The sequence below is a fragment of the Streptomyces sp. NPDC048288 genome, assembly GCF_043201555.1.
GTDB lineage: Bacteria > Actinomycetota > Actinomycetes > Streptomycetales > Streptomycetaceae > Streptomyces.
On sequence record NZ_JBICZD010000008.1, the window covers coordinates 1 to 55559 of the forward strand.

Here is a 55559-nt window from a genome sequence, read left to right on the forward strand (position 1 = left end):
GTTGTGGTGGTCGGGGGCCACCCGCACCCACCCCCCGGGGGGGGGGCGGTCCAGGGGGGGGGGTCTAACTTTGTGGGCCCCGGGGGGGGGGGCGCCCCCGGGCCCGGGGGCCCGCCCCTCACACGTGTGTCACAGACCCCGGCGCGGTCCCGGCGGAAGCGCAGCCGGGACCGCGGTCATCCCGGCGTCCTGGGACCGGCCGAGCGTCCCGATCCGCTGCCACTGCGGCGGCTGCGGGTGCTCACCGCCGTGCCGCGCGCTGAAGGCGCCCGCACTGTACGCGCTGTACGCGGTCCCTCCGTACGACCCCAGCCCGTGGATGCCCGTGCTGAACGGGGTGTTCCCGAAGGCGACGAACCCCAGATCCTCCTCACCGCTGCGGTCTCCCGGCAGCGTACGGAAGCTCTTGACCCACTCCGCGTAGAGCGAGTCGTAGATCGGCGTGGCCGAGACCCCGCCGGTGGCCTCCTGGGCCACCCGTGCGGACGGAACGGCGGAGAAGGACGGCCGGCGGGGCGGAAGGTCGTATGCGTGCACGTATGTCCAAACGACCGGGTTGGTGAAGAGATGCGGTCGAACAGCGCCCTGTCAGGGGCGCGGGGCTGTATCTGATATGCGGCTCCGCCGCGTGGGCGCGAGCAGCCACGCCGGTGCCGCACCCGCCATGCGGGACACAGCCCTCTGCCCCTCGGGCGACCCTCAGACCCCCGCGAGAGGCAACGCCGCCGCCACCAGCTTCCCGTTCGCCGCGGCCTTGTCCAGGGCGTCCCGCAGCAGGTCCTCCCGGGGCTGCCGCCCGATCGACCCGACCGGCGCCGCGAACATCAGCACCTGCTGGTGCTTGTTGGCGGCCGCTCGCCACCCGTCGGTCACCTGTAGCGGCTGGTGCGCCTGCCACCAGGCGATCGGCTGCCCGCCGTTCGCCCCCGGCTGCAGCACCGCGTGCAGCTGACCCACCGCCAGCAGCACCGACCACCCGTGCAGCACCGGCGGCACCGCGGTCAGCTCCGTCAGCGGCATGAAGCCCTGTTCGATGAGGAGCGGCAGGAAGTCGTCGCCGACCCCGTCCGTGCCGGGCCGGACGATCGGCGAGGTCGGCTCGACGACGAGCGCGGGGTGCAACTCCCCGGCGATCAGGACGAGTCCGCTGGTCACCCCGAGCACCGCCTGCTCGGGCACGGACTTCTGCGGCCCGCCGCCGGGCGCGCTGTCGCCGTTGATGGAGCGGACCGCGCCCTGCAGCTGCTCCTCGGTGACCTGGACGACCTGCGAGGGCAGGCAGGTGGCGTGGGCGAAGGCGAGGACGGCGGTCTCGTCGCCGATGAACAGGACGGTGCTGGTGCGCTCCTGTTCGGAGTCGCCCGGGGTGCGGCAGGACGTGCAGTCGTAGCTGCCGGGGGCGTTGTCTCCGGCGAGCAACCGGTCGGCTTCTTCGTCGCCGATCTCGGCGCGTACCTCGTTGCTGACGTCGAGCATGCGCGGCACGGTGGCTCCCTCGGGATGCGGTACGTGAAGGCCCGGGTGGCTCCCGGTCCGTGAGCCCCCGGGGTCGCGGGCTCATGAAGAAGACAACGGGTGATCTGTGGTGGGGGTCACGCCTCGGGGGGATCGGGATCGAACCATCCACTGCACAGGGTCACTCCCCGTGCGGAATTCGGCACTCCCCGTCAACTCTTCGCAAGCCAAAGGAGTTTGACGCGGTGAAGTGAATCACAGATCCATCGAACCCATGGTCGACAAATCATGAAATCAGGGAATGTAGTGGGTGGCTGGAAATCGCCGCTACCAACGGTAACACCGAACTGGCCTGGCCGGACGGGGAGTTGGTTGATTTCGGACGTTCCCGGTCCCTAGATTCCTCCGCCGTGTGCAACGAGCACCGCTCGGGTACGTCCGCCGGCCGAACCAGGCAGAGCACCACCGCAGTACCAGGCCGCGGCGGACGGGGCGAGCGCGAAGAACCGCGTCCATCGCGCGGGGACCGCGACCGCCTGGGGGAGCCCGGGTACGTGGAGAGGGAAATACATGTCCGAGTGTGCCGATACCACCCGTGAGACCGCCGCGAAGAACGGCTCCCGCAAGGGCCGTACGACGGCCGCCCTGGCCGGAGCGGCGCTGCTCGCCCCGCTGGGCCTGCTGGCAGCCACCGGCAACGCCGCGGCGGCGGACAACGGAGTGTGGGACCGCATCGCCCAGTGCGAGAGCGGCGGCAACTGGCACATCAACACCGGCAACGGCTACTACGGCGGACTCCAGTTCTCCGCCTCCACCTGGCGCGCGTACGGCGGCACCGCCTACGCGTCGACGGCCGACCAGGCCTCCAGGGAAGCGCAGATCGCCGTCGCCACCAAGGTTCAGCACGCCCAGGGCTGGGGCGCGTGGCCGGTCTGCTCCGGGCGGGCCGGAGCGACCGGCTCGGCGCCCGAGAGCGCCTCGGTGACCACGAAGAGCAGCACGGAGTCGGCGACGAAGTCGACGACCACCAGGAAGTCGACCCCTGCGGCGAAGACGCCGCAGCGCTCGACCCCGCGCACCGGCACCGCCTCGGCCAAGGGCGACTACACCGTCCGCGAGGGCGACACCCTGAGCGGGATCGCCGCGCGGCACGGCACCAGCTGGCAGCGCCTCTACGCCGCCAACAAGGCCGTCATCGGCGACGACCCGAACCTGATCGTGCCCGGGCAGCGCCTCGCGCTCTGACGCGCGCCCCTGCCCCGCCCGGTCCGCCCCGCCCGGTCCGACCGGGTGGGGCCCGGCGCGTTTTTGGGGCATGTACATGCTCCGCATCGGAACCGGATGCCCCGATGTGACGCCGATTCACCCGGGCCGGTACGGGGGTTCTGTGTCCGAGTGGTGAAACTCTTATGCGGTGTCAGGTCGTGCGCGGGGCCGCGGATTCGGAATGGAATCGGCCCGCATGAGCCCCCCTGGTCCTTACTTCCGGTTCTTTCCGGCGGGCTTTTCGGAAGACCCTACCGGCATCAGGGAATTGCGCTCGAATGCGCCAGGAAGAGGTACGGAACCGCTCGTACGTGTGATGGAGTTCGACCGAAACGCGTGTCGTGATTCTGTGACAGAAGCGTGACCCGAGGGCCGGAACTCGGGATAGCGTGGCCGCATGGCACCGAATCCCGCTCCGCCGACGGAGCCCCAGGACAGCCCGCAAGGGTACGTAGGCCTCCACTCGGGCGACGCGGAGCGGCTCGCCCGGGAGCGGGGGTGGTCGACGGTCCGCTCACTGCCGCCGGGGGCGATCATCACCATGGAGTACCGGGCGGGGCGGCTCAACTTCGAGGTACGGGACGGCGTGGTGGCGCGCGCCTGGAAGGGCTGAGCGCGCCTGGCGGGCCGAGCGCGGGGCCGGTTGTGCGTACCTGGCCCCGCGGTCGTGCCCGTCGCGTCCGTGCGGTCCTCAGCCGCCCGTCAGCGGGCGGGCCGGCTGGCCGGCGGTGCCGCGCGGCTGCCGCTCCGGGTGCTGCGGGCGGCGGCTGCCGACCGGGGTCACCGGAGTGCGCTCCGAGCGGGCCGTGTGCGGGCCGGGCGCCAGATGGATCGGCGTCCGGGGGGAGCGGGTGGAGGAGACCGGCTCGCGCTCCGGTTCCGTCTGCTCGGCGGGCGCCGGACGCGGCTTGAGAACCACGGGCGGGACCGGGACGGGGGCGGGCGCGGGGACCGGCACCGCACTGCCGCGGCGGGAGCGCCGGCGGTCGCGCAGGTCGAAGAGCCAGGTCTCGGCGCGGGCGATGAACGGCTCGCACCAGGGGAGTGCCAGCAGGATCAGCAGCCCGGCGGCCCAGCCCAGCAACACGTCGCTCAGCCAGTGCGTACCGAGGTAGACGGTGGACATGCCGACGCCGAGGGAGGTGACCGCCGAGGCGGCGGAGAGCCAGCGGCGGGCTCGCGGGGTGGAGGCCAGATACGCCAGAATTCCCCAGGTCACCACCGCGTTGGCGGTGTGGCCGCTGGGGAATATATCGCCGCCCAGACCCATCTCGTTCGAGCCGATCACGGTCGCGTAGTGCGGACCGAGGCGCCCCATGCCGAGCTTGGCGGCGCCGACCGTGATGTTCAGCAGCAGCAGCGAGGCGCCGAGCGTGAGCAGCGGGCGCAGGGTGTGCTGCCGCCAGGAGCGCCAGCCCAGCCAGGCCGCGACCATCACGGCGGTCGGGCCGCGCTGGCCGAGGACCACGTAGTAATCGACGAACCAGTGGATTCCCGACCACTGCTGGTACGGCCGGAAGAACATGACCTGCCAGTCGAGCCGGACCAGCCACGAGGTGATGACGACGGCCCACACGATCGCCAGGTAGAAGGCGAGGGTTCCGGTGAACAACACCACCCGGTGCCGGCTCATCCGCGGCACATCAATGTGGGCCGGTCGTTCCGGCTCACGGTCCAGCCTGGCGAACACCCGGTCCAGACGGGTGAGGTTTCGTTCGGTACGCACCCAATCGACGTTACAGCGAGTGAGCTCTGTTCCCGGTCGAAACAGCGGCTTTGTGATGACGATGTGATGTGGGAAACCTCTCAGGAGGCTTCCGAATTCTAAGGATTCCGTAATCCGCCGGGGGTCTGCCCTTCAATTCCTTTGATCATGCCGGGCGGCCGTTTTATGGCACTTATGAATTCGTTAACCAAAGCATGGGGTGGAATTCTCCGGCTGCTCACCGTCCCGACGCGGATGATCATGGTGGCCCGGAGCCGTTCAGCCAGAACGCGCCATAGACCGCCGAGGCCACCGCGACACCGGCCGTGACCAGCGCCGATCGGCCGGTGCGCAGCCGGGCGAGGGCTCGGGCGAGCGGGAACAGCACCGGGAAGGCCGGCATCAGCAGCCGCGGCTTGGACCCGAAGTAGCTGGACGCGCAGAGCGCGAGGGCGAGGACGACACCCGTGTAGACCAGCAGGGGAAGCGGTTGCCGCTGACGCAGACCCGTCACGTAGAGCCACAACAGCAGGCCGACGCCGACGATCAAACCCGCTCCGGCCGGAGCGGACGGAAATGACGTGAACTTGTCGCCCACGAAGCGTGCGAACGCATAGCCGCCGTCGAAGCCGTTGCGCCAGCCCGCCTGGACGTCCAGATAGCCGAGCGGACCCTTCCCGGTGCGATGGCCGACCCACAGCACATAGGCGGCCGTGCCGGCGGGGGCGAGGAGCATGCCGAGGGCGCGTGTTGCGTGGTGTGCGCCGGTTGGCTGCGGGGTGCGCCGGGCGCGGGCGGCGCTGGACGCCTCGGGGGCGTGCTCGCCATCGTGCGCGCCCGGCACGTCACTTGCACTCTGCTCCCGCGCGCCCCCGCTCCGATCCCGCACGAACGAGACCACCCCCGCCGTCCACACCGCCGCCACCACGGCGAGTCCCACCGGCCGGGTCAGCCCCGCCAGCGCGGCCAGCGCACCCGCTCCCACCCAGCGGCCGGTCAGCACGGCGTACAGCGACCAGGCGGCCAGCGCCGTGAACAGCGACTCGCTGTACGCCATCGACTGCACGATCCCGACGGGCAGGACGGCCCACACCAGCACCGCGCAGACCCCGACCCGCGGGCCGTACACCACGTCGGCGACCGCGAAGATCCCCCAGGCCGCGGCGAGCGAGGCGAGCAGGGCGACCACGAGGCCCGCGTCCGCGTACGACAGGGGCGTGAGCGCGTGCAACAGGCGCTCCAGCCACGGCAGCAGCGGGAAGAAGGCCAGGTTGGAGTGGACGTCGCCGTTCGGCAGCCGCACCTCGTAGCCGTAGCCCAGTTCGGCGACCCGCGTGTACCACAGCGAGTCCCAGCGGGCCGTCAACAAGGTGTGCGCGTTCTTGCCGCGCGCCGCGCTCCACACGGCCAGCACGAACAGACCCAGGGCGCGCACGGCGACATACCCGAGCAGCGCCGGCGCGGCCCGGCGCGGGGCCGGGCCCGGAGGCGCCGCCACGGGCGTTTCAAGATCGGTCACGGGCTCGATTATCGACCGGACGCGGAACCGGAGGGCCCGCCCCGGCGTGGTCCCGGTCGGGGCCAGTGGCGTACGCCACATGAGTTCTGTGGAGAGTGTGAGAGGTCCGCCACGTGACCCCGGAACGAACTCGCGTACGCTGACGTGTCACTCGCGTTCGTATGCGCGGGCCGGAGACCCCGCTCCTCTCCGGCCGTACGACGGGGAGTCCCCGCCCCGCCGATCCGCCGCGCGCGAGGGACCATCTGGGAGGTACGTACATGTCCGGGACGACCACGGCTGCCGTACGCCAGCGCCGTCGGGCGCCCGAAGCCGGTGCCGGTGCCAACCGCTGGGTCGTCCTCGTCGTCCTCTGTGTCAGCCTGCTGCTGGTCGCCCTCGACGCGACCGTGCTGCATGTCGCGGTGCCCGCCGTCACCGAGGACCTCAAGCCCGGCGCCATGCAGCTGCTCTGGATCGTCGACGTCTATCCGCTGGTCTGCGCCTCGCTGCTGATCCTCTTCGGCACGCTCGGCGACCGGGTGGGCCGACGCCGGATCCTGCTCATCGGATACGCCCTGTTCGGCGTCGCCTCCGCGGCGGCGGCCGTCGCGCCGAGCGCCGAGGCGCTGATCCTGGCCCGGGCGCTGCTCGGTGTCGGCGGCGCGATGATCATGCCCGCGACGCTGTCGATCCTCCGGCAGGTCTTCCCCGACCGCCGTGAACGGGCCGTCGCCATCGGCATCTGGAGCGCGGTGGCGGCGGTCGGCGCGGCCGTCGGCCCGCTCCTCGGCGGCTTCCTCCTCGAACACTTCTGGTGGGGCTCCGTCTTCCTGGTCAACATTCCGCTGATGCTGATCAGCCTCCCGGTGGGACGGCTGCTCCTCCCCGAGTCGCGCGGCGACCGCAACGGCCCCTGGGACGTGGTCGGCGCGCTGATGGCGGCGGCCGGTCTGTTCGGGGTCGTCTTCGCCGTGAAACGCCTGGGCGGCGGCGAGCCGGCGGGCAGCGTGCTCACGGTGGCGCCGCTGGTGCTCGGCGCGCTGCTGCTGATGCTCTTCGGGCGGCGGCAACGGCGGCGGGCGTTCCCGCTGGTGGACCTGAAGATGTTCGCGCGGCCCGCGTTCTGCACGGCGGTGGGCTGCATCGTGCTGGCGATGCTCGCGCTCGTGGGCCTCGAACTGATCGCCGCGCAGTATCTGCAGCTGGTCCTCGGGCTGTCCCCGCTGCAGACGGGGCTACGACTGCTGCCGCTGACGCTCGCCGCGATGGCGGCGGGGCTGGCCGGGGCGCGGATGCTGCGGCGTTTCGGGCCGCGCCGGATGGTGTGCTTCGGCTTCTGCCTGACCGCGGCGGCGGTGCTGACGCTGACGGCGATGGGCGGGGCCGACAACGCGGGTCTGCTGCTCGTCGGCTTCCTGCTGCTCGGCTTCGGCCTGGAGACCACGCTCTTCGGGGCGTACGAGTCGATGCTGAACGAGGCGCCGGCGGAGCAGGCCGGGGGCGCGGCGGCGATCGGCGAGACGTCGTACCAGCTGGGTGCCGGGATCGGGATCGCGCTCCTCGGCAGCGTGATGAACGCGGCGTACGCGCCGGGGCTGGCCGGGGTGCCGGGGGTGCCGGCGTCGGCGTCGGCCGCGGCGGGGCATTCGCTGGGGGAGGCGTACGAGGTCGCCGGGCGGCTGGGCGGGTCGGCGGGGTCGGCGCTGCGGCAGGCGGCGCGGGACTCCTTCGTGCACGGGCTGCATGTGACGTTGCTGGTGAGTGCGGGGTTGCTGTTGCTGGGGGCCGTGATGGCGCTGCGGTTGCCGCGGGCCATGCAGTGCGAGGAATCACCGGTCGAGGTCCCCGCCCCCCGCGAACCCACCCGCTCCCGCGTCTCCGCGTGACGCACCCCCTTCTCCCACCCACGGGAGGGTGGGCCGACCTGTGGGGGCGGATCGCCTTCGGCGGCTGTCGGTTGAGGGGATGTGGGGGAGGGCGCGTAATCTGTTGTAACTAGCAGCGCTAGTTTATGGGAGGGTTCATGTCCGCGTCCGTGAAGTTGCCTGCGTTCGATCCGGGGGACCCGCTCGGGATCGACGATCTGCTGGAGCCGGAGGATGTCGCCGTACGGGAGACCGTGCGGAGGTGGGCGGCGGACCGGGTGCTGCCGTACGTCGCCGAGTGGTACGAGAGCGGGGAGCTGCCGGGGATCAGGGAGCTCGCGAAGGAGCTCGGGTCGATCGGGGCCCTCGGGATGTCGCTGGAGGGGTACGGGTGCGCGGGGGCGTCGGCCGTGCAGTACGGGCTGGCCTGTCTGGAGCTGGAGGCGGCCGACTCGGGTATCCGGTCGCTGGTGTCCGTGCAGGGGTCGCTGGCCATGTACGCCATCCACCGGTTCGGCAGCGAGGAACAGAAGCAGCGGTGGCTGCCGGGCATGGCCGCCGGTGACGTCATCGGGTGCTTCGGTCTGACCGAGCCCGACCACGGCTCCGACCCGGCCTCCATGCGGACGTACGCGAAGCGCGACGCCGGCGGCGACTGGGTGCTCAACGGGCGGAAGATGTGGATCACCAACGGGTCGGTGGCGGGCGTCGCCGTCGTCTGGGCACAGAGCGACAACGGGATCCGGGGGTTCGTCGTACCCACCGACACGCCCGGGTTCTCGGCGCCGGAGATCAAGCACAAGTGGTCGCTGCGGGCGAGTGTCACCAGTGAGCTGGTCCTGGAGGATGTGCGGCTGCCCGCCGACGCCGTGCTGCCCGAGGTCACCGGGCTCAAGGGGCCGCTCAGCTGTCTGTCGCACGCCCGGTACGGGATCGTGTGGGGCGCCATGGGTGCCGCGCGCAGCTGCCTGGAGGCCGCCGTCGAGTACGCGAAGACGCGGGAGCAGTTCGGGCGGCCGATCGGCGGCTTCCAGCTCACCCAGGCCAAACTCGCCGACATGGCGGTCGAACTGCACAAGGGGATCCTGCTCGCCCATCACCTGGGGCGGCGGATGGATGCCGGCCGCCTGCGTCCCGAGCAGGTCAGCTTCGGCAAGCTCAACAACGTACGAGAGGCGATCGAGATCTGCCGTACGGCACGGACGATTCTCGGGGCCAACGGGATCTCGCTGGAGTATCCCGTGATGCGGCACGCGACCAACCTCGAGTCGGTGCTCACCTACGAGGGCACCGTCGAGATGCACCAGCTGGTGCTGGGCAAGGCGCTCACCGGACTCGACGCGTTCCGGTGAACCCTGCGCGGGGGCAGGGCCGGTGAGCGGCCCTGCCTCAGCTCTGGTTGAAGAAGCCGTCCTCCCGGCGCGAGGCCGGCTCACCGTTGACGATCTCCGTGTTGGCGGGGGTCAGCAGGAAGACCCGGTTGGCGACCCGCTCGATGGTGCCGCGCAGGCCGAAGGTCAGCCCGGCCGCGAAGTCGACGACCCGCTTGGCGTCGGCCGGCTCCATGGCCGTGAGGTTCACGATGACCGGCACGCCCTCGCGGAACAGCTCACCGAGCGCGCGGGCGTCCCGGAAGCTGTCCGGGGTGACCGTACCGATCCGGCGGCCCTTCACCTCGGCGACGTCCGAGGCCACCTTGACCCGCGGGTCGGTGACCCAGGCATCCCCGGGCTGCTCGGTCCCTTCGGAGTAGTCGTCGTCGTAGTAGCGCTCGTCATCGTTGTCGTCGACGAGGCCAAGCCAGGCACTCGCCTTGCGTACCGATCCCATGGACGCCTCCTCTCACAGCGGTCCTTCATGCTCCGCATCTCTATGGTCGTCCATGATGCGGATGGCGCGCCAAGTGGATAGACGCCGCGCGGGGGGTTTGTGACGGTACTGGTGCAGAGCGCATACGTCGAGAGCCCAGATGTGCCAAGGGCCCTAGCTCACATGTCTGCTGACTGAGAGTGAAATATGATTGTTCCGGGCGTATGGGTGATCGGTAGTGCGTTTGAGTGAACGGCTTGGGGGGATTTCGGGCGTGTTCGGGATGGTCAGACCATGTGGTCATCGGCTGGGGGAGAGATTCAAGAACCAGTGGATGGCGCACCTGTGCGGGCTGTGTCTCGCCCTGCGCGGTGACCACGGGCAGTTCGCGCGGCTCGTGACGAACTATGACGGGCTGCTCATATCGGTTTTGACGGAGGCTCAGGCCGAGCGGCCGGAGGACGGGCGGCGTACGGCCGGACCGTGCCCGCTGCGCGGGATGCGGACCGCCTCCGTCGCCCGGGGCGAGGGCGCGCGGCTCGCCGCCGCCGTCTCCCTGGTGCTCGCCTCGGCCAAGGTCCGCGACCATGTCGCCGACGGGGACGGGCTGCTGGCGCGCGGGCCGGTCGCGCTCGCCGCGCGCCGGGTCGCGGACGGCTGGGGGCGCGCGGGAGCCCGTGGCGGCGCGGGGGTCGGGTTCGACACCGGGATCCTCGTCGACGCCGTCGACCGGCAGCTCGGCATCGAGGCGCTCGCGGGGCCGGGTACGCCCCTGCTCGCGGTCACCGAACCGACCGAGACGGCCACCGCCGCGGCCTTCGCGCACACCGCCGTCCTGGCCGGCCGGCCGGGCAACGCCGTTCCGCTGGCCGAGGCCGGACGCCTCTTCGGCCGGCTCGCGCATCTGCTGGACGCCGTCGAGGACCGGACCGCCGACGCCGCCACGGGCGCCTGGAACCCGCTCACCGCCACCGGGACCCCCCTCACCGAGGCCCGCCGGCTCGCCGACGACGCGCTGCACGGGATCCGGCTGGCGCTGCGGGACGCGGAGTTCACGGACGGCGCGCTGGCCCATCTGCTGCTCGTACACGAACTCGGGCGCTCGGTGGACCGGGCGTTCGGGGTCGCGCCGGGCTGCGCGGCCCACCTGCCCGGGCCCGAGGCCCCGGTGAAGAAGCGCGGATTCCTGGCGGGGTGCGGCATGTTCGCGCTGCTGTGCTGCAGCTGCCAGATGTGCTGCGCGGAGGAGTACGAGGGTCCCTGGTCCGGGAAGAAGCGCGAAGGCTGCTGCCGGAACTGCGACTGCGACTGCCCGTGCGACGGCTGCGACGGATGTGACGGCTGCGACTGCTGCTGTCCCTGCGACGGTTGCTGAGCGACCGTCAACCCGAGGCTCCCCTCGTCCCCGTATACGGTGACGAGGGGAGCGGACGGGTCACCTCGGGATTCTCCGAGATCCTGTTTCCGGGACGTAAAACAAAAACATGATCGGGTGACCGCTGCCCCGTGAGGTTCGTTGGCCGGGGCGCAGAACCATTTCTGCCTCGGTTCTGCGCATCCACCGACTCGCCTCCTGATTAAGGCACCTCCGTGCAAGCAGCCACCATTCGCACCAGGCTTCTGAGGATTCTGGTCCTCGCCCTCGCGGTCCTGCTGACACTGCTGGGCGTCGCCGCCGCCGAGCAGATCTCCGCCTACCGCAACGCCTCCGCCACCGCGGACAACGCCCGCCTGGAGATCACCCTCCAGGGCCTCATCCACGAACTCCAGAAGGAACGCGGTCTCACCACCGGATACGTCGGCGGCGTCAAGGAGTTCGGCGGCAAGCTGCCCGCACAGCGCAAGGCCACCGACGCCGCCCGCACCCTGCTGGACACGGCGCTCCGCGGACGCGACGACTCGGCCGCCGGCTCGGTGCGCGAGTCCCTCGGACGGCTCGACGGGCTCACCGGGATCCGCTCCCACGCGGACGACCACACCGGCGTGGTGAAGGACACCTTCGACTACTTCACCACCACCATCACCGTCCTCGACCGGCTCGACCTGGGCCTGAGCGACGTCCATGACGCCACCCTGCGCGACGCATACCAGACGCTGCAGATCCTCGGCAACGCCAAGGAGTTCACCGGCGAGGAGCGGGCCATCGTGCTCGGCTCGGTGCGCGCCGGGCAGTTCAAGGACGACGACTACAGCCGCTTCATGGAGATCCGGGCCGGCCGCCTCGCCGCCCTCGACGCCTTTCCCCGCTCGGCCACCGACGCCCAGCAGCGGCGCCTGGACGCGGCCCTGAGCACCCCGGACGCGGAGCGCGCGCTCACGTACGAGAGCACGGCCGTCCAGGGCGGCGGGAAGCTCAGGTGGAACGACATCCCGCCCATGCAGTGGTGGGACGCGATGACCGCCACCATCAACGGGCTGCGGGACGTCCAGGTCTCGCTCGGCGCCGACGTCGAGAACCGGGCCGCAGGGCTGGAGGGCACCGCCCAGCGCGACCTGCTCCTCTTCCTGCTGCTGGCCCTCGGCACCGTCGCCGCGCTCGGCGCGCTCGCCCTCGACTGTGTACGGTCCGTCTCCGCGCCGCTCGCCGAACTCGCCCACCAGGCCCGGGAGGTGGCCGGGCAGCGGCTGCCCGAGGCGGTCGCCGCCGTCCAGGACGGGTCCTCGGGCGAGAGCCCGGCCCCGCCCGCCCCGCTCGCCGTCGCGGCCACCGCCGGAGCCGAGGTCAAGGAGGTCGCCGAGGCCTTCGACCGGGTGCAGCGCGCCGCCTACGACCTCGCCACCGAGCAGGCCGTGCTGCGCCGCAACGCCACCGACTCGCTGGTCAGCCTCGGCCGCCGCAACCAGAACCTGGTGCGCCGCCAGATCAGCTTCATCAACAAGCTGGAGCACGAGGACGCCGACCCCGCCACCCTCGCCAACCTCTTCGAACTGGACCACCTCGCCACCCGTATGCGCCGCAACGCCGAGAGCCTGCTCGTCCTCGCCGGGGAGTCCAGCCCCCGCCCCTGGTCCACCCCGCTGTCCATCACGGACGTCCTGCGCGCCTCCCTCGCGGAGGTCGAGGAGTACCGCCGGGTCACCTTGCGCAGGGTCGAGCCCGCCCATCTCACCGGCTCGGTCGTCGCCGAGATCGCCCACCTGCTCGCCGAGCTGATCGAGAACGCGCTGAGCTTCTCGCCGCCCGACTCCGACGTGGAGATCGAGGGCCGCCGCACCAGCGCCGGCTACCTGGTCGCCATCGTCGACCACGGCCTCGGCATGGACACCCAGGCGCTCGCCGAGGCCAACGTACGGCTCTCCGGCACCGCCAGCTTCATGGCCGAACCCACCCGGTTCCTGGGCCACTTCGTGGTCGGCGCGCTCGCCCGCAAGTGCGGGATCGAGGTACGGCTCGGCGAGGCGCCGGCCGCCGGGGTGGTCGCCCGGGTGCTGATCCCCGTCAACCTGCTCACGGAGCCGACGGCGGTACCGAAGCAGGCCGCCGCCGCGGCCGGGCAGCCGGCCGTGCCCGCCCCGCGCAAGGGGACCGACGAGGCGCCGCTCGTCCCCGTCGCCACCGAGGGCGCCAAGCCCGCCGAGGCCGCCAGGCCGGAGCAGCAGCAGAAGAAGGGCGCCTCGGCCGCCCGGACCCGCAACGGGCTCGTCAAGCGGCCCCAGCGCAGCGCGATCGCGGACGCCGTCAGCGAGACCGACCGGCCCAGCCGCCCGGCGCCCGCCGAACGGACCCCCGACCGCAGCCCCGAGGAGGTCTCCGGAATGCTGGCCACCCTCCGCAGCGCGCACATGCGGGGCGGGATCAGCGTGGAGAAGGAGAAACGGGAGAAGGAAGCGGACCACGAGGGCGGCGCGAAGGGCGAGGGTGACGCCAAGTGACCACCGTCGACACCCCCAGCGAATCGCGGACCTTCAACTGGCTGCTCGCGAACTTCGTCAAGTCCACCGACGGGGTACGGGACGCGGTCGCCGTCTCCTCCGACGGGCTGCTCATCGCCGTCTCGGACGGGCTCGGGCGCACTGAGGCCGACCATCTCGCGGCGATCGTGTCGGGCCTGTCGTCGCTCGCGCGCAGCGCGTCCAAGCGGTACGGCTTCGACGGGGTCAAACTCATCATGATCGAGATGGGGCGCGGCTTCCTGCTGGTCTCCGCGATCCGGGACGGCAGCTGCCTCGGCGTCCTCGCCGACTCCAGCGGCGAACTCGGCCTCGTCGGCTACGAGATGGCGGTGCTCGCGGAACGGGCCGGGGACCTGCTGACGCCGGCGCTCATCGCCGATCTCCGGCAGGCGTTGCCGCGATGAGTGCGCGGGAGCCTGTCGAGTCCCCCGACGACACGTCCTTCGTCCGGCCGTTCATCATGACCGGCGGCCGGGCCGAGCCGCTCCAGGCCGATCTGCGGCTGGAGACGCTGGTGGTGGCCGTCGGGGTGCCGGACGAGTCGCTCGCGTTCGAACGGCGGCACATCGTCGCGGTGTGCGCACAGCCGACGACGGTCGCCGAGGTGGCGCACCGGGTCGGCGTCCCCCTCGGAGTCGCCAAGGTGCTGATCTCCGACCTCGTCGTCGCCGGGCAGCTCGCCTGCCGGCAACCCGCGGAGCTGCCGCTCCAGATGCTCGAAAGGATCAGGGACCATGTCCGGGCGCTCTGACAGGGTTGTGCCGCTCGCCGTGAAGATCGTGGTGAGCGGGGGGCTCGGGGTCGGCAAGACGACGTTCATCGGGGCGATCTCGGAGATCGAACCGCTGGACACGGAGGCGGCGATCACCCAGGTGTCGGTGGGCGTCGACTCGCTGGACGGCGTGGAGTCCAAGACGACGACCACGGTCGCCCTCGACTTCGGGCGGATCACGCTGGACCCGTCCATCGCGCTGTATCTGTTCGGCACACCCGGGCAGGACCGGTTCTCGTTCCTGTGGGACGACCTCGTGGAGGGGGCGCTCGGCACGGTGGTCCTCGCGGACACGCGCCGGATCGAGGACTGCTTTCCCGCCGTCGACTACTTCGAGGCGCACGGGGCGCCGTTCGTCCTCGCCGTGAACCGCTTCGATGGCGCCGAGCGGTTCGAACTGGGCGAGGTGCGGGAGGCGTTGGGGTTGGGGGCCGATGTTCCGGTGCTGGACTGTGATGCGCGGGAGCGGGGGTCGGTGCGGGATGTGCTGGGCGCGCTGATGGACCGGGTGATCGGAGTGAGGTCCGCGCCGAGGCGGAGGGCGGTGGCTGTGCGGTAGGCGCCGTGGGGGCGCGGGGTGTGCGGCGCGCGCGGGTTGTGTGTGGTTGCTCGCGCCCACGCGGCGGAGCCGCATGTCTGCACAGCCCCGCGCCCCTGACGGGGCGCGTTGTCGTGGCGTCAGTTCTTCAGTTCTGGGGGTGAGATCTGGGACTTGGGGATGGCTGAGGCTGTGGTGCCCCATTTTTTGAGGATCTTGGTGTAGGTGCCGTCGGCTATGAGTTGGTTGACCGCCGACTGGAAGGCGGGGGCCAGTTCGGTGCCCTTCTTGAAGGCGAAGCCGACGTCGAGGCGGTGGTACTCGTTGAGGAACTTCAGGCCCTGCTGGTGGGTGACCGCGTAGCGCAGGCCGTTGATGGTGGACATCACGACGTCGCTGCGGCCCTGCTGGACGGAGGACCAGATGGCGCTCTGCTCGCCGTAGGTCTGCACGGTGTACGCCTTCTCGCCGGCGTCGGTGCAGACCTTCTTGTTCTCTTCGAGGGTCGCCTCGAAGGTGGTGCCGGCGGCGGTCGCGACGTTCAGCCCGCAGAGCTGCCTGAGGTCGGTGATCTTCGACAGCTTGCTGTCCGCGCGGGTGGCGAAGCCCTGGCCGTCGTTGATGTAGGTGACGAAGTCGATGGTCTTGCGACGCTCGTCGGTCACCCCGAAGTTGGCGGCGCCGAAGTCGTACTTGCCGCTGTCCAGCGCGGGCAGGATCGCCTCGAAACTGGCCTGCTCGATCTTGAGCCTGATGCCCAGCACCTTCGCCACGGCCTTGGTGAAGTCGACGTCCTGGCCGGTCAGGGTCTTCCCGTCGGGCAGATAGGCGGTGCCGGGCGGGGTGCCGCCGACGGTGACCGCGACGGTGAGGCCGGTCGTGCCCGAGGGCAGCAGCCGGGCCGCCGCGTCGTCCTTGCGGATCGCCGAGATCACGTCCGTGGTGGGGATCTTGTCGTTCGCGGCTGCCACCCCCTGCGCGCCGGTGCCGGAAGAGGCGCCGGAACCGCAGGCGGTGAGAAGCAGCGCCGTGGCCGAGGTGAGCGCAAAGAAGTGGACAAAATGCCTATAACGGGCATGGGTGGGTGTACGCATCGTCGGGCGGTCTCCTGGGGTCAGCAGGTGAGCGGAGCGCGAGGGGAGGGGTGCGCGTGTGAAGGCGAAGGAGAAGGCGGCGCAAGGGAGAACGCGAGGAATCCCCGCCGTGGGCGGGGCGCGCAGTGGGTCAGCTCAACAGGAACAGGACCACACGCGACCGAAGTCGATGTGGGAGCGGGTGACCAGCCACTGCTGTGGATGCATGGGCCAAGTGGAACAGGTCTCCGGTTTTCCGTCAACTGACCTGAGACGCGCCGCTCACACTCTGGACACCCTTGACAGTGAGGGTGAAAGCCGCCGTAAAGTCGACGGACGGCCCTGCTGAGGGGCTCGGCCGTACGGCGCCGCGCGACGGCGCCGCTGTGTGAAGGCATCCACCGTGCTCGAGCTATCCGTCACGGAGCCTTCGCATGTCATCCGACACCCTCGCCACCTCCTCCGCCGCTCCCGGCATACCCGAGCACGCGGACACTCTCCGGATCGTCCCGCAGCGCCGTTACGGGCAGTGGGCGGCCGCCGTCGTCGTCCTCGTGCTGCTCGGGTTCGCCGTCGACTCCGTCCTCGGCAACAAGGCGTTCCAGTGGGGCGTCGTCGCCGACTACTTCACCTCGGACTCCGTGCTGCGCGGACTGTGGCTGACCCTGTGGCTGACCGCCGTCGTGATGGTGCTGGGCTTCGCGCTCGGCACCCTGCTGGCCGCGTTCCGGCTCTCCGCCAACCCCGTGCTGCGGGCGGTGAGTTGGGGGTACGTCTGGCTGTTCCGGTCGATCCCGATCCTGGTGCAGCTGCTGCTCTGGTTCAACATCGGGGCGCTGTACCCGCGGGTGCTCGGGGTGCGCACGGTCGATCTGCTGAGCCCGGTCGCGGTGGCGATCGTCGGACTCACCCTGCACGAGGCCGCCTACGCCGCCGAGGTGGTCCGCGGCGGCATCCTCTCCGTGGACCGCGGCCAGATCGAGGCCGCGAACGCGCTCGGGCTGAGCCGGTGGCGGCGCTGGCGGCGGATCGTGCTGCCGCAGGCGATGCGCGCGATCGTGCCGCCGGCCGGCAACATGCTGATCGGCGCCCTCAAGGGCACCTCGATCGTCAGCGTCATCGCCGTCAACGACCTGCTGTTCTCGGTGCAGTTGGTGTACCACCAGACCTACCAGGTGATCCCGCTCCTGATGGTGGCCACCCTCTGGTACACCGTCGTCACCTCGGTGCTGGGCATCGCCCAGTACTACGTCGAGAGGCACTACGCGCGCGGCACGGGAGCGACCCGATGAGGCCCCAGCTGGTGATCGTGGGTGCCGGGCCGCGGGGGACCGGACTCCTCGAACGCGTCGCCGCCAACGCGCCCGAGCTCTACGCCGGCCAGGGCTTCGACATCCATCTGGTCGATCCGTATCCGCCGGGCGCCGGGCGCATCTGGCGTGCCGCCCAGTCGCCGTTGCTGTGGATGAACTCGCACGCCGAGGACGTCACCATGTTCACGGACGAGTCGGTGCAGATGACGGGACCGGTGCGGGAGGGGCCGACCCTGCACGAGTGGGCGGGCCTGGACGGCCGCACCTTCGCCGACCGGCAGATCCAGGGCCGCTATCTGCGCCATGTCTACGACCGTGCCCTCACCGACCTCCCCGACGGTGTCACCGTCCACCACCACCCCCGCCGTGCCGTGCGGGTGAGCGGGCCGCGCGAGGGGCGCCAGCAGGTGTGGCTGGAGGGTCGCCCGCGTCCGCTCCTGGCCGACCTCGTCGTCCTCGCCCTCGGCCATCTCGACGCCGAACTCGACCCGGAACAGGCCGGGTTGGCCGCCTACGCCGAGACGCACGGACTGGTCCACCTGCCGCCCGACTTCACCGCCGACAGCGACCTGTCCGCACTGCGGCCCGGCGAACCGGTCCTCGTCCGGGGGTTCGGGCTCGCCTTCGTCGACCTCATGGTGCTGCTCACCGAGGGACGGGGCGGACGCTACGACGGCGACACCTACGTGCCGTCCGGGCGGGAACCGGTGCTGTACGTCGGATCGCGGCGCGGAGTGCCGTACCACTCGAAGATCGGGTACGACTGGACCGGCGAACGCCCGCCGCTGCCCCGCTTCTTCGGACCCGGCGAGGTCGCGGAGCTGCTCGCCCGGCCGGACGGCTTTGATTTCCGGCAGGACGTGTGGCCGCTGGTCGAGAAGGAGCTGGGCTTCGCCCACTACCACCGGCTGTTCACCGTCCATCCCGGGCGGACGACCGTCGCCTGGCCGGACTTCGAGGAGAAGTACGCCGCCGCCGAGGGCGAGGCCGAGCTGCGGACGCTGGTGGCGGCCGCCGTACCGGATCCGGCCGACCGGCTCGATCTCGCCGCGCTGGACCGTCCGCTGGACGGGGTGCGGTACGGATCGCACGAGGAGTTCCAGGAGGGACTGCGGGCCCATGTCGAGGGGGACCTGAGCCGCCGTCATGATCCCGGGTACAGCCCCGACCTGGCGGTGTTCCTCGGACTGCTCTCCGTCTACGGGCAGTTGGTGCGGCTCGGGAACATCGGGTCCTGGTGGCACGGGTTCTTCAGCTATCTGGCCTCCGGACCGCCCGGCCCCCGGCTGCGGCAGCTGCTCGCGCTGTCCCGGGCGGGGGTGCTGAGATTCGTCGGCGCCGGGATGAGCGTGGCCGCGGAGGACGGGGTGTTCCGGGCGTCCGCCGACACCGTGCCCGGGTTCGTCGTCGAGGCGCGGGCCCTGGTCGAGGCGCGGCTGCCCGAACCCACCGTCGGACGCGCCCGGGACCCGCTGCTGCGCGAGCTGCAGACCGACGGGGCCGCCGAGACACCCGACGGACTGCTCCGGGTGGACCCCACCGACGGGCGGATCCTCGACGTGGGCGGACGGCCGCATCCCCGGCGGTTCGCGCTCGGGCCGTTCACGGACGGCCGTACCCCCGGCGCGTTCACCCGGCCGCGGACCGGAGGGCCCGCGTTCCGGCAGAACGACGCCACGGCCCGGGCGGCGCTGACCTTCCTGCACGACCTCGCGGGCCGGACCGCCGTACGGTCCGCCTCCACCCAGTGACTTGTGAGGGACACACCCCATGACCGTCATGGTCGACATCAGATCCGTACACAAGAGGTTCGGTGAGCTGGAGGTGCTCAAGGGCATCGACCTCCAGGTGCGGGCCGGCGAGGTGACCGTCGTCCTCGGCCCCTCCGGGTCCGGCAAGTCGACGCTGCTGCGCACCATCAACCATCTGGAGAAGGTGGACCGGGGGTCGATCAGCGTGGACGGCACGCTGATCGGCTACCGGCGCTCCGGGGACAAGCTGTACGAACTGCGCGAGCGGGAGGTGCTGAGGCAGCGGACGCGGATCGGGTTCGTCTTCCAGAACTTCCATCTCTTCCCGCATCTGACCGTGCTGGAGAACATCGTCGAGGCGCCCGTCGCCGCGCTGAGACGGCCGCGCGCCGAGGCCGTGGCGAGCGCGCGGCTGCTGCTGGAGCGGGTGGGGCTCGCCGACCGGGCCGACGCCTACCCCCGGCAGCTCTCCGGGGGCCAGCAGCAGCGGGTCGCGATCGCGCGGGCGCTGGCGCTGGAGCCGAAGCTGCTGCTGTTCGACGAGCCGACGTCCGCGCTCGACCCCGAGCTGGTCGGTGAAGTCCTCGACGTCATCAGGGACCTGGCCCGGCAGGGGACCACGATGATCGTCGTCACCCATGAGATCGGGTTCGCCCGGGAGGTCGCCGACACGGTCGTCTTCATGGCCGACGGACGGGTGGTGGAGACGGGACCGCCGACGGAGGTGCTGGACGCCCCGCGGGAGGAGCGGACCCGGGCGTTTCTGTCGAAGGTGCTGTGAAGCCGGGGGCGCGGTGAAGAGAGGGAGTTTCCGGGTGCTTTTTCGGGTGCTTTTCGGAAAGGTTGGTGTCTTATGACCGGCTCGTCCGGCCGGGGGCTGCTGCACCTGGCGGCCGCCGTGGACCAGGTCGGCGTGTTCGACGCGGAGCGGTATGTCGAGCTGGTGCGGCTGGCCGAGAGCGGGGGGCTGGACTTCGTGACCCTCGACGGCCGGTTCGCGCAGCCGGAGCCCGATGTGCTCGCCGTGCTGGCGCAGGTCGTCCCGGCCACCCGGCGGATCGGGCTGGTGCCGCTGACGGCCGCCCCCGAGAGCGCCGTCGAGGGGGTCGGCCAGGGCCGGATCGGCCGGTGGGGCGACACCGGGCTCCTCCCGCCGGACCACGTGGTCCGGGTCGCCGACGCCACCGAGGGAACCGCCCGGCGGGCCGTCGCCCGGTACGCCGATGTCGCCCTGGTGCGCGCCGCGAGCCCCGCGCAGGCCGCTGCCGTACGGGAGGAACTCAAGGCGGCGGCAGGGGAGTTCGGGCGGGATCCGGAGGCGCTGCGGGTGCTGGTGAGCCTGCTGGTGGATCTGGGGGACGGGGAGCGCGCGGCCGAGCCGGGGCACGGTGGCGGCGGGCCCCGGCAGACCGTGCGGGGGCCGCTGTACCGGGGCGGTCCGGTGGACCTGGCGGAGCTGATCGCCGGCTGGCACGGCGAGGGCGCCGCCGACGGCTTCCACCTCGTCCCCGCCGAACCGCGCCGCGACCTGGAACGGCTGGTCAACGGCACCGTGGCGCTGCTCCAGCACCGCGGTCTGTTCCGCACCTTCTACCCGGGCGGCACCCTGCGCGAGCACCTCGGCCTGGCCCGGCCCGCGGGCCAGTTCGCGGCCCCCTGAAACATCCCGGGGCCCGTGGCTGTTGCGGACAGGTTGAGCCCATACGGGAGATACGAGAGACATGAGGTGAGTCATGACGAGAGATGTGGAAAGGCTGATCGTATGACCGTCGATGCGTCCGGCGACTGGAAACGCTGGCACGAGGAGCGCGAGGCGCAGGTGTCCGCGCCCTACGGGCCGCTCGCCCTGGCCGGCACAAACTGGGTCGAGGACCATGCGGACGGCCTGCTTCCGGGCGTGCCCGGGCTCTGGACGGCCGACGGCGACGGTGTCCGCCTCACCGCGACGGCGGCCGACGGCCTGGCCGTGGACGGCGAGCCCTTCGCCGGCGAGATCCACCTCGCCGCCGACCGTGAACCCTCGGCCCGGGTCACCCTCGGCGAGCGCCGGCTGGTGGTCCTGGTCCGCGAAGGCGTCTGGGGCGTACGGGACTACGACCCGGCCGCCGCGACACGCCGCGCCTTCCGGGGCATCGGCGCCACCCCCTACGACCCGCGCTGGTCGGTGCTGGGCCGTTTCACCTCGTACGACGACCGGCAGGCCGTCCGCGTCGACACCGCGGACGGCGTGGAGCGCGCGCTCGTGCTCGCCGGGGAGCTCGCCTTCACCGTGGCCGGCCGGGAGCTGACGCTCCAGGTCGCCGAGCAGGCCGACGGCCGGCTGTGGGCGGTGTTCGCCGACCCCACCAGCGGCCACACCAGTTACCGGTTCAGGTTCCTCTATTCGGCCGCCCCGGACTCCGACGGCTTCACCACCGTCGACCTCAACCGGGTGCAGCTGCCGCCGTGCGCCTTCGCGGACCACTTCATCTGCCCGTTCCCGCCGCCGGGGAACACGTTGGGCCTCGCGGTCGAGGCGGGGGAGCGGCTCCTGGTCTGAGGGACACGACAGGGACGAGATCGCACAAATTCCCCACAGTCCACACACAGCCGCACGGCTGAAAGGCGCCCTTGCGGCTACCGGTCGTCCGCCCGAATACTCCCCCTCAGCGCTTGTCAGGGGCATTGCGTGTCCGGAATCCGGGCGCCACCCCTGGCTGCGCCTCACGGGCCCCGACCCCACGCGGGCCCCCGACTTCCCCTGGGAGGGAACGACAAGTGAGGATCAAGCGCACGACCCCCCGCAGCGGTATCACGAGACGGACCCGGCTGATCGCCGTGGGCACCGGCTTCCTGGCCGCGGCCGCGTTCGCCGTCCCCACCGCGAGCGCGAGCGACACCCACACCTTCAGCACCACCGAGCTGAAGGCCGTGAACAGCTCCGTCCTGAAGGCCGACGTACCCGGCACCGCCTGGTCCGTCGACAGCAAGACCAACCGTGTCGTCGTCACCGTCGACTCCACGGTCTCCAAGGCCGAGATCGCCAAGATCAAGCGGCAGGCGGGCACCAACTCCGGCGCGCTCACCATCAAGCACACCCCCGGCACCTTCAAGAAGCTGATCACCGGTGGTGACGCCATCTACGGCGGCGCCTACCGCTGCTCGCTCGGCTTCAACGTGCACAGCGGCAGCACGTACTACTTCCTGACCGCCGGTCACTGCGGTGAGGTGGCCTCGACCTGGTACAGCAACTCCGGCCACACCACGGTCCTGGGCACCAACGTCGGCTACAGCTTCCCGACCAACGACTTCGCGCTGGTCAGGTACACCAACACCTCGATCGCGCACCCGAGCGCGGTCGGCAGCCAGACCATCTCCAGCGCGGCCACGCCCAGCGTCGGCACCACGGTGTACCGCCGCGGTTCGACCACCGGCACCCACAGCGGCCGGGTCACCGCGCTCAACGCCACCGTCAACTACGGCAGCGGTGACATCGTCTACGGCATGATCCAGACCACGGTCTGCGCCGAGGGCGGCGACAGCGGCGGCCCGCTCTACGGCGGTTCCGTGGCCTACGGTCTGACCTCCGGCGGCAGCGGCGACTGCACCTCCGGCGGTACGACCTTCTTCCAGCCGGTCACCGAGGCGCTGAGCTACTACGGCGTGAGCGTCGGCTGACGATCCGCACGGATCCGCACCGATCGGCTCCGGGCAGCGGCCCCCGCACGCAACTCGCGTGCGGGGGCTCGCCCTTGTACGGACGCCGCGTTACCGTCGAAGGACCGTAGAAGTCACCCCTTGGGGGCCGGCATGGTCGAGGCGCTGGTGGCGGCCGGAGCCGCTCTCGTGTCCGTCGGAGCGGTCTACGCACTGGCCGCGGCACGGGTCGTCAGACAGTACGAGCGGGGCGTGGTGTTCCGCCTGGGCCGGCTCCGGCCCGAGGTGCGCGAGCCCGGGTTCACGATGGTCATTCCGTTCGTGGACCGGCTCCAGAAGGTCAACATGCAGATCGTCACGATGCCCGTGCCCGCCCAGGAGGGCATCACCCGGGACAACGTGACCGTACGCGTGGACGCCGTCGTCTACTTCAAGGTGACCGCGCCCGCCGAGGCGATCGTCCGGGTCGAGGACTACCGGTTCGCGGTCTCCCAGATGGCCCAGACCTCGCTCAGGTCCATCATCGGCAAGAGCGAGCTGGACGACCTGCTGTCGAACCGCGAGAAACTCAACCAGGGCCTGGAGCTGATGATCGACAGCCCGGCCGTGGAGTGGGGCGTCACCATCGACCGCGTCGAGATCAAGGACGTCTCGCTGCCCGAGACCATGAAGCGGTCCATGGCCCGGCAGGCCGAGGCCGACCGGGAGCGCCGGGCCCGGGTCATCAACGCCGACGCCGAACTGCAGGCCTCCAAGAAGCTCGCGGAGGCCGCCAAGGAGATGTCGGAGCAGCCCGCCGCCCTCCAGCTCCGGCTGCTGCAGACGGTGGTGGCGGTCGCCGCAGAGAAGAACTCGACCCTGGTGCTGCCCTTCCCGGTGGAACTGCTGCGGTTCCTGGAGCGGGCGCAGCAGCAACTGCCGCCGGCGGCAGGGGCCGATGGTGCCGGTGGGCCGGCAGGGGCGAGTTCCGGCCAGGAGTAGGTGTCACTGTCCGCCGCCCGTTACTCGCGCGTGGTGTTTGCAGTGGGAACCCTCCTGCGGCGATTGTGAACGCCTCGCATACCAGGGGCGCACAACATCCGCGCACGCGAGACCCGAAGTCGACCTTGTGTGCTCCCTGTGGGGCTCGGAATAGTAGGCGGCCGTCAACCAGCCTTCCGGTCCCCGAGGTCCCCACCACCTCGCGGACCGCCCCCCACAGGAGGACATGAGTTGAAGCACCGACGCATACCCAGGCGCCGGGCGGCGTTCGCGGGCGCGGGTGTCGCCGCGCTCGTCGCCGCCGGAGTGACCTTCCAGAGTGCGAACGCGAGCGAGCCGGCCAAGGCCGCCGTACCGCAGATCCTGTCCGCCCCGGCGGCCGGAAAGCTCGCCTCGACGCTCGCCGCCGACCTCGGCACCGACACGGCCGGCACGTACTACGACGCACAGGCGAAGAACCTCGTCGTCAACGTGCTCGACGACACCGCCGCGCAGGCCGTCGAGGCGGCCGGGGCCAAGGCGAGACTCGTCGCCAACTCCCTCGCCGAACTCGACGGCGCGCGCACCGCGCTGAAGCAGGACGCGACCATCCCGGGCACCTCCTGGGCGACCGACCCGGTCAGCAACAAGGTCGTCGTCACCGCCGACAGGACCGTCACCGGGGCCGGCCTGACCAAGCTCGCCAAGGTCGTCGACGGGCTCGGCGAGAAGGCCGAACTGCGGCGCTCGAAGGGGGAGTTCAAACCCTTCATCGCCGGCGGCGACGCGATCAGCGGCTCGGGCGGGCGCTGCTCGCTCGGCTTCAACGTGGTCAAGGGCGGCGAGCCGTACTTCCTGACCGCGGGGCACTGCACCCAGGCCATCTCCACCTGGTCGGACTCCGCCGGGAACGTGATCGGCCAGAACGCCCAGTCCAGCTTCCCGGGCAACGACTTCGGCCTGGTCAAGTACACCTCGGCGGTGGACCACCCGAGCGAGGTGGACCTCTACGACGGCTCCACCCGGAAGATCACGGGCGCGGCCGAGGCGACCGTGGGCATGAAGGTGACCCGCAGCGGCTCCACCACCCAGGTCCACGACGGCACGGTCACCGGTCTCAACGCCACCGTGAACTACTCGGAGGGCACGGTGAGCGGCCTCATCCAGACCGACGTCTGCGCCGAGCCCGGCGACAGCGGCGGCTCGCTCTTCTCGGGCGGCAACGCGATCGGCCTGACCTCCGGCGGCAGCGGCGACTGCACCTCCGGCGGGGAGACGTTCTTCCAGCCGGTGACGGAGGCGCTGTCGGCGACGGGGACTCGGATCGGCTGAGGGTTCCGCGGTCCGCGCGGGTCATGAGAGGGGGAACACCCGGCCTGAGGCCGGGTGTTCCCGCATGTGGGGGGAGGGCCAAGTCGTTGCCGTACACATGTCCCACGCAATCGTTACCTGTTCGAGATGTCCTGTGGCTCACGCTGCTCTTGGGATGCTGTTTACATTTGAGGCCCCAGGGGCGCCAACTCATCTGAAAACAAGCGAAGTTGACCTTGGGGGTTCGTACAGCCGGACATCGGGGGAGCGCTGTGCAGAAGATCCAGCTGACCTATTGGTGGAACGGGCACGAGCCCGGGGACGTCGTCGAGGTGGACGACCCCACCGCGCGAGGAGCCCTGGGAGTCATCGCCAGGCCCGCGCCGGAGGCGGAGCCGGATCCCGAGGCGGCCGCCGACACGGAGTTACGGCGATGAGCGAGCCGTACATCACCTTCCCGGACGTGGAGCAACTGGTCGTCGACCTGCTCAAGGACCGCAGCGAGCTGGCGGGTGTCCTGGTCGACGTCCAGCCGCCCTCCGGCTTCGACGGCTCCCAGCGTGCCGTCCTCGTCTCCCGGGTCGGCGGGGCCTGGGCGGAGGACCCCCGCCTGGACAACCCCCTGGTCGACCTGGAGGTGTACGGCCCCTCCAAACCCGCCGCCCACACCGTCTCCCTGGTCGCGCGCTCCCTGATGCTCCAGTTGCGGGGCGCGGTGTACGGCGCGGCGACCGTCGTGGACGTCGTCGAGGAGGACGGCCCGCGCTGGCTGCCCGACTACCGGCACGCCACCGCCGCCCGCTACGTCTCCACCACCCGCCTGGTGGTCCGCCCGGCCTGACCGCCGGCCCCCCGCACGCACTTCCGCACGCACTTCCGCAGCACTTCCTCTGCACGTCATGTCCCACTCCCCTCAAGGAGCAGTGATGGCCGGAACGAACGCCAAGGAGATCAGGGTCGCGGGCAATGGCCGGGTTCTCATCGCACCGCTCGCCACCGCCCCGCCCGCCGACACCACCGCGGCCTGGGGGACCGGCTGGAAGGACCTCGGCTACACCACCACCGACGGGGTGAAGATCTCCAAGAAGGACAAGCTGGACCCCGTGGACACCTGGCAGAGCGTCAGCGCGGCGAGGTTCGTCTACTCCGACCGCGACCTCAGCTTCAAGTTCCAGCTCCTTCAACTGAACGAGGACACCCTGCCGTTCTTCTTCGGCGGCGGTCAGGTGAAGGAGACGGCGACCGGATCCGGCCTCTACAAGTACGAGCTGGCGGCCGAGCCGAAGTTCGACGAGCGGATGCTCGGGCTGGAGTTCCTCGACGGCACCGACGTCTCGTACCGGCTGATCATCGCGCGGGGGCAGGTGACCGAGACGGAGGAGGTCTCCCTCGTCCGGACGGCCCCCGTGAAGCTGGGGGTCACGTTCACGGCGCTGGCCACGGTGGACGGTGCCCCGCTGGCGACGTTCCTGATGAAGGACGCGAACTTCGCCGCCTGATCTCTCTTCCCCGCCCTCCGCTCATCGCAAGGAGCGTCACCCGTCATGGCTCGTTTCAACGTCAACGCCGCCCGTGCCCAGCGTCTCGAAACCCTCGGGAGGGACTGGGAGTTCGAGGTGGACGACGATGTGTTCCGGCTGCCCACCGAGTTCCCGCGGAGCGTCGCCAAGCAGATCGCCGCGCTGGAGGACAACGACATCGACGGGCTGCTGGGGCTGCTGCTCGGCGCCGATCAGTTCGAGCGGTTCTGCAAGCACGACGTCAGTGTCCAGGACGTCTCCGCGATCCTGGAGGCGTACGGCAGCGAGACGGGCATGACGCTGGGGGAAGGCTGAGCCTCGGCGCGCTGGTCGACGAGCACGCCGAGGCCCTGGAGGCGGATCTGCTCCGCCACTACGGCGTCGACCTCCTCGACTGGCACCGGGGCCGTCTCTCCTCCCGCCGCCTGCGCGTCCTGACCGAACACCTGCCCGCGGACTCGTCCTACGCCCGCGCGGTCCACGGCGAACAGGCGGACTGGACGATCACTGACCACCTCTTGGCGGCGGTCGTCGACCATCTCGCCGTCGCCAACTGGATGTTCGCGACGGTCAACCGCGACGAGGACACGGATCCGGCGGACTATCCGGAGCCGGTGCCGAGGCCGGTGCCGGGGGACGGGGTGTCGTCGGCGGACGGTCCGTCCGAGCCGCGGCGGGTGACCCCGGCGGAGATCGTGGCTTTCCTGAACTCGCCTGGCTGAAAGGAGCGACCGATGCCTTCCTCGGAGTCGACCGGGGCCATTCCACGGTGGATCTTCGATTTCACCTCGTTCAGATCCTTCCAGGACGCCGTCGTGAAGATCGTCTGGGATAGGCATCTGTTTCCCGCGAACGTGCCGGTCACTGGCGGGAAGGCGGAAGTCACCGGCGGGAAGATCGAAGCCAACGGCGTCGCCGTCAACCTGTACGGGGGACAGTTCGAGTACGGGCTGTTCCAGCACGAGCTGAGTATCAACAAGGTGCTGGAGGACCGCGCCCGGGACAAGCGCGACCACGAGGTGGACAGTCGGCTCACGAGTCTCACCGAGGACGCCCACTCGACCAGGAACCTGATCACCGGAGTGCGGGAGAGCCTCGATACCACCGCCGCCGGTATTCGGGAAGCCTTTGGCGCAGGTGACCTGAAGGTGAGCAGAGAGCTCTCCGATGCACTCCGGATCAGTATCGAAGCCCTCCGGAGCCAGCTACTCGAAGCGGACCAGGTGCTGCACCAGCGCATCACCGCCCTGACCACCAGGGTCGGCGAGGTCAGTAGCGTCGCGCACACCGCGGAGGGCCGCACCCAAGGCCTGAGGACCGACACCGACAAGGCGTTGGGGAAGGTCCACGAGCTGAAAGGCGAGGTCGGTGAGGGCATGAGGCTCGTCCACAAGCTGGACGAGGAGGTCGGGACGGGCCTGCAGCGGGTCAGCGCGCTGGAGCGGAGCGCGCAGGGTGCCGACGGCGCCCTCAGAGACCTCCAACTCCGTGTCAACGGACTGGAAGACGCCTTGGGGCGATGACGGCCCGCACGACAACGACCATCACGGCGACACCGACGGAGCCAACCCACCATGCAGACGTCCCTCGTAGCGGTCACCCGGGCGCTGAACCAGATGAGATCCGCGGCCACCGAAACCGGCGGTGCCGTGACGCGGATGCGGAGCGCGGTGACCGGGGCCACCGGCTCGGTCGACCGGCTCAAGGGGGCGGCGACGCAGACGAGCACGGCCAACACCCGGCTGCGGGCCTCGGCCGCGCAGGCGAGCGGCGGCTTCGACCAGATGCGGACCGCGGCCGCCCGGGCCTCCGGCGACGTCCAGCGGGCGGGCCGGAACGCGGCCTCGGGCGGCGGGCTGTTCAGCCGGTTCAGCCAGGGGCTGCGTACCGCGACCACCGCTCAGCGCGGCCTGAACACCGCCATGAAGGCCAACGTCATGGGTGCCATCCTCGCCCTCGTCATGCCGCTCATCACCAAGCTCATCGACATGGCGATGCAGTCGAAGACCGTACAGGCCGTCGTGCAACGGGCGTTCAAGGCGATCAGTGACGCCGTCAGCGCGGCGATGAACTACATCAGACCGATCATCGAGCGGTACTGGCCCCGGATCAGTGAGGTGATCAGGCAGACCGTCACCATCATCTGGAACGTCGTCAGGACGTATTTCACGTTGTTGTGGAACTTCTGGAAGACCGTCTTCGACGGGATCGTCGCGGTCGTTCGCTTCGGGATCAATCTGGTCGTCAGTTATATACAGGGAGTCCGGAAGGTCTACGAGATCGTCCGCGACGCGTTCACCCAGGCCAAGAACGCCGTCTCCGACCGCATCAACGGGGTCGTCGGCTTCGTGCGGGAGCTGCCGGGGCGGATCGTCAGCACGCTCTCCGGGCTCGTCTCACGGCTCAGGACGATGGGCGGCGACATCGTCGAGGGGCTCATCAACGGCATTCGCGACAAGGCCTCGGCCGTTCTCTCCGCCGTGAAGAACTTCATCGTCGACAAGATTCCCGGGCCCATCCGCAGCGCTCTCGGGATCTCCTCGCCCTCCAAGGTGATGATGGGATTCGGCGGGGACATCGGGGAGGGACTCGCCCTGGGGATGGAGGGCGCCGGGAACCGGGTCGCGGGGGCGGCCGGCAGGCTGGCCACGGCGACCGCGCGGGCGGCGATCGGGCCCGGCTACGGGCTCGCGGGAATCGCCGCGCGCGGCGGCGGTCGTACGACAGGTGCCGCCGCGGGAGCTCCCGTCACCGTCAATGTCCACCCCCGACCCGGGCAGTCCGAGTACGAGATCGGCCGGATCACCGCCCGCGAACTCGCCTGGGCGGCGAAGCGATGAGCGGGCAGCAGCTCCAGCAGCCGGTGTTCGAGGTGGACGGCTGGGCCGGGAACACCGTCGACGAGGACGGCGTCGAGTGGTGGGTCACCAGTGAGCAGGGCTGGGCCGCCACCCCGCCGCTCCGGCTCACGCTGACCGACCGGCCCGAGCGGAACGGCGCGTTCGACGCCCCTTCCTACCGGGGCCCCCGCGTGATCACCCTGGAGGGTACGGCGATCGCTCCGGACCGGGCCGTACGGGAAGCGGCGAAGGACCGACTGGCCGCCGTACTCGCGGACGGGAGCGGCCTCGTACCGCTCGTCGTCACCGAGCCGCACCGGGTCCGCCGGGCACTGGTGCGGCTCAGCGCCGAGACGAAGATCGCCGACCGCAAGGCCGGGGTCTTCGAGTTCTCCCTGACCATGACCGCGCCGGATCCGCTGCGCTACTCGTACGGCCTCAACATCCGTACCTGCCCGCTGCCTTCCTCCAGCGGCGGGGTCTCCTTCCCGCTCACCTTCCCGCTGGACTTCGGCAGCGGCTCCTCCGGCGGGCGGCTGCTGCTTGAGAACGCGGGCACCGCGCCCACCTGGCCGGTCTGGCGCATCGGCGGGCCCTGCGTCCAGCCGGTCGTCACCGACACCGCGACCGGGGAGGAGCTGGCCTTCGATCTCACCCTCCAGGACGGCGAGTTCCTGCTCGTCGACACCGACGCGCGCTCGGTCCTGCTCCAGGGCACGGCCTCCCGCCGGGCCGCGCTGCGACCGGGCTCGGACTGGTTCCCGCTCCGGCCGGGGCAGAACCCCGTCCTCTTCCGCGCCCGCGACTTCGCCTCCGCCGCCCGGCTGACCGCCGAGTGGCGGGACGCCTGGATCTGACCACCACCCCGGCCCCAAACCTCCCACCCAAACCCCCCACCCAAGGTCCCCACTCAAGGAAGGCATCCTCATGGCTGACTTCGAGCGCGACTCCGGATGGCTCTCCGGCAGCGTCGTCGACGCCGAGGACGCCCGGCTCGCCACCGGCGTGCTCGCCTCGGCGTCCGCGAACCCGAACACCCCGATCGCCGCCCGCACCGGCATCAGGCCCGGCCCGGGCAGCCCCGGCAACGTCGAGGCGACCTCCACCCCCTCGCGCAATGTGACCGTCCGGCCCTTCCAGGGGGTCGTCCAGGGCACCCGCACCACCGCCGCGGGCGCGTACCTGATCACGCTGGCCCAGCAGAAGACCCTCGACGTGCTGACCGCCGCCCCGGCCGACACCTCCAACCCCCGGATCGCCCTCGTCGTGGCCCAGCAGACCGACCGGCAGTACGGCGACGAGAGCGACGGGATGCTGGTACGGGTGGTGGCCGGGGCACCCGCGGCCACGCCGGTCGCGCCCACGGTGACCGGCGACCTCATCCCGCTCGCCCAGATCACCGTCCGCGCGAACGCGGGGTCCGTCACCACGGCCGACATCAAGGACCTGCGCGTCTCCACGGTCGCCGCGGGCGGGGTGTTACCGCTTCAGGCCGCCGAGACGCTCCCGGCCGACGGGTACTCGGGGCAGCGGCTGTACGACCTCGAAACCGGGCTCGACCTGGTCCGCGTCGACACCGCCTGGCGGCCCGCGGTCACCGGCGCGGTGCAGTTCTTCGGCCCGGCCGACACGGGCTGGCCCAAGTCCGGCTCGACCGACACGACCGTCTTCGTGTTCAACCAGGTGACGATCACCCCCGCCCCGTACCCGCGCATGCTGATGTGCACCGCCCAGCTGACGGCCACGTCCTCGTCCACCGACTCCCGGTACGACCACTCGATCAAAGTGGTCGGCGAGAGCGCCAACCTGGGCATCAGCGCCTTCTCCGGCGGGCCCACCGGCGTCAACACGAGCGTGACCACCGCCCACCGGCTGATGCCCGCCGGCACGACCCCTCTGGTGTTCGTCCAGCAGTTCCAACGGGTCGCGGGCACGGGGACTGTGACCGGTCTCGCCAACTCGATCTACTCCGGGCTGCGGGTGCTGGCCTTCCCCGTTCCCTGACGGCGACCGCCCGATCCCGCATGCCACCTTTCCCACGAGGAGCACCCGCATGAGCACGCCCACCCCAGAACGCGACTCCGGCTGGATCTCCGGCGGGGTCGTCGACGCCGAGGACGCCCGGCTCGCCACCGGGGTGCTCGGTGCGCCCGGTGCGGGCCCGGTGCAGGCCCGTAGCGGGATCCGGCCGTCCACCGGCGATCCCGGCAAGGTCCTGGCCACCGCCACCGTGTCCGGCAAGGTCACCGTCAACCCCTTCCAGGGCGTGATCCAGGGCACGAGGGCCACCGCGACCGGCGCCTACCTCGTCACGCTCGACCAGCTCAAGACCCTGGACGTGCTCGGCACCAACCCCGCCGACGCGGCCAATCCGCGCAACGACCTGGTCGTCGCCCGGCAGCGGGACGTCCAGTACGGCGACGCCACCACCGCCATGACCGTCGAACTCGTCAAGGGCACCGCCGCCGCCACCCCCGTGGACCCCGCGGTGACCGGCGACGCCGTCCCGCTCGCCCGGATCAAGGTCGCGAAGAACGTCACGACCGTCACCAGCGCCGACATCGAGGACCTGCGCCCCTGGACCACGGCCGCCGGCGGCATCCTCCGCATCTCGGGCGAGGCCGGCCGGCCCACGTACCCCTACAGCGGCATGTACGTCCACCGCTGGGACACCAACCACCTGGAGTGGTACGACAGTTCGGCGGGCTGGCGGGCCCTCAACGACGACACCGGCTGGACCGCGCTCACCCTGCTCGCCAACTGGACCGTCTACAACTCCGAGAACCCGGCGGTACGGCGGATCGGGTCCGTCGTCCATCTGCGCGGCGCGATGATCACCAGCGTGGCCGTCGCGGCCAGCACCGCCCCCACCATCATCACCGTCCCGGCCGGGTTCCGCCCGGCGGTGCGGCACCACTGGTACGCGGTGCTGGGCGGCACGAGGACCGGCGTCGAGCTCATGCTCAACACCGACGGCAACCTGCTGGTGTACCCCCAGTCGACCGCCCTCCCGGCCGCCCAGCTGCTCTACCTCAACACCACCTGGCTGGTGGGCTAGTGACCCGCACCCCGACCCGCTACACCTACTACACCGCCGACCTCGCGACCGGCGCCATCACCGACGAACTCCCTCTGTACGACGCCACGTTCAGTACGCAGCTGAACGAAGCCGGTGAGTTCCGCGCCCGGTTGCCCCTCGGCGACCCCCGGGTCGCCGTCCACCGCCCCCGGGAACTCACCGAACCCGGACGGGCCGCCCTCTACGTCGAGCGGGACGGCGTGCTCGTCTGGGGCGGGGTGATCTGGACCGCCAAGTACACCTCCGCCGACCGGCACCTGGAGATCGGGGCGGCCGGTTTCCTCTCCTACTTCGACCACCGCCGTGTCCTGCCCGCCGACTTCGACCCCGACACCACCGACTGGGCCACCGTCCACGTCCCCTTCACCGATCGCGACCAGTCGGACATCGCCCGCGCCCTGGTCGCCACCGCCCAGGCCCACGAAGGCGGCGACATCCAGGTCCGCCCCGAGTCCACGGCCGCCTCCGGCATCACCCGCACCCTCGACTACCCCGGCAGCGGCCTCAAGAGCGTCGGCGAGGCGCTGCGCGAACTGGCCAGCCTGGAGGACGGCCCCGACTTCCTCTTCGACGTGGCGTACGGCACCGACGGCCGCCCCGTCCGCAGACTCCGCGTCGGCACCCCCCACCTCGGCCAGCAGGGCACCCCGCATGTGTGGGAGTACGGGGCCGGCCTCACCGGCTACACCTGGCCGGTGGACGGCGCCTCCACCGCGAGCCGCGTCTTCGCCCTCGGCGAGCAGAGCGAGAACGGCCAGCTCGTCGCCGTCGCCGAGGACCGCACCACCGGACGTCCCCTCACCGAGACCGAGGTCTCCTACGTCAACCTCACCGATGCGAACCTCCTGCGCTCCCAGGCCCGGTCGGCCCTCGCCGCCGTCTCGGCCCCCGTCGTCCTGCCCGAACTGACCGTGCGCGCCGACCTGGAACCCGTACTCGGCTCCTACCAGGTCGGCGACGACGCGACCGTCGTCATCAAGGACGTGTTCTTCCCCGAGGGCACCCACTTCGACGTACGGATCACCGGGATCGAGGTCACCCCGGGCAACGACGCGGGGGAGGAGCAGGTCCAGCTGACCGTGACACCCGCCACGAACACCCCCTGAACCTGAACCTGAACGAGGAGCACGCCATGACCAGGATCAACCGCCCCGACACCCTCCTCACAGAGCTGAAGGACATCAAGCGCCGTCTGCACGCCCTGGAGACCGCACAGCGCCCGACGGCCGCCGTGACCGCCGCCCGGACGATCGCCGGGGAACCGGAAGCCGCCGAGGCGGACACTCCCGAGTCCGAATAGGTCCCGGTCTCCAACTGTTCTGCCCCGCCCGGGAGATGGCGGGGCAGTCCTGTTTCGGCCGCCGGCCACCTCATCAAGGAATCGGAGATGTGTTCGAATCCAGGTCGCTGACCGGTGCTGATGGGGTTAGAGTAATCGAACGCGAGTACGATGAACATATCGGGTGTTTCAGATTTATGGCCGAAAAGGGGTGGAGTGATGGAGGTGCGGCATGACGGGCTTCGCCCATCTGCACGTCGCGTCCGGTTACTCCGCCCGCTACGGCGCCTCCCGTCCCGAGCAGCTGGTCCGGCGGGCGGCCGAGCGGGGCGTGTCCGCGCTCGCGCTCGCCGACCGGGACACGGTCACCGGAACTGTTCGATTCGCGCAGGCCTGTGCGAAGGAGGGGGTCCGGCCGGTCTTCGGCATCGATCTGGCGGTACGGGCCCTGGCGCCTGCGCCGCCCGCCCAGCGCCGCCGCGCCCCGGCGCGCGGCGGCGCGCACGTGGTCGAGCCGCCGCTGCGGTTCGTGCTGCTCGCGCAGGACGGGGAGGGCTGGGCGCGGCTGTGCCGGATCACGTCGGCCGCCCATGTCGGTGCCGTGTCCGGCGTGCCGCCGGTGGTGCCGTGGGAGGCGCTGCGCGAGTACGGCGGCCCTGGCCTGACCGTGCTGCTCGGCCCGCTCTCGGAGCCGGTGCGGGCGCTGTCGGTGGGCCGGGAGGACGTCGCGATGAGGCTGCTGGCGCCCTGGAAGGAGATCTTCGGGAGTGGGGTCCGGTTGGAGATCGTTGCGCAGAAACGTTTCGGCATCGGGGCGGGATCGCTACGACTGGCTGCCCGCACCCTCGCGCTGGCCGACCGCACCCGCACCACCGCCGTGCTCTCCAACGCCGTCCGCTACGCCGACCCCGACCAGCACCGCCTCGCCGACGTCCTGGACGCCGCCCGGCTGCTCAGACCCATCGACCGGCGCCGCCTGGACAGCGGGCAGCGCTGGCTCAAGGACGAGCGAGGAATGGAGACCGTCGCCCGCATGATCGCCGAATGCGCCGGAGCGGACGTCCACCGGGCCCGCCGGCTGCTGGCGGACACCGCCGCCACCGCGGCCGCGTGCACCGTCGACCCGGCGGCCGACCTCGGCCTCCGCACCCCGCACCTCCCCGAACCGGCGCTCTTCGGCGCCGACCCCGGCGCGGACGGCGCGGCCCGGCTGCTCCGCCTGCGCTGTGAGGCCGGCCTGGCCCGGCGCGGCCTCGACCGCGACCGGCAGGCGCTCGCCCGGCTGGACGAGGAACTCGCCGTCATCTCCCACTGGAACTACGACTCGTACTTCCTCGCCATCGGACAGGTCGTCGCCGACATCCGGGCCAAGGGCATCCGGGTCGCGGCCCGCGGCTCCGGCGCCGGCTCCCTGGTCTGCCACGCCCTGGACATCGCCACCGCCAACCCGCTCGACCACAGCCTGCTGTTCGAACGCTTCCTGAGCCGGCGCCGGGAGTCACTGCCCGACATCGACATCGACGTGGAGTCCGCCCGCCGCCTGGAGTGCTACGACACGATCTTCGAACGCTTCGGCAAGGAGCGGGTGGCCGTCACCGCGATGCCCGAGACCTACCGCGCCCGCCGGGCCCTGCGCGACACCGGCCTCGCCCTCGGCATCCCGCCCGCCGAGGTCGACCGGATCGCCAAGAGCTTCCCGCACCTGCGCGCCTGCGACATCGGCAGTGCCCTCGCCGAACTGCCCGAACTACGGCAACTGGCCGCCGAGGCGCACCGGTTCGGTCCGCTGTGGGAGCTTGCCGAGGGCCTCGACTCCCTGGTCCACGGCATGGCCATGCACCCCTGCGGCGTGGTCATCAGCGACGCCACCCTCCTGGACCGGCTGCCGGTGCAGCCCACCCCGCAGGGCGACTACCCCATGGCCATGGCCGCGAAGGAGGAGATCGAGGCGCTGGGCAACATCAAACTCGACGTCCTGGGCGTGCGGATGCAGTCCGCGATGGCCCACGCGGTCGCCGAGATCGAGCGCACCACCGGCCGTCACATCGTCCTCGACGACCCCGAACAGGTGCCGCTCGACGATGTCTTCGCCTTCAAACTCATCCAGGCCAGCCAGACCCTCGGCCTGTTCCAGTTGGAGTCGCCCGGCCAGCAGGACCTGCTGTCCCGGCTCCAGCCCCGTGACGTCCAGGACGTCATCGCCGACATCAGCCTCTTCCGCCCGGGGCCGGTGGCCGGTGGCATGCCCGAGCGCTACATCGCCGCCCGGCACGGCGGCACGCCCGTCTACGCCCACCCGGATCTCGAACCGGTCCTCGCCGACACGTACGGCGTGACCATCTGGCACGAGCAGATCATCGAGACGCTGTCCGTGCTGACCGGCTGCGACCGGGCCTTCGCGGAGATCACCCGGCGGGCGCTCGGCGACAAGGAGCAACTGCCCAGGATCAAGGACTGGTTCCATCAGGAGGCCCGCGCGCGTGGTTACAGCGCGGCTGTGCGGGACGAGGTGTGGAAGACCGTGGAGGCCTTCGGCGCGTACGGCTTCTGCCGGGCGCACGCGGTCGCCTTCGCCGTCCCCGCGCTGCAGAGCGCCTGGCTCAAGGCTCACTACCCGGCGTTCCTGCTGTCCGGTCTCCTCGAACACGACCCCGGCATGTGGCCCAAGCGGGTCCTGGTCTCCGACGCCCGCCGGGGCGGGGTTCCCGTCCTGCCCGTCGACGTCAACGACTCACGGGTGAGGCACACCGTGGAGAAGGCCGACGGGGACCGGTGGGGGGTGCGGCTCGCGCTGTCCGCGGTGCACGGGATCAGCGAGGCGGAGTGCGCGCGGATCGAGGAGGGGCAGCCGTACGGTTCGCTGTCGGACTTCTGGCAGCGGGCCCGTCCCAGCAGACCGGTCGCCGAACGCCTCGCCGGGATCGGCGCCCTGAACTGTCTGCACGACGGCCGCCTCACCCGCCGTGACCTGCTGCTTCAGATCGCCGAACTCCACCACCAGTCCCGCAACCGGTCCGCGGGCGCGGGCCAACTGCCCATCAGCGCGGACGCCGTCGGCGGGGCGGAACCGAGCGGGCTGCCGGAGATGACCGGACGCGAGGCCCTGAGCGCCGAGCTGAACACCCTCGGCATCGACGTCTCCCGGCATCTGATGGAGCACCACCACCGGCTGCTGCGGGAGATCGGCGCGACCGACGCGGCGCACCTGGCGGGCCTGCACGCCGGCCGGCAGGTCCTGGTCGCGGGGGTGCGGGCCTCGACCCAGACCCCGCCGATCGCGAGCGGCAAGCGGATCATCTTCGTCACCCTGGAGGACGGCTCCGGACTCGTCGACCTCGCGTTCTTCGAGGACTCCCATCCGGCCTGCGCGCACACCGTCTTCCACAGCGGGCTGCTGCTGGTGCGCGGCACGGTCCAGGTGCGCGGCACCCGTCGTACCGTCGTCGGGACCATGGCCTGGGACCTGGACGAGATCGCCGCCGCGCGCCGGGACGACGGCCCCGAGGCCGCCCTCGCCCTCCTCGGCCGCAGCCGTCCGCATCCGACCCCCGCCCAGCCGCGGCGCACCCTGGCCGACGGCACGGCGGGTGCCCGCCTCCACCCGTACGCCGACCTCCAGCCGGCCGGCACCCGTTCCGCCGACCTGAAGAAGTTCGGCCACCGCAGCCCCGGGAGCGCGGGATGAGCGGGGCGGGCGCGCGGCAGCGGCACATCGCCCACCTGCACCTGCACGCGGCACTGACGGAGGCTCAGTACGCCGATATAATCGAACTGATGTCTGATGTCACGCCTCATGTGCAGGCGGTACCGCCCGACGCCGTACAGCTCGATCTGACCTCGGCGCTCCGGTACTTCGACCTGTCCCCCTACGACATGGTCCAGACGACGATGATGAGGCTGAAGGCCCTCTACGGCATCGACAGCAGTGCCGGCCTCGCGGGCAACCGCATGCTCGCGGCCATGGCCGCCGACGCGTCCGCGCCGGGAGACACCACCTGGGTTTCCACCGGACAGGCGGCCGACTGGCTGTATCCGCGGCCGGTCACCGCCCTGCCCGGGATCGGCCGCGCCACGGCGCAGACACTCGGCAGGTACGGGCTGCACACCATCGGCCAGCTCGCCGACCTGCCCGCGGGGACCCTGCAGCGGTTGCTCGGCGCGGGCCCCGCCCGGCTGCTCGCGGAGCGCGCCCGCGGCCACGACCCCCGCCCGGTCACCCCCTCGGAACCGGCCGCGCACCTGGCCGCCGACCTGGCACTGGACCGGGACTGCCTCGACCCGGCACAGCAGCACCGAGCGGTCCTGCGGCTCGCCGGTCAGGTAGGCCAACGTCTGCGCGGCGAACGCCAGATCACCGGCCGGCTCACCCTCACCGTGCGGTACGCCGACCGCAGCTCCACCACGCGTACACGCACACTGCCGGAGCCGACCGACCACTCACCCGCCCTCGCGGCGGCCGCCCTGGGACTGCTGGACGCACTCGGACTGCAGCGGGCGAGGGTCCGCGCCTTCGTGATCCGCGCCGACGCCCTGCAACCGGCCGACGGCGCCTACCGCCAGCTCTCCATGGACCCCGGCGACGACCGGGCCCGCGCGGCCGAGGCCGCCGCCGACCGGGCCCGCCGCCGCTTCGGACCCGGGGCCGTGCATCCGGCGACTCTCGCCGGGCGCGCCCCCCAGGGGCACACCGGTCTCGGGCAGTGAGGTGATCTTCATAGCGGATACGGTGTCGCTGTTATGGTGCTGGCCGAGGAGGTGGGACGTTCCGTGGCAGCAGCTGGACCTGCGGGAGAGGGCGCGGCATCGGTGCGGCGTTCGCCGGGGCGTCCGCCCGTGCCGCTGGAGCGGATCGTCTCCACCGCGCTGCGGATCGTGGACGAGGAGGGCGCCGACGCCCTCTCGATGCGGACGCTGGCCCAGCGCCTGGGCTCGGGCACGGCCACGCTGTACCGGCACTTCGACAACCGGGCGGCGCTGGTCGCCCACGTCGTGGACCGCATGTTCGGAGCCGTGCGGTTGAACGGCGGCGAACTCCTCGCGATGGGCTGGCAGCAGGCGCTGCGGACGGTCGCGCACACCATGTTCGACGCCCTGGCCCGGCACCGGAACGCGGCGCGGCTGATGGTCGAGCAGATTCCCCTGGGGCCGAACGCGATGGCACTGCGGGAACACTGCGTCGCGGTGCTGCTCGACAGCGGCTTCCCGCCGCGCACGGCCGCGCACGCGTACGCGACCCTGGCCCGCTATGTCCTCGGATTCGCCATCCAGGTCAACGGACATGGCGGCGCTGGGGAACCCGGCGACGCACAACTCGCCGCCGTCTTCCGGAGCGTGGATCCGGAGCTGTTCCCGGCGACCGCCACCGTCGCCGGGGCGATGCCCGTTCCGATCGAGGACGAGTTCTCCTTCGGCCTCGAACTCCTCCTCGGTGGGCTGGCCCGCCTGCGCGACGACGTCTGACTCCGCCGCGCAGCGGCTCCGCGCGCTCCCCGAGGGGCCGGCGGCCCCTCGGCGCACGGTTCAGCGGACGGTGCGCAGCAGCCGGTCCCCGGACTCGCGGAGTTGCTCCTTGACCTCGTCGAGGCCGGACGCGAGCAGGGTGTGATCGCGCTTGCGCCAGACACCGGCGACCATCACGGCCTCGATGTTCGCGATGTCGGCGTGCAGGACCGTGGCGACCGGGTCGTGCGCCGGCCACAGGTTGAACGCCCGGGCGTCGACGGCGACCAGGTCGGCCTGCAGGCCCACCTCGATCCGGCCCACCCGGTCGGCCAGGCCCAGTGCCCTCGCCCCTTCGACCGTGGCCCAGGCCAGCGCCTGCCTGGCGGTGACCGAGGGTGTGCCGGCGTGCGTGCCGGTCGTGTGCCGGTGCCGGGCGTGGTCCAGGCTGCGCTGGTGGGCCAGGGCGATCCGGGCCGCGGTAAGCAGTTTGCCGGGTACGGCGATGTCGATGTCGGTGCCCAGGGAGGGCGCCGCGCCCAGGCGCAGCAGGGACCCGGTGACGGGTGTGCCGTGTCCCTGGCCCAGTTCGTTCTCGGGGGTGGTGGTGAAGGTGGCGCCCGCCTCGACGAGCGCGCTGATCCAGTCGTCGGGCAGGCCGGCGCCGTGCACGATGTTGGTGAGCGGGCCGAACAGCCCGGCGGCGCGCAGGGCGTCCCAGCCGGGCGCGGGTTCCCCGCCGCTCTGGTGCGTCGAGACGACGAGACCGCGTTCCGTGCCGGCCCGGACATCGGCCACCGCGGTCTCGGCGGAGGAGTACTGCGGCCCCTGGACGGCCATGCCCAGGGTGAGCAGGGCGTGGTCGCGGACGGGTCCGTCGAGCAGCCGGTCGATCTCGGCGAGCGGATGGGGGACCTCCGGCGCGCGGTAGGGCGTGCCGTGCAGGAAGACGGCGCGGATCCCGGCCTGGGCCAGTCCCTCGACGGCCGCGTCGGCGTGCTCGGCCGACAGGGCGTTGTGACACCAGTCGCCCAGGGTCGTCGTACCGCAGTCGAGCTGGTTCAGTGCGCCGGCGAGTGTGCCGACGCGCAGGTCGGCGGGGGTGTAGTGCCCGGCGATCCCGCCGTGGAGGCGGGTGAGGTACTCCATCAGCGTCCAGTCGGCGCCCACCGAGCGCAGCGCGGTCTGCCAGGTGTGCAGGTGGGCGTTGACCAGGCCGGGGATGAGGATGCGGCCGCGGAAGTCGACGGCCTCGGCGTCGGGCGCCTCGATGCTCGGGTCGACGGCGGCGATGCGGTCGCCGTCGACGAGGATGTCGACGTGTTCGGCGTCGGGCCGGTCCGGTGCCATCGTGACGACCCGCGCCCCGCGCAGCAGGGTGCGGCTCATACGGCGGTCCCCGGACCGGGGGAGGGGTGGCTCTGCCGGGCCATGGTGCGGCTCCTTGCCCGCGGCGTCATCGCGCGCACGGCGGTCTGGGTGGTGGTGAGGAAGTCCCGGGTGGCGATGGACCCGAGGTAGCCGTCGGGACGGATGAGCAGCAGCGTGTCGCCGGTCAGGCCGTAGGCGCCGCGCAGGGTGTTCCCGGGGTCGGAGAAGGCGAGGCCGTCGGCCGGGGCCGCCCCGACGGTGAGCCGCTTCAGCCGGGCGCCGGCCGCCGGCCAGGGGAGGCGTTCGAGGTCCCGGGCCGCCCCGGGGCCGTAGGCGACGGCGGTGAAGTCCGGTCCGCGGAGGAGGTCGAACAGCCGGGTCCGGGTGCCGTCGGCGCCGAGCAGTTCGGCGTCCGGGGCGCGGTCGCCCACGCGCAGGGTGCCGGTGCGCTCGCCGTCGGCGGGGGCGAGCGGGCCGCCGTAGTAGGTCAGGGCGAGCTGCTGTTCGTCCTTGCCCCGCTTCATGCTCGACGGGTCGAGCCTGGCGATGCCGCCCCACTTCTCCGTGGACAGGCCGAGGACCCCGGCGGCGATCGGCTGCCGCTCGGCCTCGTAGGTGTCCAGCAGCGTCGCGTCGGCCCCGGCGAGGACCTGGCCGAGCTTCCAGCCGAGGTTGTAGCCGTCCTGCATGCCGGTGTTCAGGCCCTGGGCGCCGGCCGGGGTGTGGACGTGCGCGGCGTCACCGGCGAGGAAGACCCGTCCCCGGCCGTAGCTCTGCGCCAGGCGGATGTTGGGCCGGAACACCGACTTCCAGTGGATGTCGTGCAGTTGGATGCGCCGGTTGCGGGTGTGGTCGTGGATCCGCCGGAGGATGTCGGCCTTCTCCGACGGCGGCTCCTCGTCCGGCGTGAGACGGATCATCCACTGGAACAGGTCGCTGCCGGGGAGCGGGCAGGCGCCGATCAGTCGGCCGCCCCGGCCGGGCCACATGTGCCACCGGTCGCGGGCCAGGCCGGTCACGGTGGCGTCGACGATGAGCACCCGGTCGCTCTCGTCCGTCGTCCCGACGAAACCGACGCCGAGCCGTTTGCGCACCGCACTGGAACCACCGTCGGCGCCCACGGCGTAGCGGGCGACGATCTCCTCCGTGCCGTCCGGGCCCGTCACTTCGGCGACGACCGTCTCCTCGTCCTGGGTCAGCGCGGTCAGTTCCCTGCCGAACTCGATCCCGCGGCCGAGCTCGCCGAGCCGGGCGTGCAGGGCCCGGTCCGTGCGGAACTGCGGGATCAGCCAGGTGTTGGGGTACGGGACGTCCGGGGTCGCCTCCTTGTGGGGGAACATCTTCCACGGCACGGCGAGCGGGCCCGCGTGGAGCCCGAGCCTGGGATAGACGCTGCCGCCGGCCAGTACGGCGTCGAGGGCGCCGAGGTCTTCGAGGACTTCGAGGCTGCGGGGCTGGACGCCCTTGGCGCGGGAGCCGTCGAAGGCGTGGGGGGCCCTGTCGACGATCCGTACGTCGAGTCCCCGGCGTACCAGGTCGATCGCCAGGGCGGAGCCCGAGGGGCCCGCGCCGATGACCAGTACGTCGATGACCTGCGGGTGGTTCATGAGTCGAGCCTTTCGGTGCGTGCGGCCACGAACGGGACGAGCCGGTCGGCGACGTCGCGGGGCCGTTCGAACGGGGCCATGTGCCCGCATGCGGGAATCACGTGGTGGTGCCGGGGCCGCAGCAGGGTGCGCGCCGTGTCGAAGTGGACCGGCGGGGTGACGCGGTCCTCGTCGCCCCACAGGAGCAGCGTCGGTACGCCCAGTGCCCCCGTCTGCCGGAAGAGGTCGTCACGGCCGGAGACCCGCAGGTGCTGCAGCGTGTCGAAGACCGCGTACAGCGAACCCTCGAAGCGGAAGGCGTCGAGGACCATCTCGGTGAGTTCGGCGCCGAGTTCGGGGTCCCGGACGTTCTGCCCCAGGTGCCCCAGGAGGATCCGCCGGCCGCGCCGCCGGGCGACGGCACCGGCCAGCAGGTCGCTGCGCAGCAGCCGGTGCGGGGAGGTCGGCCGCGGTGCCGCGAGACCGGCGGGGCCGACGATGGTGAGGGTGGACACCAGCGGGCGGTACCGGGCGGCGTACGCCATGACGACCAGGGCGCCCATGGAGGTGCCGACGAGGTGCAGGGGCCGCGCCGTGAGACCGAGCCGGTCCGTCAGCTCGGCCAACTGCCGTACGAACAGCGTCTCGTCGTAGCGCGCCCGCACCCGGTCCGAGTAACCGCGGCCGTACGCGCTGCACGTCAGGGTCCGCAGCCCGTGGGCGTGCAGCTCGGTGACGAGTCCGTCCCAGTAGAACAGCGGGATGGTCAGTCCGCCCGCCATCACGACCACGTCCCCGTCCTCGGGGCCCGTCAGCTCGTAGTGCGTGACGCCGTCGGACAGTTCGGTGAAACTGCCGCGCAGGGCTCGCCGTGAGCCGGCGGTGAGTACGCGGTCCTCGCCCGATGCGACGAAGTACTTCATGGAACGGGCCTCCTCGGCCTCAGCGCGTGGGGGTGTCGGCGCGGGGGCCGAGGAACGTCGCGATCGCGTCCGCGACCCACCGCGGCTCCTCCTCCGGCAGCAGATGACCGCCGTGGGGATGCACCAGCTCCTGGGCGCCGGGGATGTCGCGGGCGAAGTGCTGGCCGTCGATGCCGGCGCTGCGCAGCACGAGCGTGCGCACCGTGATGCGGGGGATCCGCGCGCTGCGGTCGGGCTGGTCGGTGTTGCAGAAGTCGACGAACGCCGAGCGGTTGCCGGGCCGGTTCATCAGCTGGTGGGCGCGGTCCACCATGGCGTCGTCCACGATCGTCGACCGGGAGCCGACGTTCGCGCGCAGGTTGCGCTCGACGGCACCGCGCGGCATCACCCGCCGCAGTACGGGGCGCAGCAGGGGGTTGCGGGTCAGCCGCAGGCCTGCCGGCACCGTCTTCTCGGGGTAACCGGTGGCGTTGACCAGCACCAGGCCGGTCAGCCGCTCCGGGTGGTCCAGCGCGAGGTTCCAGGCGATGTTGCCGCCCAGCGAGTTGCCGGCCACCGCGTAGGACGGCACGCCCAGTTCCGCCAGGAGGCCCGCCACCGTCGCCGCGTACGCCGGGACGCGGTAGTCCCGGTCCGCGCGCGGACCGGTCAGCCCGAACCCCGGCAGGTCGGGGCGGATGACGTCGAACGACTCCGCCAGCAGCCCCGTCGCACGGTCGAAGTGCTGGAGCGACGAGGCGCTGCCGTGCAGCAGCACGAGTGCCGGGCCGCGCCCGGCGCGTTTGTAGTGGATCCGCAGACCGTCCACCACGACGAATCGTGAATCGGACTGGGGCTCAGACCAGGTGCTCATAATGGCTACAGTGTTACCGATAAGGTGACCGTGTCAAGGGGAGGTCCCCTGTGCGTCTCGGTGTCGGGTGGTCGGGTTCGCCGGCAACTGTCGTCACTCTTAGTGAAGCTTGGGGGTGTGTGCGGAGCGGGCGTGCGCTGCCGTGCGCTGGTGTGCGCCGGATGTGCGCGGGGGCGGTGGACCTGGTGTGATGCAGAACACGCTGGGGGTTGCGCAAGACTGTTCGGCCGTTCACCCGGACGGGTTGGGCCTGGTCAAAGCGCTACCGAGGGTGACTAGCAGTGCTTGTTGAATATTGCAGCACGCGGTGGGGGCGGGGGTGCCGGGCGATTTTTTCCCCGGGTCGTGAGTGATCCGCCCCAGGAATCACTTGAGTAGGTGCCAGGCCCAACGGGCCGTCGGCGCACTCGAGTTGGCGCCGGTCCCAGCCGACCCTCGATGGAGAGGAAGAGCCTGCCCATGTGCCGTGCCGCCGGGAGGTCCGCATGAGTCACGACGACGCCCCAGAGGGCGCCCCAACCCCGGACCAGGGCGTGGGGCTGTCGCAGTCCCTGTACCTGCCGCTGGACCTGCCGCTGGACTTCGAGGCCTTCTACCTCGGACACCAGGAACCGTTCCACGCCTACGCGGAAATCCACTTCGGGACCCGTGAGGCGGCCGAAGAGGTCATCCACGAGGTCTTCCTCCAGATCCACGCGGGCTGGACGGAACTGCTGAGCTCGGGCTCCCTCGAACAGGGCGCCTGGGCGATCATGCGGCGGGCCGTGCACGACCGCCTCGAACGCGAAGGCCGCGCACCGGCGTTCGTCATCAACGGGCCCATCGCCCAGGCGCTGGCCCCGGCGCTGGCCACGGCCCGGGACAAGCTGCAGAAGATGGAGTCGACCAGCGGGGTCTACGAGGCGATCGCGGAACTGCCCAACCGCCAGTTCGAGGTGATCGTGCTCCGCTACATCCTCGGCTACCCCACCGCCAAGGTCGCCTGGTACGTCGGCATCGACGAACGCACCGTCGGCCACCACCTGCGCCGCGGCAAGGAGCGCCTGCGCGTCAAGCTCGGCCTGCCCGACGAACGCAAGAAGCCCCAGCAGAAGGGGGAACGACCGTGACCACCGCCCTCGACGCCCTGCTGGACGAGGTCCGGCTGCCCGTCACGGCCCCGCGCCGCTTCGACGTCGCCGCGGGCCTTCGCCGGCTCGCCGCCGACGCCGGCCGGCGTACCCCGATCACCGAGATCGCCCGCGCGGCCCAGGCCGGCCAGCGCCTGGGCGTGGTGTGCCGGTGGGTGCTCAACGAACCGGCCGTCGCCGACCACGTCGCCAAGATCGCCGAAGGGCCGGACCGCGGGCCGCTGACGGAGGAACACCTGGACGTCGACGGCGCCCTCGCCTTCGCCTGTCTGCTCTACCTCACCCGCCACCCGGAGTCCGCCCAGTTCTGGTGGCAGCTCGCCGCGGGCGCCGGCAGCCGTGCCGCCGCCTACTGCCTGCACCTGCACCATCTGGCCCTCGGCGAGTCCAGGCGGGCCCGGCACTGGTTCCACCAGCTCACCCACTCCATGGCCGACACCACACCCCCCGACCGCGCCTTCCTCGACGGCCTCGAACTCTTCGCCCGGTACGTCCGCGCCAACGGCTCCACCGCCCTGGCCCCCACCGGCGGCCTGGAGTTCGAGATCGACCGGCTCGCCGCGCGCACCCCCGGCCGCGTCATAGTCGCCCGGCCCGACCGGCAACTGGTCGACCGGCTGCAGGAGTTCGCGGCCGGTCGCTGAACCGGTCCGAAGTCCGAAGAAGAGAAGCCCGAAGAAGAGAAGCAGGAAGAAGAGAGAAAGAAAAAGAAGGAGGGGAGTCCCCGTCCGGCCACCGGTTCCGAGGCCACCGGCCGGGCGGACTCCCCGCCAGGACGCCATACGAAAGGGACGCCTTCCATGCACTTCAGCCCCCACCCGACCCCGCCGGGCAGGAACCAGTCGACCGCTCCGGGCCGCGTCACGCCCGGTCCCGGTCACCTCGCCGCGCCCGGCATCGTCGGACTGGTGGTCTTCCTGCCCTGCCAGAACCCCTGCTGCGAGCCGCGCCCGCAGGGCCCGCGGATCTCGTCAACGCCCCCGCCCGCCGACTCTGTTCGAGGCGCGAGCGACACGGAGCCTGTCGCCCGGGCCGCCCGGCCGCACACCGCCAGGACGCTGAGGCTCCCTCGCCCGTGACACACGTCCGTGGCCGCCGCGGGAGTCCGACGGCGGCCACGGACACCCCATCCCCCTTCGTATACGTCAGTTGGCCCACGGCGGCGCGATCCGGGTGCCGTCGGCCAGTTCCGCCTCCAGGCCGATGGAGGTGGTGACCCAGGAGAGCGCGGTGTGGCCGGTCGGGTTCTCGACGGCGAAGACCGCACCGGGATTGATGATGACGGTGTCGCCGGCGCGGACGCGGTCGGTGCGGCCGTCGAGGGTGATCAGGAGTTCGCCGACGAGCAGATGGAAGATCTCCTCCCGGGTGACGGTGTGCGCGGGGGCCCTGGTCCCGGCCGGGATCTCGCCGCGCCAGGTGCACAACTCCTTGCTGCCGGTGAGGGGGGAGGCGTACGAGACGAAACGGGCGCCGTGGATCTCGTGCGTGGTGGCTTCGGCGGAACGGACGACGGGCATGGGTGCCTCCGTGGACAATATGGTCAAGCTGCTTGACTAGTTGTGTTCCATGGTCAAGCCGCTTGACCATCCCGTCAAGGGTGTTTCAATGCCTCCGTGCAGAACTCCGAGGCCATGGCCCTGTCCGCAGCCCTGCTCGCCGCAGCCGGTGAGCTGACCCGGCGTATCGACGAGGGGGTCGTCGCGCGCGGCTTCGAGGGGGTCAGGCCCGCCCATGGCTTCGCCTTCGCACGGCTCGCCCCGGACGGGGCCACCGTCACCGAACTCGCCGCGCATCTCGGGGTGACCAAGCAGGCGGCGAGCCAACTCGTCGACGAGATCGTGCGCAAGGGGTACGCCGAGCGCCGGCCGCATCCCGGGGACGCGCGGGCCCGGCTGATCGTGCTCACCGAGCGGGGGTGGGCGTGCACGCGGGCCGCGGAAGAGGCGGCCGCGGAGGTCGTGCGGGGGTGGGGCGAGGTGCTGGGGGAGGGTGAAGTGCGCGTGTTGCGGCACTCTTTGGCCCGTATCGCGCCCTATGGTCCCCTGAGGCCCAGCTGGTGACACCCCATCAGGCATCCGGCGTGCGACCGGTTACCCGGAAGTTTTACTGACGCGTAACTTCACGCTTGCACTACTCGTCCGTAACTTGATGAGTGAACAGCATCCTTCGTGATCCGGATCACAGGGCGTAAGGCCGTCGTACCTCCCTTGAGCCGCAAGGAGATCACCCGATGCTGCCCTGGAAACGAGTGCTCAGACCCCTCACCGCGCTGCTCCTCGCCGCCGCTGTCGCCACCGTTCCCGCCGCCACCGCCCACGCCTCCAGTGCCCCCACGACCGGCTGGAACGACTACTCCTGCCGTCCCTCCGCCGCCCACCCCCGCCCGGTGGTCCTGGTCCACGGCACCCTCGGCAACTCCGTCGACAACTGGCTCTCCCTCGCCCCGTACCTGGAGGACCGCGGCTACTGCGTCTTCTCCCTCGACTACGGCCAGCTGTCCGGCGTCCCCGTCTTCTACGGCCTCGGCCCCATCGACAAGTCGGCAGAGCAACTCTCCGCCTTCGTAGACAAAGTGCTCGCCGCGACCGGCGCCGCCAAGGCCGACCTCGTCGGCCACTCCCAGGGCGGCATGATGCCCCGCTACTACCTGAGGTTCCTCGGCGGCGCCGCCAAGGTGAACGCCCTCGTCGGTCTCGCCCCCGACAACCACGGCGCCACCCTCAGCGGCCTCACCAACCTGCTGCCCTACTTCCCCGGCGCCTCGGACCTGATCAAGGCCACCACCCCCGGCCTCGCCGACCAGATCCCCGGCTCCGCCTTCCTCACCAAGCTCAACGCGGGCGGCGACACCGTCCCCGGAGTGCACTACACGGTCATCGCCACCAAGTACGACGAGGTGGCGACCCCCTGGCAGAGCCAGTACCTGAGCGGCTCGGACGTCGACAACGTCCTGCTCCAGGACCTCTGCCCGCTCGACCTCTCCGAGCACGTGGCGATCGGCCTCTTCGACCGGATCGCCTTCCACGAGGTGGCCAACGCGCTCGACCCCGCGCACGCCTCCGCCACCACCTGCGCGTCGGCGTTCAGCTGAGCCGCTGCCCAACTGAACGCCGCCGGGGCCTGTCCGGCCTGAGCCGCCGGTCAGGCCCCGGAGTCATGAGGGATCAGTGCCGGCGCTCCCGCCGCCGTACCGTCAGGAAGAGCGCGCCGGAGCCCAGCGCCAGGGCGGCGGCCCCGCCGATCGCGAGATACGGCGTGCTGCCGTCCCCACCGGTCGCGGCCAGCGTCGTCCCCGTCCCCGTCGCGGTCTCCGAGCCCCCGGCGGGCTCGGCCGCGTCGGCCTCCACGACCGGCTCGGCCGACGTGCTCGCGTCGTCGTCACCGTGACCGCCGTGCTCCACCGTCGACTTGTCGGCACCGGCCGCGATCTGCTCGTCGCTGGGGGCGGAGGCGGTCGGCGCCGATGAGGCGGCGGCGTTCGTACCACCGGCCCCGAAGTCCACGTCCGAGCAGGAGTAGAAGGCCTCCGGGCTGTCCGAGCGCTGCCAGACCGCGTACAGCAGCTGGCGGCCGGTCCGCTCGGGGAGCGTGCCGGAGAACGTGTAGAAACCGCCGGCGGCGACCGGGTCGGTGGCGGTCGCGACCGGATGGTCGAGGTCCAGATCCGCCCAGGCCAGCGGCTCGGCCGGGTCGTAACCGGCCTTGGTGAGATACACCTTGAAGGTGCCCTTGTGCGGCGCCGTCACCCGGTACTCGAAGGTGTACGACCCACTGCCGACCTTCGTCGCCGGCCAGTCGGCGCGGGCCAGGTCGAGCCCCTTGAACTCGTCGTTGTCCGCACTGCACAGCTTCCCGTCCGGGATCAGCGCCTGGTGCTGCCCGTTCGCGTCCCCGATCCGGATGCCGTTCCAGTCGTAGAGGGCCTGGGTGCCACCGGCCGCGACCGCCGCCCTGCACGCGTCGGACGTGGGGCTCTCCGGGTTCTCCGCATAGCACTGGGCGACCCGGCTGACCGGATCGCCCATCGTCCCGTGCGCACCCGCCGACCCGGCACCGAACACGACGGCTCCCACGCCGGCTGCGACGACGGCGGCGGCCTTACGGCGGGTTGCGACCATGCGGAGACTCCTCGGAACGGTCCTCGGGGACGGGCTGGATCCCGTGGGGGCGATCAGAAGCTAGCCCCAAGAAACCGTGAAATCTGCTGCTGGGAGCGGCAGAGGGAGATCCTTATGGTCGGCTTAAGGGAGAGCTAACTGAGGGCTGAGGAAGAGAGGTCGGGAGGCCCTGGCGCACCGGGGTCTGGGCGCTCCCACCGTCCGCAGTAGTCCGTGTCCGTCCGCAGTCGGACGTCTCGGTTGGCTCCCTGAATGGCTCCCCGTGCTGGCGCCTGCACGCCCGCCTCTCTGGTCGCCAGGTCCGCTCGCCGGGGAACCGGGGGTGCGGATAGGCTCGTCAGGCTTGTTGCGGAGGAAGTGACGCGGCACGGAACAACCTGACGCGATCGACGTCGGCGCAGCGCCGAGCAGTGAGTGAGTGGTCGGCGTAGGTCCCTAGGGGCCACTCTACGAAGACCCATAGACGGCCCGGCGACACCGCAATGCTGACTCATGGTCACGACCTAGCCGAGGTCATCTGGCAAGCAGCCTTCTTGAACAGACGAGAGTCTTTGGAGTGCGGTTGCCGTATGATCCAAATCGCTCCGCTGATCAGAGAGGCATGAAGGGGGAGATCAGCCTGTCTTTGACAACATCACGAATGAGGTTTCTTCTCACACGCAGAGGCCTTTCTCTTTTCATTGCCGAAGCGCTGGTATTTTTCGGCATCATATCGGGTTGTTTGCAGATCGCGTTTGCCCTATGGCCTAGTTCGATCACCAACGGTATATGGTTGCTCGCCGTCTCAGTTGCGATGTCAGCGTTTATCGCCGCAGTCAAGGTCTCTCCCGGAGATCGTGTAACTCATACGATTCCTCACCCCAATGTGACCATTTCGGTCTGCAGAGGCGACCTACTCACCGAAGACGCTCACCTCATCATCGGATTTACGGACACTTTCGACACGGACCCAACCGACGGGATAGTAATTTCCCCCAGTAGTGTGCAAGGGCAGTTCCAAAGTCGCTTCTACGCCAACGCGTTATCGCATCTTGATTCGGATCTTGTTTGCGCGCTGCAGGATCAGGAAATCGTGAGTCTTGAGCGTCGGGAAAGCAAGGCGCGCGGAAAGCTGGATCGGTACCAAATCGGGACAGTGGCGACCTTGAACCTCTCAGGTAAGCGAGTATTTTGCGTCGCTTACGGAAGGATGGGGAACGACTTCATGGTTCGATCAGACGTAGATACTTTGTGGATAAGCCTGAGCAGGACGTGGGAGGCAGTACGCCACCACGGAGATTTGCAGCCGGTGGCTATACCCGTCATTGGCTCCGAAATGGCGCGAGTAACGGCACTGAGTCGCGAGAGCCTGCTGAAGATGATCATTCTCTCGTTTGTTGCGCATTCGCGACAACAGCTAGTAACCAGGTCGCTGTCCGTAGTGATCCACCCTAAAGATTTTACCGATTTCGATATGCTTGAAATCCGTTCATTCCTGCACAGTCTCTAGCTTCACCTGCAGCGAAAGAGGGCAAGATGAAGGTGTTTCTCAGCTGGTCCGGAGATCGTGCCAAATCCATGGCGGAGTTCCTGCAGAATTGGCTCCCTGACGTAATTCAAATGATTGATCCGTGGGTGTCTTCCCAGAGTATCCTGCAAGGATCCCGCCCTTTGTCGAACATCGCCGACGAGCTGTCGGGCTGCAACTTCGGAATCGTATGCGTGACTCCCGAAAGCAGAGGATCCGAGTGGGTTAATTTCGAGGCTGGAGCCCTATCCAAGGTGCTTGAGGAGTCAATGGTGGTTCCTCTGCTGCTGGACATTGAGAAAGCACAGGTCGCAGGGCCTCTCTCGCAATTTCAGATGACGATTAGCACCAACCGAGATGAAGTCTTCAAGCTGGTATCCGATATGAACAAGCGCCTAGGTGAGGCGACACTTGCGCCTGATCGCCTGGCCCGGTCATTTGAACAGAACTGGCCAAGCCTGGAGGAGGAGCTAAGAAGGATCACATCACTGAAAGATTCCGGGAAAGAGCAAGCGACACGAAAAAGGTCGGCTGATGATCGGCTCGACGAAGTTCTTTTGCTGGGTCGTCGGCAAGAGAGAAGGCTGGCGGCGCTTGAAAAAAACATCGAAATTCTCGCAAGAGACAGGAGGGGTCTAATGGGGCCACGAGAGGACAGGGGTGTTCAGCGAACCCTAAATGACCCTATGCAGGAAGAGTTGATTCGGAAATTCAGCGAGGCTGAGGACAGAATGGCAGAGCTAACTTTCAGCCGATTGGCGAAGTATGGCGTTCTAGGTGTATCGCCCAGGGGTAACCGCATCACTGTAAGTGTCAAGAGCATCCCGGAAAGTGACGCTGGCGCTATTGCTGAATTTCGAGAAGCGGTGAAAGTTCTGGCGAATGAGACCGAGTGTACAGTGCATGTCGCTACGGGCAGCGGAATCTCGTACAAATACGATTGGCCATTCTGATTTTCTTAGTTTCATGGCCGCTCATGGCGAAGGGACCCGGACACAGTGTCCGGGTCCCTTCGCCATGAGCGGCTCACCCTTGTAGCGGTCGTGTAGAGAACAAGGCCGACTACCTGGGCTGCCGCGGGCTCTGTACCGTGAGACTGGCCCCTACAACCCGCAGGAGGCAGCACATCATGCGTGGTCTTGGAGATCTCCTTAGCGCCGGTGAGCGCATCGCGTTCTATCGGAAACGTCGCGGCTACACGCAAGAAGTGCTGGCCGGGCTGGTCGGGCGTAGTACCGACTGGTTGGCAAAGATCGAGACGGGACGCCGGAAGCCGCCCCGAATCGACATGCTCGCGGAGCTGTCACGCATCCTGCGTGTGCCCCTCGGCGACCTGCTTGGCCAGACCCTGCTTATGGAAGACGAGGAGCGGCAAGACGACGTTCCGGCCGTGCGTGACGCGCTCATGAGCCCGCGCCGGCTGTCTCGTCTGCTCTTCGGCCCTGAGGCTGAGGCACAGCTTCCCGCACCTGCGCCTGTGGCCGTGCGTGTAGAGCAGGCATGGAACGACTACCAAGGTGGGCGGCTCGGCAGCGTCGTCGCCGCACTTCCCGCACTCCTCCAGACTGCACAAGAACTGGAGGAGCGCGCCGCACGGCGCGGCGAGGACCGTAGCGACTGCTGGGCAGTGTCGGCCCGTACTCACCACCTCGCAGCAACGACGCTCGCGAAGATCGGTGAATCGGACATCTCATGGCTTGCTGCCGAGCGCGCAATGCGTGCCGCAGACGAGTCCGACGACCCGCTTGTGTTGGCGTCCGCTGCACGGTCCGGCACGCACGCCCTACTGGCTAACGGCCGGTACGACGATGCGTTGGAACTGGGCAACACGGCCACCGTATGGCTCTCGTCTCGGGTCACGAACAGTGATCCGGCGGCGCTGAGTTTGCTGGGCATGATCCACCTGCGGGCTGCCGTCGCGGCGGCTCGCCACCAGGACCGGCCGACCGCAACCGGCCTGTTGGATCGAGCTGAGGAACTCGCGAATGACCTCGGCTCGGATGAGAACTACTGGCAGACCGGCTTCGGACCCACGAACGTCCTGCTTCATCGCTTGTCAGTTGAGCTGGACCTCGACAACGTGTCGTACGTGGTGGAACACGGCCGAATTTACGTCGACCATATGCCGCAGGAACGCAGCGTGTCGCACGGGTCTGCTGCAGGTTTAGGTGACAGGTTCGGTCACGCGGCCTGGATGGCCGGTGTGGTCATCACGGTTTCGAATTCGACGGGGGTCAGTCGGCCGAGTGCAGCTTGTCTGCGGCGCCGGTGGTAGGTCCTCTCGATCCAGGTCACGATCGCGATCCGCAGTTCCTCGTGGGTGGTCCAGGACCGGCGGTCGAGGACGTTCTTCTGCAGCAGGCTGAAGAAGGACTCCATGGCCGCGTTGTCGCCGGCTGCCCCGACTCTCCCTATCGAGCCGGCCATCCGGTGGCGGTCGAGTGCCCGGACGAATTTCCGGGACCGGAACTGCGATCCGCGATCGCTGTGCAGGATGCATCCGTCGACCTGTTCGCGCCGGGCGACGGCGTTCTCCAGGGCGGTCACCGCCAGGCGGGACTTCATCCGCGCATCGATGGAGTAGCCCACGATCCTGTTGCTGAAGGCGTCCTTGATCGCGCAGACGTACGACTTCCCTTCACCGGTGGCGTGTTCGGTGATGTCTGCGAGCCACAGCCGGTTCGGCCCGTCCGCGGTGAAGTCGCGGCGGACCAGGTCGTCGTGCACCGGCGGCCCGGCCTTCTTGATTCTCCCGCGCTTTTTGCCGAACACGCTCCACCAGCGGTTGTCCCGGCAGATCCGCCACGCGGTCCGGTCCGCCATCCGGGCCCCGGCACCACGGGCTTCATCGGCCAGGAAGCGGTAGCCGAATTCCGGGTCGTCGCGGTGGGCGTCGAAGAGCGCTTTCGCGCGGTATGCCTCCTCCAGCACGGTGTCGGTCACCGGCTTGTCGAGCCAGCGGTAGTAAGGCTGTCTGGCGAGCTTCAGCACCCGGCACGTGACCGCCACGGGCGTCCCGTCCGCGGCCAGCTCCTTCACGAGCGGGTAGATCCTTTTCCCGGCAGATGCGCCTGCGACAGGTAGGCCGCCGCCCGGCGCAAGACCTCGTTCTCCTGCTCCAGCAGCTTGATCCGCCGCCGAGCTTCCCGCAGCTCCGCGCTCTCCTGGCTGGTCACTCCGGGCTTGGCCCCGTCGTCGATGTCCGCCCGGCGCATCCATTTCCACAACGTCATCGGGTGGACCCCGAAGTCGGTGGCCACCTGCTCCACGGTCACACCCGGGCCGCGGTTCCTCGCGACCCGCACGACGTCCTGGCGGAACTCTTCGGGATAAGGCTTGGGCACAGCGACATCCTTTCCACCCGCCCTACAGGGCAAGCCAGTTCAGATGTCACCCGATCGTGCGGCAGACCCGCCGGCGCTCGCTGGCGATGCCGCAGCAGACCGTGGTCGTCATGAGGGCTCACAAGCGTCGCGAGCAGGCTGCATGCCTGGCTGCGGGCAAGCAGTGGAATGATGAACGGCTGGTCTTCCCAACGGAGACCGATGAACTTCGCAGCGCGCTCAACGTGCGTCGGAACTTCCGGTCTCTCCTGAAGGAAGCCGGCTTCGAGACCCCCAAGGACTGGACCCCACGGGAACTGCGAACCAGCTTTGTGTCCGTACTGTCGGACCACGGCATCCCGATCGAGGTCATCTCACGACTCGTGGGACACAACGGCAGCGGCACGACCGAGAGGGTCTATCGCAAGCAGCTGCGGCCGGTCATTGCCGAGGGAGCCGAAGCCATGGATGAGATCTTCGGGGACGACGACGATGCGACCGAGGAGATCTCCCAGGCAGGGGACTGATTCCTGGGCCATGGCTCCCCGTTTGGCTCCCGACGCCTAGTTGAGCCCTGGAAGGACTGCCTCTGAGCTGCGGGAACACCGCTCAGGGCAGCCTTCGGGCCCTTACGGTCGGCTTAAGGGAGAGCTGAGGCTGCGCTGAGGCAGCTAGCGTTCGGGGCATGACCGATGACGAGATCCGGGCCGCCCGGGCCGCCGACGTGCCGGCCGTGAAGGCTGTGACGGACATGGCGTACGGCCACTACATCGCGCGGATCGGAGTGGTGCCGCAGCCCATGGAGGCGGACCACATGACGAACGTGGCCGCGGGCCGGGTGTTCGTCGTGGGGGAACCGGTGATCGGGCTCGTCGTCATCGAGGCGCACGACGACCACCTGTTCCTGGACAGCGTCGCCGTCCACCCCGACGCACACGGCCAGGGGGTGGGACGGCGGCTGCTGGAGTTCGTGGAGGCACGCGCGCGTGCGCTCGGCCTGCCCGAGGTCAGGCTCTACACGAACGCGTTGATGTGGGAGAACCAGAAGATCTACCCGAAGTACGGCTACCAGGTCGTCGAGCGGCGCGTGGACGGGCCGTACGACCGCGTCCACTACCGCAAGCGGCTGGACTGACCGCGCTCAGCCGTCCGGCCACCAGGTGCGTGCGATGTCCTTGCGCACCTCGGGGCGTCCGGCGGGGCGCTGGTCCGCCTCCTCGCGGATCCGGCGGCTGTCGGTCTTCTTCAGGGGCTTCTGCACGGTTGTGCGGCGCATGGGTGCCTCCTTCAGTGCCTACCGAGCTCCGTGGTGTCACGGAGGTAGACGCTTTCGGCGAGAGTTCCTCATCGGTGCCGGTCTGTCAGTGGTCGCAGTCACATGGACCGAGTGTCAGTGGCGGGTGTCACTCTGGGGGCATGACGAACGAGAGTGATCGGACGGTTGCGGTGAGTGTCGACTGGGATGCGGAGGCCGTCGGTTTCGACGAGGAGCCGGATCACGGACTGCGTGATCCGGAGGTGCGCCTGGCCTGGGCGGGACGGCTCCGCGCCTGGCTGCCCGAGCGCCCCGCCGACGTCCTCGACCTCGGCTGCGGTACGGGCAGCCTGGCCCACCTCGCTGCCGAGCAGGGCCACCGGGTCACCGGCGTCGACAGCTCCCCGGCGATGGTGGCGCGGGCCCGCGCGAAGCTCGCCGGGCGCGACGCGGTGTTCCTCCTCGGCGACGCGGCGGCGCCCCC

The 55559-nt window shown here is 70.4% G+C and carries 56 protein-coding genes (1 of these 56 running past the window's edge); 42 read left to right on the plus strand and 14 right to left on the minus strand.

The features are described 5' to 3' along the window. Positions 1-129 precede the first annotated feature (129 nt). Together ACGFZS_RS27590 and ACGFZS_RS27595 are read right to left on the minus strand one after the other, a co-directional pair. Complete coding sequence (locus ACGFZS_RS27590; protein ID WP_393797377.1) at positions 130-537, minus strand: hypothetical protein; 408 nt, start codon at positions 535-537, stop codon at positions 130-132. Positions 538-699: 162 nt separating this feature from the next. Next, a complete protein-coding gene (locus ACGFZS_RS27595) occupies positions 700-1485 on the minus strand; it encodes a hypothetical protein (protein ID WP_393797378.1) in 786 nt (261 codons plus the stop codon). Positions 1486-2025: 540 nt separating this feature from the next. Between ACGFZS_RS27595 and ACGFZS_RS27600 the strand changes: the two genes are divergently transcribed. Beyond that, a complete protein-coding gene (locus tag ACGFZS_RS27600) occupies positions 2026-2700 on the plus strand; it encodes a transglycosylase family protein (protein ID WP_393797379.1) in 675 nt (224 codons plus the stop codon). Positions 2701-3118: 418 nt separating this feature from the next. Continuing rightward, complete coding sequence (locus tag ACGFZS_RS27605) at positions 3119-3334, plus strand: I78 family peptidase inhibitor (RefSeq protein ID WP_393668285.1); 216 nt, start codon at positions 3119-3121, stop codon at positions 3332-3334. Positions 3335-3412: 78 nt separating this feature from the next. Here ACGFZS_RS27605 and ACGFZS_RS27610 read toward each other — a convergent pair whose 3' ends face one another. Together ACGFZS_RS27610 and ACGFZS_RS27615 are read right to left on the minus strand one after the other, a co-directional pair. After that, positions 3413-4447, minus strand: coding sequence for a phosphatase PAP2 family protein (locus ACGFZS_RS27610; protein WP_393797380.1), 1035 nt, complete (start codon positions 4445-4447; stop codon positions 3413-3415). A gap of 238 nt (positions 4448-4685) precedes the next feature. Then, positions 4686-5945 carry a mannosyltransferase family protein gene (locus tag ACGFZS_RS27615; RefSeq protein WP_393797381.1) on the minus strand — a complete coding sequence of 420 codons (1260 nt, stop codon included), beginning with the start codon at positions 5943-5945 and terminating at the stop codon, positions 4686-4688. 260 nt (positions 5946-6205) lie between these two features. On the opposite strand from ACGFZS_RS27615, the gene ACGFZS_RS27620 reads away from it, so the two are divergent. Next, positions 6206-7813, plus strand: a complete 1608-nt coding sequence (locus tag ACGFZS_RS27620) for an MFS transporter (protein ID WP_393797382.1) — start codon at positions 6206-6208, stop codon at positions 7811-7813. Positions 7814-7950: 137 nt separating this feature from the next. Next, the gene (locus tag ACGFZS_RS27625) at positions 7951-9144 is read left to right on the plus strand and encodes an acyl-CoA dehydrogenase family protein (protein WP_393797383.1); all 1194 of its coding nucleotides are present in this window, start codon (positions 7951-7953) and stop codon (positions 9142-9144) included. Between the two features lie 37 nt (positions 9145-9181). Here ACGFZS_RS27625 and ACGFZS_RS27630 read toward each other — a convergent pair whose 3' ends face one another. Next, positions 9182-9622, minus strand: a complete 441-nt coding sequence (locus ACGFZS_RS27630) for a cell division protein SepF (protein WP_355723835.1) — start codon at positions 9620-9622, stop codon at positions 9182-9184. Between the two features lie 262 nt (positions 9623-9884). Between ACGFZS_RS27630 and ACGFZS_RS27635 the strand changes: the two genes are divergently transcribed. The 5 genes from ACGFZS_RS27635 (at position 9885) to ACGFZS_RS27655 (ending at position 14826) form a co-directional block, all read left to right on the plus strand. Beyond that, the gene (locus ACGFZS_RS27635) at positions 9885-10976 is read left to right on the plus strand and encodes a DUF5685 family protein (protein WP_393797384.1); all 1092 of its coding nucleotides are present in this window, start codon (positions 9885-9887) and stop codon (positions 10974-10976) included. A 215-nt stretch (positions 10977-11191) separates the two neighbouring features. Then, positions 11192-13474, plus strand: a complete 2283-nt coding sequence (locus tag ACGFZS_RS27640; RefSeq protein WP_393797385.1) for a nitrate- and nitrite sensing domain-containing protein — start codon at positions 11192-11194, stop codon at positions 13472-13474. Next, positions 13471-13899 (plus strand): roadblock/LC7 domain-containing protein, encoded by a 429-nt coding sequence (locus tag ACGFZS_RS27645; protein WP_355723830.1) that lies wholly within the window; start codon positions 13471-13473, stop codon positions 13897-13899. Before ACGFZS_RS27640 ends, ACGFZS_RS27645 begins: the two co-directional genes overlap by 4 nt. Continuing rightward, on the plus strand, positions 13896-14246 hold the full coding sequence (locus ACGFZS_RS27650) for a DUF742 domain-containing protein (protein WP_365695312.1): 351 nt from the start codon (positions 13896-13898) through the stop codon (positions 14244-14246). Before ACGFZS_RS27645 ends, ACGFZS_RS27650 begins: the two co-directional genes overlap by 4 nt. After that, a complete protein-coding gene (locus ACGFZS_RS27655) occupies positions 14230-14826 on the plus strand; it encodes an ATP/GTP-binding protein (RefSeq protein ID WP_355723824.1) in 597 nt (198 codons plus the stop codon). The genes ACGFZS_RS27650 and ACGFZS_RS27655 overlap by 17 nt, the downstream gene beginning before the upstream one ends. A gap of 119 nt (positions 14827-14945) precedes the next feature. Here the strand turns inward: ACGFZS_RS27655 and ACGFZS_RS27660 are convergent, their stop codons facing one another. Then, a complete protein-coding gene (locus tag ACGFZS_RS27660; RefSeq protein WP_393797386.1) occupies positions 14946-15899 on the minus strand; it encodes an ABC transporter substrate-binding protein in 954 nt (317 codons plus the stop codon). A gap of 413 nt (positions 15900-16312) precedes the next feature. Here ACGFZS_RS27660 and ACGFZS_RS27665 point away from each other — a divergent pair, with 413 nt between their 5' ends. The 23 genes from ACGFZS_RS27665 (at position 16313) to ACGFZS_RS27775 (ending at position 39027) form a co-directional block, all read left to right on the plus strand. Next, on the plus strand, positions 16313-17170 hold the full coding sequence (locus ACGFZS_RS27665) for an amino acid ABC transporter permease (protein WP_393797387.1): 858 nt from the start codon (positions 16313-16315) through the stop codon (positions 17168-17170). Then, positions 17167-18942 (plus strand): FAD/NAD(P)-binding protein, encoded by a 1776-nt coding sequence (locus ACGFZS_RS27670; RefSeq protein ID WP_393797388.1) that lies wholly within the window; start codon positions 17167-17169, stop codon positions 18940-18942. Before ACGFZS_RS27665 ends, ACGFZS_RS27670 begins: the two co-directional genes overlap by 4 nt. 19 nt (positions 18943-18961) lie before the next feature. Continuing rightward, positions 18962-19723, plus strand: coding sequence for an amino acid ABC transporter ATP-binding protein (locus ACGFZS_RS27675; RefSeq protein ID WP_393797389.1), 762 nt, complete (start codon positions 18962-18964; stop codon positions 19721-19723). 72 nt (positions 19724-19795) lie between these two features. After that, complete coding sequence (locus tag ACGFZS_RS27680; protein ID WP_393797390.1) at positions 19796-20602, plus strand: FMNH2-dependent monooxygenase; 807 nt, start codon at positions 19796-19798, stop codon at positions 20600-20602. Between the two features lie 102 nt (positions 20603-20704). After that, entirely contained in the window at positions 20705-21481 is a 777-nt protein-coding gene (locus ACGFZS_RS27685; RefSeq protein ID WP_393797391.1) for a DUF1684 domain-containing protein, read from the plus strand. A 218-nt stretch (positions 21482-21699) separates the two neighbouring features. Then, positions 21700-22599 (plus strand): S1 family peptidase, encoded by a 900-nt coding sequence (locus ACGFZS_RS27690; RefSeq protein WP_393537657.1) that lies wholly within the window; start codon positions 21700-21702, stop codon positions 22597-22599. 132 nt (positions 22600-22731) lie between these two features. Next, positions 22732-23559, plus strand: coding sequence for a slipin family protein (locus ACGFZS_RS27695; protein WP_393797733.1), 828 nt, complete (start codon positions 22732-22734; stop codon positions 23557-23559). A gap of 231 nt (positions 23560-23790) precedes the next feature. Beyond that, positions 23791-24870 carry a S1 family peptidase gene (locus ACGFZS_RS27700; protein ID WP_393797392.1) on the plus strand — a complete coding sequence of 360 codons (1080 nt, stop codon included), beginning with the start codon at positions 23791-23793 and terminating at the stop codon, positions 24868-24870. 251 nt (positions 24871-25121) lie between these two features. Further along, the gene (locus tag ACGFZS_RS27705; protein ID WP_393797393.1) at positions 25122-25286 is read left to right on the plus strand and encodes a hypothetical protein; all 165 of its coding nucleotides are present in this window, start codon (positions 25122-25124) and stop codon (positions 25284-25286) included. After that, on the plus strand, positions 25283-25690 hold the full coding sequence (locus tag ACGFZS_RS27710; protein ID WP_393668317.1) for a hypothetical protein: 408 nt from the start codon (positions 25283-25285) through the stop codon (positions 25688-25690). The genes ACGFZS_RS27705 and ACGFZS_RS27710 overlap by 4 nt, the downstream gene beginning before the upstream one ends. A gap of 85 nt (positions 25691-25775) precedes the next feature. Further along, positions 25776-26348, plus strand: coding sequence for a phage tail protein (locus tag ACGFZS_RS27715; protein WP_365695303.1), 573 nt, complete (start codon positions 25776-25778; stop codon positions 26346-26348). A 45-nt stretch (positions 26349-26393) separates the two neighbouring features. Beyond that, a complete protein-coding gene (locus ACGFZS_RS27720) occupies positions 26394-26684 on the plus strand; it encodes a hypothetical protein (RefSeq protein ID WP_355723796.1) in 291 nt (96 codons plus the stop codon). A gap of 203 nt (positions 26685-26887) precedes the next feature. Beyond that, positions 26888-27091 (plus strand): hypothetical protein, encoded by a 204-nt coding sequence (locus ACGFZS_RS27725; protein ID WP_393797394.1) that lies wholly within the window; start codon positions 26888-26890, stop codon positions 27089-27091. 12 nt (positions 27092-27103) lie between these two features. After that, the gene (locus ACGFZS_RS27730) at positions 27104-27892 is read left to right on the plus strand and encodes a hypothetical protein (protein ID WP_393797395.1); all 789 of its coding nucleotides are present in this window, start codon (positions 27104-27106) and stop codon (positions 27890-27892) included. Between the two features lie 51 nt (positions 27893-27943). Then, positions 27944-29209, plus strand: coding sequence for a hypothetical protein (locus ACGFZS_RS27735; RefSeq protein WP_393797396.1), 1266 nt, complete (start codon positions 27944-27946; stop codon positions 29207-29209). Next, on the plus strand, positions 29206-30066 hold the full coding sequence (locus ACGFZS_RS27740) for a phage distal tail protein (protein ID WP_393797397.1): 861 nt from the start codon (positions 29206-29208) through the stop codon (positions 30064-30066). The genes ACGFZS_RS27735 and ACGFZS_RS27740 overlap by 4 nt, the downstream gene beginning before the upstream one ends. Before the next feature lie 70 nt (positions 30067-30136). Further along, positions 30137-31213 carry a hypothetical protein gene (locus tag ACGFZS_RS27745; RefSeq protein ID WP_393797398.1) on the plus strand — a complete coding sequence of 359 codons (1077 nt, stop codon included), beginning with the start codon at positions 30137-30139 and terminating at the stop codon, positions 31211-31213. 49 nt (positions 31214-31262) lie between these two features. Next, positions 31263-32267 (plus strand): hypothetical protein, encoded by a 1005-nt coding sequence (locus tag ACGFZS_RS27750; RefSeq protein WP_393797399.1) that lies wholly within the window; start codon positions 31263-31265, stop codon positions 32265-32267. Further along, positions 32267-33394, plus strand: a complete 1128-nt coding sequence (locus ACGFZS_RS27755) for a hypothetical protein (RefSeq protein ID WP_393797400.1) — start codon at positions 32267-32269, stop codon at positions 33392-33394. Before ACGFZS_RS27750 ends, ACGFZS_RS27755 begins: the two co-directional genes overlap by 1 nt. Positions 33395-33420: 26 nt before the next feature. Further along, positions 33421-33588 (plus strand): hypothetical protein, encoded by a 168-nt coding sequence (locus ACGFZS_RS27760; protein WP_393797401.1) that lies wholly within the window; start codon positions 33421-33423, stop codon positions 33586-33588. A gap of 211 nt (positions 33589-33799) precedes the next feature. Next, a complete protein-coding gene (locus ACGFZS_RS27765) occupies positions 33800-37252 on the plus strand; it encodes a DNA polymerase III subunit alpha (protein ID WP_393797402.1) in 3453 nt (1150 codons plus the stop codon). After that, positions 37249-38271, plus strand: a complete 1023-nt coding sequence (locus ACGFZS_RS27770; protein WP_393797403.1) for an ImpB/MucB/SamB family protein — start codon at positions 37249-37251, stop codon at positions 38269-38271. Before ACGFZS_RS27765 ends, ACGFZS_RS27770 begins: the two co-directional genes overlap by 4 nt. 129 nt (positions 38272-38400) lie before the next feature. After that, positions 38401-39027 (plus strand): TetR/AcrR family transcriptional regulator, encoded by a 627-nt coding sequence (locus tag ACGFZS_RS27775; RefSeq protein WP_393667637.1) that lies wholly within the window; start codon positions 38401-38403, stop codon positions 39025-39027. Positions 39028-39087: 60 nt separating this feature from the next. On the opposite strand, the gene ACGFZS_RS27780 is transcribed toward ACGFZS_RS27775, so the two are convergent. The 4 genes from ACGFZS_RS27780 to ACGFZS_RS27795 are packed head-to-tail and all read right to left on the minus strand — an operon-like array spanning position 39088 to position 43739. Then, entirely contained in the window at positions 39088-40395 is a 1308-nt protein-coding gene (locus tag ACGFZS_RS27780; RefSeq protein ID WP_393797404.1) for an amidohydrolase family protein, read from the minus strand. Further along, the gene (locus ACGFZS_RS27785) at positions 40392-41984 is read right to left on the minus strand and encodes an FAD-dependent oxidoreductase (RefSeq protein WP_393797405.1); all 1593 of its coding nucleotides are present in this window, start codon (positions 41982-41984) and stop codon (positions 40392-40394) included. Before ACGFZS_RS27785 ends, ACGFZS_RS27780 begins: the two co-directional genes overlap by 4 nt. Next, positions 41981-42886 carry an alpha/beta fold hydrolase gene (locus ACGFZS_RS27790; protein WP_393797406.1) on the minus strand — a complete coding sequence of 302 codons (906 nt, stop codon included), beginning with the start codon at positions 42884-42886 and terminating at the stop codon, positions 41981-41983. The genes ACGFZS_RS27785 and ACGFZS_RS27790 overlap by 4 nt, the downstream gene beginning before the upstream one ends. A 19-nt stretch (positions 42887-42905) precedes the next feature. Continuing rightward, positions 42906-43739 (minus strand): alpha/beta fold hydrolase, encoded by an 834-nt coding sequence (locus ACGFZS_RS27795; RefSeq protein WP_393797407.1) that lies wholly within the window; start codon positions 43737-43739, stop codon positions 42906-42908. Between the two features lie 485 nt (positions 43740-44224). Here ACGFZS_RS27795 and ACGFZS_RS27800 point away from each other — a divergent pair, with 485 nt between their 5' ends. Further along, positions 44225-44848, plus strand: coding sequence for an RNA polymerase sigma factor (locus ACGFZS_RS27800; protein WP_393797408.1), 624 nt, complete (start codon positions 44225-44227; stop codon positions 44846-44848). Further along, complete coding sequence (locus ACGFZS_RS27805) at positions 44845-45513, plus strand: hypothetical protein (protein WP_393797409.1); 669 nt, start codon at positions 44845-44847, stop codon at positions 45511-45513. Before ACGFZS_RS27800 ends, ACGFZS_RS27805 begins: the two co-directional genes overlap by 4 nt. A gap of 501 nt (positions 45514-46014) precedes the next feature. Here the strand turns inward: ACGFZS_RS27805 and ACGFZS_RS27810 are convergent. Beyond that, positions 46015-46389: a cupin domain-containing protein gene (locus tag ACGFZS_RS27810; RefSeq protein ID WP_393797410.1), complete on the minus strand. Its 375-nt coding sequence runs from the start codon at positions 46387-46389 to the stop codon at positions 46015-46017. Between the two features lie 96 nt (positions 46390-46485). On the opposite strand from ACGFZS_RS27810, the gene ACGFZS_RS27815 reads away from it, so the two are divergent. Continuing rightward, positions 46486-46932 carry a MarR family winged helix-turn-helix transcriptional regulator gene (locus ACGFZS_RS27815; protein ID WP_393667654.1) on the plus strand — a complete coding sequence of 149 codons (447 nt, stop codon included), beginning with the start codon at positions 46486-46488 and terminating at the stop codon, positions 46930-46932. 170 nt (positions 46933-47102) lie between these two features. After that, positions 47103-47963 (plus strand): esterase/lipase family protein, encoded by an 861-nt coding sequence (locus ACGFZS_RS27820; RefSeq protein ID WP_393797411.1) that lies wholly within the window; start codon positions 47103-47105, stop codon positions 47961-47963. A gap of 73 nt (positions 47964-48036) precedes the next feature. Here the strand turns inward: ACGFZS_RS27820 and ACGFZS_RS27825 are convergent, their stop codons facing one another. Next, on the minus strand, positions 48037-48990 hold the full coding sequence (locus tag ACGFZS_RS27825; protein WP_393797412.1) for a lytic polysaccharide monooxygenase: 954 nt from the start codon (positions 48988-48990) through the stop codon (positions 48037-48039). Between the two features lie 601 nt (positions 48991-49591). Here ACGFZS_RS27825 and ACGFZS_RS27830 point away from each other — a divergent pair. The 3 genes from ACGFZS_RS27830 to ACGFZS_RS27840 all read left to right on the plus strand — a co-directional run bounded on the left by ACGFZS_RS27830 (position 49592) and on the right by ACGFZS_RS27840 (position 52772). Continuing rightward, positions 49592-50479, plus strand: a complete 888-nt coding sequence (locus ACGFZS_RS27830; protein ID WP_393797413.1) for a macro domain-containing protein — start codon at positions 49592-49594, stop codon at positions 50477-50479. 26 nt (positions 50480-50505) lie between these two features. Continuing rightward, entirely contained in the window at positions 50506-51450 is a 945-nt protein-coding gene (locus ACGFZS_RS27835; protein ID WP_393797414.1) for a toll/interleukin-1 receptor domain-containing protein, read from the plus strand. 176 nt (positions 51451-51626) lie between these two features. Next, positions 51627-52772, plus strand: a complete 1146-nt coding sequence (locus ACGFZS_RS27840) for a helix-turn-helix domain-containing protein (RefSeq protein WP_393797415.1) — start codon at positions 51627-51629, stop codon at positions 52770-52772. Here the strand turns inward: ACGFZS_RS27840 and ACGFZS_RS27845 are convergent. Next, a protein-coding gene (locus ACGFZS_RS27845; protein ID WP_393797416.1) for an IS3 family transposase occupies positions 52679-53841 on the minus strand; the annotation gives its coding sequence in 2 pieces (ribosomal slippage) (positions 52679-53554 and positions 53557-53841; 1161 coding nt in all). The genes ACGFZS_RS27840 and ACGFZS_RS27845 overlap by 94 nt on opposite strands. Positions 53842-53897: 56 nt before the next feature. On the opposite strand from ACGFZS_RS27845, the gene ACGFZS_RS27850 reads away from it, so the two are divergent. After that, positions 53898-54347 (plus strand): tyrosine-type recombinase/integrase, encoded by a 450-nt coding sequence (locus ACGFZS_RS27850; RefSeq protein WP_393797417.1) that lies wholly within the window; start codon positions 53898-53900, stop codon positions 54345-54347. A 158-nt stretch (positions 54348-54505) separates the two neighbouring features. Then, positions 54506-54955: a GNAT family N-acetyltransferase gene (locus tag ACGFZS_RS27855; RefSeq protein WP_393797418.1), complete on the plus strand. Its 450-nt coding sequence runs from the start codon at positions 54506-54508 to the stop codon at positions 54953-54955. Between the two features lie 6 nt (positions 54956-54961). Here ACGFZS_RS27855 and ACGFZS_RS27860 read toward each other — a convergent pair whose 3' ends face one another. Then, complete coding sequence (locus ACGFZS_RS27860; protein WP_355717674.1) at positions 54962-55096, minus strand: hypothetical protein; 135 nt, start codon at positions 55094-55096, stop codon at positions 54962-54964. A 140-nt stretch (positions 55097-55236) separates the two neighbouring features. Between ACGFZS_RS27860 and ACGFZS_RS27865 the strand changes: the two genes are divergently transcribed. Next, positions 55237-55559, plus strand: partial view of a class I SAM-dependent methyltransferase gene (locus ACGFZS_RS27865; protein WP_393797419.1) — the 5' portion only. It continues 292 nt past the right edge of the window; only the first 323 of its 615 coding nucleotides appear in the window; its start codon is at positions 55237-55239; the stop codon falls past the right edge of the window.

Coding starts and splice junctions, on each gene's coding strand:
- ACGFZS_RS27600 (WP_393797379.1), top strand. CDS start 2,026: ATGTCCGAGTGTGCCGATACCACCCGTGAGACCGCCGCGAAGAACGGC.
- ACGFZS_RS27605 (WP_393668285.1), top strand. CDS start 3,119: ATGGCACCGAATCCCGCTCCGCCGACGGAGCCCCAGGACAGCCCGCAA.
- ACGFZS_RS27620 (WP_393797382.1), top strand. CDS start 6,206: ATGTCCGGGACGACCACGGCTGCCGTACGCCAGCGCCGTCGGGCGCCC.
- ACGFZS_RS27625 (WP_393797383.1), top strand. CDS start 7,951: ATGTCCGCGTCCGTGAAGTTGCCTGCGTTCGATCCGGGGGACCCGCTC.
- ACGFZS_RS27630 (WP_355723835.1), bottom strand. CDS start 9,622: ATGGGATCGGTACGCAAGGCGAGTGCCTGGCTTGGCCTCGTCGACGAC.
- ACGFZS_RS27635 (WP_393797384.1), top strand. CDS start 9,885: ATGGTCAGACCATGTGGTCATCGGCTGGGGGAGAGATTCAAGAACCAG.
- ACGFZS_RS27650 (WP_365695312.1), top strand. CDS start 13,896: ATGAGTGCGCGGGAGCCTGTCGAGTCCCCCGACGACACGTCCTTCGTC.
- ACGFZS_RS27655 (WP_355723824.1), top strand. CDS start 14,230: ATGTCCGGGCGCTCTGACAGGGTTGTGCCGCTCGCCGTGAAGATCGTG.
- ACGFZS_RS27660 (WP_393797386.1), bottom strand. CDS start 15,899: ATGCGTACACCCACCCATGCCCGTTATAGGCATTTTGTCCACTTCTTT.
- ACGFZS_RS27665 (WP_393797387.1), top strand. CDS start 16,313: ATGTCATCCGACACCCTCGCCACCTCCTCCGCCGCTCCCGGCATACCC.
- ACGFZS_RS27670 (WP_393797388.1), top strand. CDS start 17,167: ATGAGGCCCCAGCTGGTGATCGTGGGTGCCGGGCCGCGGGGGACCGGA.
- ACGFZS_RS27675 (WP_393797389.1), top strand. CDS start 18,962: ATGACCGTCATGGTCGACATCAGATCCGTACACAAGAGGTTCGGTGAG.
- ACGFZS_RS27680 (WP_393797390.1), top strand. CDS start 19,796: ATGACCGGCTCGTCCGGCCGGGGGCTGCTGCACCTGGCGGCCGCCGTG.
- ACGFZS_RS27685 (WP_393797391.1), top strand. CDS start 20,705: ATGACCGTCGATGCGTCCGGCGACTGGAAACGCTGGCACGAGGAGCGC.
- ACGFZS_RS27695 (WP_393797733.1), top strand. CDS start 22,732: ATGGTCGAGGCGCTGGTGGCGGCCGGAGCCGCTCTCGTGTCCGTCGGA.
- ACGFZS_RS27710 (WP_393668317.1), top strand. CDS start 25,283: ATGAGCGAGCCGTACATCACCTTCCCGGACGTGGAGCAACTGGTCGTC.
- ACGFZS_RS27715 (WP_365695303.1), top strand. CDS start 25,776: ATGGCCGGAACGAACGCCAAGGAGATCAGGGTCGCGGGCAATGGCCGG.
- ACGFZS_RS27720 (WP_355723796.1), top strand. CDS start 26,394: ATGGCTCGTTTCAACGTCAACGCCGCCCGTGCCCAGCGTCTCGAAACC.
- ACGFZS_RS27730 (WP_393797395.1), top strand. CDS start 27,104: ATGCCTTCCTCGGAGTCGACCGGGGCCATTCCACGGTGGATCTTCGAT.
- ACGFZS_RS27735 (WP_393797396.1), top strand. CDS start 27,944: ATGCAGACGTCCCTCGTAGCGGTCACCCGGGCGCTGAACCAGATGAGA.
- ACGFZS_RS27740 (WP_393797397.1), top strand. CDS start 29,206: ATGAGCGGGCAGCAGCTCCAGCAGCCGGTGTTCGAGGTGGACGGCTGG.
- ACGFZS_RS27745 (WP_393797398.1), top strand. CDS start 30,137: ATGGCTGACTTCGAGCGCGACTCCGGATGGCTCTCCGGCAGCGTCGTC.
- ACGFZS_RS27750 (WP_393797399.1), top strand. CDS start 31,263: ATGAGCACGCCCACCCCAGAACGCGACTCCGGCTGGATCTCCGGCGGG.
- ACGFZS_RS27760 (WP_393797401.1), top strand. CDS start 33,421: ATGACCAGGATCAACCGCCCCGACACCCTCCTCACAGAGCTGAAGGAC.
- ACGFZS_RS27765 (WP_393797402.1), top strand. CDS start 33,800: ATGACGGGCTTCGCCCATCTGCACGTCGCGTCCGGTTACTCCGCCCGC.
- ACGFZS_RS27770 (WP_393797403.1), top strand. CDS start 37,249: ATGAGCGGGGCGGGCGCGCGGCAGCGGCACATCGCCCACCTGCACCTG.
- ACGFZS_RS27780 (WP_393797404.1), bottom strand. CDS start 40,395: ATGAGCCGCACCCTGCTGCGCGGGGCGCGGGTCGTCACGATGGCACCG.
- ACGFZS_RS27785 (WP_393797405.1), bottom strand. CDS start 41,984: ATGAACCACCCGCAGGTCATCGACGTACTGGTCATCGGCGCGGGCCCC.
- ACGFZS_RS27790 (WP_393797406.1), bottom strand. CDS start 42,886: ATGAAGTACTTCGTCGCATCGGGCGAGGACCGCGTACTCACCGCCGGC.
- ACGFZS_RS27795 (WP_393797407.1), bottom strand. CDS start 43,739: ATGAGCACCTGGTCTGAGCCCCAGTCCGATTCACGATTCGTCGTGGTG.
- ACGFZS_RS27800 (WP_393797408.1), top strand. CDS start 44,225: ATGAGTCACGACGACGCCCCAGAGGGCGCCCCAACCCCGGACCAGGGC.
- ACGFZS_RS27810 (WP_393797410.1), bottom strand. CDS start 46,389: ATGCCCGTCGTCCGTTCCGCCGAAGCCACCACGCACGAGATCCACGGC.
- ACGFZS_RS27820 (WP_393797411.1), top strand. CDS start 47,103: ATGCTGCCCTGGAAACGAGTGCTCAGACCCCTCACCGCGCTGCTCCTC.
- ACGFZS_RS27825 (WP_393797412.1), bottom strand. CDS start 48,990: ATGGTCGCAACCCGCCGTAAGGCCGCCGCCGTCGTCGCAGCCGGCGTG.
- ACGFZS_RS27830 (WP_393797413.1), top strand. CDS start 49,592: ATGAAGGGGGAGATCAGCCTGTCTTTGACAACATCACGAATGAGGTTT.
- ACGFZS_RS27835 (WP_393797414.1), top strand. CDS start 50,506: ATGAAGGTGTTTCTCAGCTGGTCCGGAGATCGTGCCAAATCCATGGCG.
- ACGFZS_RS27840 (WP_393797415.1), top strand. CDS start 51,627: ATGCGTGGTCTTGGAGATCTCCTTAGCGCCGGTGAGCGCATCGCGTTC.
- ACGFZS_RS27855 (WP_393797418.1), top strand. CDS start 54,506: ATGACCGATGACGAGATCCGGGCCGCCCGGGCCGCCGACGTGCCGGCC.
- ACGFZS_RS27860 (WP_355717674.1), bottom strand. CDS start 55,096: ATGCGCCGCACAACCGTGCAGAAGCCCCTGAAGAAGACCGACAGCCGC.